This is a genomic window from Streptomyces sp. WG5, assembly GCF_049974565.1.
Taxonomy (GTDB): domain Bacteria; phylum Actinomycetota; class Actinomycetes; order Streptomycetales; family Streptomycetaceae; genus Streptomyces.
The window spans coordinates 282088-338132 of record NZ_JBNGGC010000001.1 but is presented as its reverse complement, the minus strand read 5'-3'; the positions used below and the strand labels follow the sequence as shown (position 1 = coordinate 338132).

General features: G+C 72.4%; 51 protein-coding genes (1 of these 51 running past the window's edge). 31 read left to right on the top strand and 20 right to left on the bottom strand.

Translation table 11 applies throughout. The annotated features are described in order from the left end of the window. From ACP4IX_RS01475 to ACP4IX_RS01440, 8 genes are all read left to right on the top strand, one after another. Positions 1–721: the 3' portion of a glycosyltransferase gene (locus ACP4IX_RS01475; RefSeq protein WP_426554505.1), read on the top strand. 908 nt of this gene lie to the left of the window's left edge; 721 of the gene's 1629 nt are visible here — the last part of the coding sequence; its start codon lies beyond the left edge, outside the window; it ends in the stop codon at positions 719–721. Next, complete coding sequence (locus tag ACP4IX_RS01470) at positions 718–2148, top strand: sugar transferase (protein WP_426554504.1); 1431 nt, start codon at positions 718–720, stop codon at positions 2146–2148. The genes ACP4IX_RS01475 and ACP4IX_RS01470 overlap by 4 nt, the downstream gene beginning before the upstream one ends. A gap of 5 nt (positions 2149–2153) precedes the next feature. After that, positions 2154–3713 (top strand): O-antigen ligase family protein, encoded by a 1560-nt coding sequence (locus ACP4IX_RS01465; protein ID WP_426554503.1) that lies wholly within the window; start codon positions 2154–2156, stop codon positions 3711–3713. After that, positions 3710–5485 (top strand): murein biosynthesis integral membrane protein MurJ, encoded by a 1776-nt coding sequence (gene murJ, locus ACP4IX_RS01460; RefSeq protein WP_426554502.1) that lies wholly within the window; start codon positions 3710–3712, stop codon positions 5483–5485. Before ACP4IX_RS01465 ends, murJ begins: the two co-directional genes overlap by 4 nt. A 73-nt stretch (positions 5486–5558) precedes the next feature. Then, positions 5559–6248 carry a polysaccharide deacetylase family protein gene (locus tag ACP4IX_RS01455; protein ID WP_426554501.1) on the top strand — a complete coding sequence of 230 codons (690 nt, stop codon included), beginning with the start codon at positions 5559–5561 and terminating at the stop codon, positions 6246–6248. A 1-nt stretch (position 6249) separates the two neighbouring features. Beyond that, positions 6250–7410, top strand: a complete 1161-nt coding sequence (locus ACP4IX_RS01450; protein ID WP_426517058.1) for a glycosyltransferase — start codon at positions 6250–6252, stop codon at positions 7408–7410. Next, positions 7407–8138, top strand: coding sequence for a lipopolysaccharide biosynthesis protein (locus ACP4IX_RS01445; RefSeq protein ID WP_426554500.1), 732 nt, complete (start codon positions 7407–7409; stop codon positions 8136–8138). Before ACP4IX_RS01450 ends, ACP4IX_RS01445 begins: the two co-directional genes overlap by 4 nt. 74 nt (positions 8139–8212) lie before the next feature. Continuing rightward, positions 8213–9337, top strand: a complete 1125-nt coding sequence (locus tag ACP4IX_RS01440) for a GNAT family N-acetyltransferase (RefSeq protein WP_426517257.1) — start codon at positions 8213–8215, stop codon at positions 9335–9337. 25 nt (positions 9338–9362) lie between these two features. On the opposite strand, the gene ACP4IX_RS01435 is transcribed toward ACP4IX_RS01440, so the two are convergent. Next, a complete protein-coding gene (locus ACP4IX_RS01435) occupies positions 9363–10643 on the bottom strand; it encodes a glycoside hydrolase family 26 protein (RefSeq protein ID WP_426554499.1) in 1281 nt (426 codons plus the stop codon). A 141-nt stretch (positions 10644–10784) separates the two neighbouring features. Here ACP4IX_RS01435 and ACP4IX_RS01430 point away from each other — a divergent pair, with 141 nt between their 5' ends. Then, positions 10785–12086, top strand: a complete 1302-nt coding sequence (locus ACP4IX_RS01430; protein WP_426554498.1) for an ATP-grasp domain-containing protein — start codon at positions 10785–10787, stop codon at positions 12084–12086. Between the two features lie 153 nt (positions 12087–12239). Here the strand turns inward: ACP4IX_RS01430 and ACP4IX_RS01425 are convergent, their stop codons facing one another. From ACP4IX_RS01425 to ACP4IX_RS01400, 6 genes are all read right to left on the bottom strand, one after another. Continuing rightward, entirely contained in the window at positions 12240–13061 is an 822-nt protein-coding gene (locus ACP4IX_RS01425) for a chaplin family protein (RefSeq protein ID WP_426554497.1), read from the bottom strand. A 139-nt stretch (positions 13062–13200) separates the two neighbouring features. Next, entirely contained in the window at positions 13201–13380 is a 180-nt protein-coding gene (locus ACP4IX_RS01420) for a chaplin (RefSeq protein WP_426554496.1), read from the bottom strand. Positions 13381–13631: 251 nt separating this feature from the next. After that, positions 13632–13946 carry a hypothetical protein gene (locus ACP4IX_RS01415; RefSeq protein WP_426554495.1) on the bottom strand — a complete coding sequence of 105 codons (315 nt, stop codon included), beginning with the start codon at positions 13944–13946 and terminating at the stop codon, positions 13632–13634. 7 nt (positions 13947–13953) lie between these two features. Beyond that, on the bottom strand, positions 13954–14835 hold the full coding sequence (locus ACP4IX_RS01410; protein WP_426554494.1) for an ABC transporter permease: 882 nt from the start codon (positions 14833–14835) through the stop codon (positions 13954–13956). Further along, a complete protein-coding gene (locus tag ACP4IX_RS01405) occupies positions 14832–17483 on the bottom strand; it encodes an alpha/beta fold hydrolase (protein ID WP_426554493.1) in 2652 nt (883 codons plus the stop codon). Before ACP4IX_RS01405 ends, ACP4IX_RS01410 begins: the two co-directional genes overlap by 4 nt. 136 nt (positions 17484–17619) lie before the next feature. Then, complete coding sequence (locus ACP4IX_RS01400; RefSeq protein ID WP_426517042.1) at positions 17620–19044, bottom strand: APC family permease; 1425 nt, start codon at positions 19042–19044, stop codon at positions 17620–17622. 343 nt (positions 19045–19387) lie between these two features. Here ACP4IX_RS01400 and ACP4IX_RS01395 point away from each other — a divergent pair, with 343 nt between their 5' ends. Further along, a complete protein-coding gene (locus ACP4IX_RS01395; protein ID WP_426554492.1) occupies positions 19388–20260 on the top strand; it encodes a hypothetical protein in 873 nt (290 codons plus the stop codon). Between the two features lie 55 nt (positions 20261–20315). Here ACP4IX_RS01395 and mmsA read toward each other — a convergent pair whose 3' ends face one another. Next, entirely contained in the window at positions 20316–21818 is a 1503-nt protein-coding gene (gene mmsA / locus ACP4IX_RS01390; protein ID WP_426554491.1) for a CoA-acylating methylmalonate-semialdehyde dehydrogenase, read from the bottom strand. 914 nt (positions 21819–22732) lie between these two features. On the opposite strand from mmsA, the gene ACP4IX_RS01385 reads away from it, so the two are divergent. Next, on the top strand, positions 22733–22924 hold the full coding sequence (locus tag ACP4IX_RS01385; RefSeq protein WP_426517036.1) for a helix-turn-helix transcriptional regulator: 192 nt from the start codon (positions 22733–22735) through the stop codon (positions 22922–22924). A gap of 73 nt (positions 22925–22997) precedes the next feature. Further along, positions 22998–23600 carry a GNAT family N-acetyltransferase gene (locus ACP4IX_RS01380; RefSeq protein WP_426517034.1) on the top strand — a complete coding sequence of 201 codons (603 nt, stop codon included), beginning with the start codon at positions 22998–23000 and terminating at the stop codon, positions 23598–23600. Here the strand turns inward: ACP4IX_RS01380 and ACP4IX_RS01375 are convergent. Further along, positions 23587–24624: a zinc-dependent alcohol dehydrogenase family protein gene (locus ACP4IX_RS01375; protein ID WP_426517032.1), complete on the bottom strand. Its 1038-nt coding sequence runs from the start codon at positions 24622–24624 to the stop codon at positions 23587–23589. The genes ACP4IX_RS01380 and ACP4IX_RS01375 overlap by 14 nt on opposite strands. 179 nt (positions 24625–24803) lie before the next feature. On the opposite strand from ACP4IX_RS01375, the gene ACP4IX_RS01370 reads away from it, so the two are divergent. Together ACP4IX_RS01370 and ACP4IX_RS01365 are read left to right on the top strand one after the other, a co-directional pair. Further along, positions 24804–25043, top strand: coding sequence for a heavy-metal-associated domain-containing protein (locus tag ACP4IX_RS01370; protein WP_426517030.1), 240 nt, complete (start codon positions 24804–24806; stop codon positions 25041–25043). A gap of 109 nt (positions 25044–25152) precedes the next feature. After that, positions 25153–27498, top strand: a complete 2346-nt coding sequence (locus ACP4IX_RS01365; RefSeq protein WP_426554490.1) for a heavy metal translocating P-type ATPase — start codon at positions 25153–25155, stop codon at positions 27496–27498. A 620-nt stretch (positions 27499–28118) separates the two neighbouring features. Here the strand turns inward: ACP4IX_RS01365 and ACP4IX_RS01360 are convergent. Together ACP4IX_RS01360 and recD2 are read right to left on the bottom strand one after the other, a co-directional pair. After that, positions 28119–29408 carry a citrate synthase gene (locus ACP4IX_RS01360; protein ID WP_426517026.1) on the bottom strand — a complete coding sequence of 430 codons (1290 nt, stop codon included), beginning with the start codon at positions 29406–29408 and terminating at the stop codon, positions 28119–28121. Positions 29409–29651: 243 nt separating this feature from the next. Beyond that, complete coding sequence (recD2, locus tag ACP4IX_RS01355; protein WP_426517024.1) at positions 29652–31904, bottom strand: SF1B family DNA helicase RecD2; 2253 nt, start codon at positions 31902–31904, stop codon at positions 29652–29654. Between the two features lie 68 nt (positions 31905–31972). Here recD2 and ACP4IX_RS01350 point away from each other — a divergent pair, with 68 nt between their 5' ends. Then, positions 31973–32545, top strand: coding sequence for a Uma2 family endonuclease (locus ACP4IX_RS01350; RefSeq protein WP_426554489.1), 573 nt, complete (start codon positions 31973–31975; stop codon positions 32543–32545). Positions 32546–32903: 358 nt separating this feature from the next. Here ACP4IX_RS01350 and ACP4IX_RS01345 read toward each other — a convergent pair whose 3' ends face one another. Further along, positions 32904–33092: a DUF397 domain-containing protein gene (locus ACP4IX_RS01345; protein WP_426554488.1), complete on the bottom strand. Its 189-nt coding sequence runs from the start codon at positions 33090–33092 to the stop codon at positions 32904–32906. Positions 33093–33099: 7 nt separating this feature from the next. Further along, positions 33100–33936 (bottom strand): helix-turn-helix domain-containing protein, encoded by an 837-nt coding sequence (locus ACP4IX_RS01340; RefSeq protein ID WP_426554487.1) that lies wholly within the window; start codon positions 33934–33936, stop codon positions 33100–33102. Between the two features lie 215 nt (positions 33937–34151). Between ACP4IX_RS01340 and ACP4IX_RS01335 the strand changes: the two genes are divergently transcribed. Beyond that, positions 34152–34562 carry an ATP-binding protein gene (locus tag ACP4IX_RS01335; RefSeq protein WP_426517016.1) on the top strand — a complete coding sequence of 137 codons (411 nt, stop codon included), beginning with the start codon at positions 34152–34154 and terminating at the stop codon, positions 34560–34562. Between the two features lie 194 nt (positions 34563–34756). On the opposite strand, the gene ACP4IX_RS01330 is transcribed toward ACP4IX_RS01335, so the two are convergent. Together ACP4IX_RS01330 and ACP4IX_RS01325 are read right to left on the bottom strand one after the other, a co-directional pair. Then, complete coding sequence (locus tag ACP4IX_RS01330; protein ID WP_426517014.1) at positions 34757–35410, bottom strand: DUF7691 family protein; 654 nt, start codon at positions 35408–35410, stop codon at positions 34757–34759. A gap of 81 nt (positions 35411–35491) precedes the next feature. After that, a complete protein-coding gene (locus ACP4IX_RS01325; protein ID WP_426554486.1) occupies positions 35492–36109 on the bottom strand; it encodes a TOPRIM nucleotidyl transferase/hydrolase domain-containing protein in 618 nt (205 codons plus the stop codon). 140 nt (positions 36110–36249) lie between these two features. On the opposite strand from ACP4IX_RS01325, the gene ACP4IX_RS01320 reads away from it, so the two are divergent. Then, positions 36250–37041, top strand: coding sequence for an ArsR/SmtB family transcription factor (locus ACP4IX_RS01320; protein ID WP_426554485.1), 792 nt, complete (start codon positions 36250–36252; stop codon positions 37039–37041). Positions 37042–37097: 56 nt separating this feature from the next. Here the strand turns inward: ACP4IX_RS01320 and ACP4IX_RS01315 are convergent, their stop codons facing one another. Next, entirely contained in the window at positions 37098–38087 is a 990-nt protein-coding gene (locus ACP4IX_RS01315; protein WP_426517008.1) for an RNA polymerase sigma-70 factor, read from the bottom strand. A 130-nt stretch (positions 38088–38217) separates the two neighbouring features. Here ACP4IX_RS01315 and ACP4IX_RS01310 point away from each other — a divergent pair, with 130 nt between their 5' ends. Further along, entirely contained in the window at positions 38218–38703 is a 486-nt protein-coding gene (locus ACP4IX_RS01310; protein ID WP_426554484.1) for a carboxymuconolactone decarboxylase family protein, read from the top strand. An 87-nt stretch (positions 38704–38790) separates the two neighbouring features. Here the strand turns inward: ACP4IX_RS01310 and ACP4IX_RS01305 are convergent, their stop codons facing one another. Continuing rightward, a complete protein-coding gene (locus ACP4IX_RS01305) occupies positions 38791–39489 on the bottom strand; it encodes a hypothetical protein (protein ID WP_426554483.1) in 699 nt (232 codons plus the stop codon). A 185-nt stretch (positions 39490–39674) separates the two neighbouring features. On the opposite strand from ACP4IX_RS01305, the gene ACP4IX_RS01300 reads away from it, so the two are divergent. The 11 genes from ACP4IX_RS01300 (at position 39675) to ACP4IX_RS01250 (ending at position 50228) form a co-directional block, all read left to right on the top strand. Further along, the gene (locus ACP4IX_RS01300; protein ID WP_426517002.1) at positions 39675–40733 is read left to right on the top strand and encodes a LacI family DNA-binding transcriptional regulator; all 1059 of its coding nucleotides are present in this window, start codon (positions 39675–39677) and stop codon (positions 40731–40733) included. Beyond that, positions 40730–42334: a sugar ABC transporter ATP-binding protein gene (locus ACP4IX_RS01295; RefSeq protein ID WP_426554482.1), complete on the top strand. Its 1605-nt coding sequence runs from the start codon at positions 40730–40732 to the stop codon at positions 42332–42334. Before ACP4IX_RS01300 ends, ACP4IX_RS01295 begins: the two co-directional genes overlap by 4 nt. Then, the gene (locus ACP4IX_RS01290) at positions 42324–44276 is read left to right on the top strand and encodes a substrate-binding domain-containing protein (RefSeq protein WP_426554481.1); all 1953 of its coding nucleotides are present in this window, start codon (positions 42324–42326) and stop codon (positions 44274–44276) included. The genes ACP4IX_RS01295 and ACP4IX_RS01290 overlap by 11 nt, the downstream gene beginning before the upstream one ends. 120 nt (positions 44277–44396) lie before the next feature. Continuing rightward, positions 44397–45302 (top strand): ribokinase, encoded by a 906-nt coding sequence (locus ACP4IX_RS01285; protein WP_426516996.1) that lies wholly within the window; start codon positions 44397–44399, stop codon positions 45300–45302. Beyond that, the gene (rbsD, locus tag ACP4IX_RS01280; RefSeq protein ID WP_426516994.1) at positions 45299–45688 is read left to right on the top strand and encodes a D-ribose pyranase; all 390 of its coding nucleotides are present in this window, start codon (positions 45299–45301) and stop codon (positions 45686–45688) included. The genes ACP4IX_RS01285 and rbsD overlap by 4 nt, the downstream gene beginning before the upstream one ends. Positions 45689–46119: 431 nt before the next feature. Beyond that, positions 46120–46551 (top strand): WXG100 family type VII secretion target, encoded by a 432-nt coding sequence (locus ACP4IX_RS01275; RefSeq protein WP_426554480.1) that lies wholly within the window; start codon positions 46120–46122, stop codon positions 46549–46551. A gap of 59 nt (positions 46552–46610) precedes the next feature. Continuing rightward, entirely contained in the window at positions 46611–46925 is a 315-nt protein-coding gene (locus ACP4IX_RS01270) for a WXG100 family type VII secretion target (protein WP_426554479.1), read from the top strand. Next, positions 46925–48616, top strand: coding sequence for an RNase A-like domain-containing protein (locus ACP4IX_RS01265; protein ID WP_426554478.1), 1692 nt, complete (start codon positions 46925–46927; stop codon positions 48614–48616). The genes ACP4IX_RS01270 and ACP4IX_RS01265 overlap by 1 nt, the downstream gene beginning before the upstream one ends. Before the next feature lie 11 nt (positions 48617–48627). Beyond that, positions 48628–49203, top strand: a complete 576-nt coding sequence (locus ACP4IX_RS01260) for a hypothetical protein (RefSeq protein WP_426516992.1) — start codon at positions 48628–48630, stop codon at positions 49201–49203. A 13-nt stretch (positions 49204–49216) separates the two neighbouring features. Continuing rightward, on the top strand, positions 49217–49516 hold the full coding sequence (locus ACP4IX_RS01255) for an RNase A-like domain-containing protein (protein WP_426554477.1): 300 nt from the start codon (positions 49217–49219) through the stop codon (positions 49514–49516). A gap of 13 nt (positions 49517–49529) precedes the next feature. Then, the gene (locus ACP4IX_RS01250) at positions 49530–50228 is read left to right on the top strand and encodes a contact-dependent growth inhibition system immunity protein (protein ID WP_426554476.1); all 699 of its coding nucleotides are present in this window, start codon (positions 49530–49532) and stop codon (positions 50226–50228) included. A gap of 22 nt (positions 50229–50250) precedes the next feature. On the opposite strand, the gene ACP4IX_RS01245 is transcribed toward ACP4IX_RS01250, so the two are convergent. The 3 genes from ACP4IX_RS01245 to ACP4IX_RS01235 are packed head-to-tail and all read right to left on the bottom strand — an operon-like array spanning position 50251 to position 53404. Continuing rightward, a complete protein-coding gene (locus ACP4IX_RS01245; RefSeq protein ID WP_426554548.1) occupies positions 50251–51063 on the bottom strand; it encodes a sugar phosphate isomerase/epimerase family protein in 813 nt (270 codons plus the stop codon). Between the two features lie 41 nt (positions 51064–51104). After that, positions 51105–52256: a dihydrodipicolinate synthase family protein gene (locus ACP4IX_RS01240; RefSeq protein ID WP_426516990.1), complete on the bottom strand. Its 1152-nt coding sequence runs from the start codon at positions 52254–52256 to the stop codon at positions 51105–51107. Continuing rightward, the gene (locus ACP4IX_RS01235; protein ID WP_426516988.1) at positions 52253–53404 is read right to left on the bottom strand and encodes a Gfo/Idh/MocA family protein; all 1152 of its coding nucleotides are present in this window, start codon (positions 53402–53404) and stop codon (positions 52253–52255) included. Before ACP4IX_RS01235 ends, ACP4IX_RS01240 begins: the two co-directional genes overlap by 4 nt. A gap of 294 nt (positions 53405–53698) precedes the next feature. Between ACP4IX_RS01235 and ACP4IX_RS01230 the strand changes: the two genes are divergently transcribed. Both ACP4IX_RS01230 and ACP4IX_RS01225 read left to right on the top strand, forming a co-directional pair. Beyond that, a complete protein-coding gene (locus tag ACP4IX_RS01230) occupies positions 53699–54745 on the top strand; it encodes a LacI family DNA-binding transcriptional regulator (protein ID WP_426554475.1) in 1047 nt (348 codons plus the stop codon). A gap of 448 nt (positions 54746–55193) precedes the next feature. Beyond that, positions 55194–55994 carry a sugar phosphate isomerase/epimerase family protein gene (locus tag ACP4IX_RS01225; RefSeq protein WP_426516984.1) on the top strand — a complete coding sequence of 267 codons (801 nt, stop codon included), beginning with the start codon at positions 55194–55196 and terminating at the stop codon, positions 55992–55994. Positions 55995–56045 lie beyond the last annotated feature (51 nt).

Here is a 56045-nt window from a genome sequence, read left to right as displayed (position 1 = left end):
GACCGGGCCCGCACCCGGAACCCACGGCGACGGACCGCGCCCCACCGGCCCGCACGGTCCCGACCCGGTACCCGCGCCCCGCGTCCACGAGCATCCCGCCCGTCCCCGACACCCGGCCCCGGCGTCCGCGTCGGCCGGCGAGGGGCCGGCCGCGGCCCGCTCCGGTGCGAACGCCCCGGCGTCCGTGCTGTTCGCGGGTGCCGTCGCCGACGCCACTCCCTGGTACCGGGCCGCGGACCTGGTCGTCCTGCCCTCCCGCTGGGAAGGCATGGCGCTGGCCCCGCTGGAGGCGATGGCCTGCGGACGGCCCGTGGTGGTGACCGACGTGGACGGCGCCCGCGAGGGACTGCCGCCCGCTCTCGCGCCGCACTGCCTGGTACCGCCGGAGGACCCGACGGCGCTGGCGGGCGCCGTCAGCGGCCTGCTGCTCGACGCTCCCCTGCGTGCGTCGCTCGGCCGCCGGGGGCGTGCGCACGTCCTGTCCACGCACGACGTACGGCTCACGGCCGGGGCCGTCGCGGCGGTGTACCTCGCCCTCCTCCACGACGGGCACGACGGCCACGACGGCCACGACGGCCACGACGGGCGGACGGCCGAACCGCGCCCCCTCCCCGGCCACCGGCCGGCCTCCACGGCGCCCCACCTCTCCGGCGACCGGTCGACAACCGTGGGGCGGTCGCCGGTCGTGCCCATCGAGTACAGGGAGTCCACGCACCCATGACCGCGGAAAGCACCGTCCCCGCCCCCGGCGGCCAGCCGCGCACCCCGGGATCCTCGTCCCCCGTCTCGGTGCTGCCGCCGAGGGCCGGCACCGGGGGCCTCCGGTTCTCCACCGGGCGCCCCGCGCCGCGGCCGGACTCCCCGCTGCCGCTGCTCGTCGCGGACGGCACGGCGGCCGCGGTGCCGGGCTCGCTGACCCTGACCGGCGTCCCGCACCAACCGCTGCTGACGGCCCTGCTGGTCGCCGCCGCGCTGCTGCTGTGTCCGCGCCCGCGCCGACGGCTGCCGGGTGTGCTGGACGACCTGCCCGCCCTGTGCGGCCGGATCGCGGTGGTCTGGCTGTCGCTGGCGGCGCTCGTCGCGGCGTACGCCCCACCGCACGCGCTGTCCGCCCGCACGCTCCTCCTCGGCTTCCTGCTGCACGCGGCGACGGGCTGCGCCGGCCGGGGCGTCGTGCACGGGCGGCACCGTACCGCGCTGCTGAACCACCCGCGCGCGGCCCTCGTCGCCGGCCCCGCCGCGACCGCGCAGCGGGTGGCGTCGGCGGTGCTGCGCCACCCGCGCTGCGGGGTGCGCCCCGTGGGGATCGTCACCGACGACCCGGGCGGCACCACCGGCCTGCCCGTGCTGACCACGGGAGAGGAGGTGCGGCGGGCGGTCGTGCAGAACGGCGTACGGGACGTACTGGCCGTACATCCTTGCGAACCGGCCCGGCAGGGGCCGCTGCTGCGGGCGCTGGCGGAGTCCGGCTGCGTGGTGTGGGAGGTCGACGCGGACGCCACCGCCTGTCCGGGCCGGGACCGGATCGCCGGGTTCTCCTTCCGGCGCCCGGAGCCGGCCGCGCGGCGGGCGGGCGGTGCGGGCAAGCGGGTGCTGGACGTGACGGTGTCCGGGGCTCTGCTGCTGCTGCTGAGCCCGTTGCTGCTGACCTGTGCGACGGTGCTGAGAGTCATCGGGGGGCCCGGCGTGCTGTTCCGGCAGGAGCGCATCGGCAAGGACGGCAGGCCGTTCACGCTGCTGAAGTTCCGCACCTACCGCCCGGCCGACGAGCACGAGTCGGCGACCCGGTGGAGCGTGGCCGACGAGCGGCGGATGCCGTGGTTCTGCCGCTTCCTGCGCCGTACGTCGCTCGACGAACTGCTCCAGCTGTGGAACGTCTTCCGGGGCGACATGAGCCTGGTCGGACCCCGTCCCGAACGGCCGTACTTCGTGGCCCAGTTCAGCCGGACCTACCCCGGTTACGCCGCCCGCCACCGGGTGCCGGCCGGCATCACGGGCCTGGCCCAGATCAACGGACTGCGCGGCGACACCTCCATCGAGGACCGGGCCCGCTTCGACAACGCCTACATCGACGACTGGTCCCTGTGGCAGGACGTCTGCATCCTGCTGCGCACGGCCGTCACGCTCGTACGCCCCACCGGGAGCTGAGCGAGGTGTCCCAGGCCCTGCCCCTGCGGTCCGCCGTGCGCGTACGGCGGCTGCCGCCCGTCCTGGCCGTGGTCGCGGTCGTCGCGCTGCTCGCCCTGCCGGTCGCACCGGACGGCGGGGGCGGCGCGCACCCGGCCGACGCGGTCTCCGCGCTGGTGGTGCTGTACTGCGCCCTGCGCCTGGTAAGAGCCCGGCGGCGCCCCCTGTCCCGTACGGCGGCCGTGGTGCTGGGGCTGCCCGTGGTCGGACTGGCCGTCGCCGCCATGGGGGCGGTGTCGCCGGGAGCCGGGCTCACCGGGCTCGGCCGCTACCTCCAGGTCTTCGTCCTGGTCCCCGCCGCCGTACTGCTGCTGATCCGCGGCCGGGACGACGCACGGCTGCTCGCCTGGTCGATGGTGGGGCTGGCGGTGTGGCAGGGGGCGGTCGGCGTGCACCAGTACGTCACCGGGACCGGCGCCTCGTACCAGGGCGAACAGATCCGGGCCGTGGGCACCTTCGGGCCGCAGGACGTGATGGGGATGGCCACCGTGGTCTCCCTGGGACTGGTCTGCGCGGTCGGGCTGGCGCTGGGCCGGCATCCGGGGGCGTGCAGGCCATCGACTCCATCGACGCCCTTGCCCCCATCGACGCCATTGCCTCCTTCGACGCCATTGCCTCCATCGACGCCATTGCCTCCTTCGACGCCGTCGACGTCCTCGACACCGTGCACGCCGTCCGTACGTCAGCGCGCGCTCGCCGCCGGGTGCGCGCTCGCGCTGCTGCTGCCGCTCGCCGTGTCGTTCAGCCGCGGGGCGTGGATCGCCACGGCGGTGACGTGCGCGGCACAGCTGCTGCTCGCCGGGGTGCGCCGGGCGCTCACGGTGGGGACGGCCGCGGTCGCGGCGGGGGTGGTGCTGGTGGGCGGGTTCGGTGTCGGTACGGCGATGCTCCAGGAGCGGGTGGGGAGCATCGCGCAGGTCACCGCCTCGCCCGACCAGTCGGTGACCGACCGCTACGCGATGTGGGCGGCGGCGGCCGGCATGTGGCGCGAGCGGCCACTGACCGGCGTGGGCCTGAAGGGGTTTCCCGGACACCGGGACGCACACGCGTCGCTGGCGCTGTCGTCCGGCAGTGAGACCGACGGCGCCGGTGCCGGATACCGCAGGCAGCCGCTGCTGTCCCCGCACAACATGTACCTGCTGGTCCTGGCCGAACAGGGCCTGATCGGACTGCTGGCGCTCGCGGGGAGCTGGCTGGCGCTGCTCGTCCTGGGGCTGCGCAGGCTCCGGGCGGTACGGCGTTCCGGGCGGCCCGCACCGGACTGCGCGCTGGTCGCCTGCGGGCTGCTGGTGTGGCAGCTGACCGACTTCGCGTACGCCGACATCGGCGGGCCCTCGACCGTGCTGACGGCGGTGTGCCTCGGGCTGGCGGCGTGGTGGGCGCTCGGGGACGGGTCCGGGTCCGGGTCCGACTCCGGGGCCGGGGCCGGCCCTGGTTCCGGTCACGGTTCCGGTCCCGGTCCCGGTTACGGTCCCGGTTACGGTCCCGGTCACCGCCCCGGTACGGAGGAGGTGCCGGCGCGGTGAAGGTGAAGGCGACCTCGCTTCCCGCGGCGGGCGGGACGTCCGTCCCCCCGGCCCGGACCGTCGCGTCGCAGGCGGACCCCGCGACGGCCGCCGAGGGCCGGTCCTCGGGGGGCTTCCTCGCCCGGGCCGCGTTGCTCACGGCCGTACTGTCGGTGGCCGGGTCGGTGCTCGGGCTGGCCCGGGACCAGGCGCTGGCCCGGCTGTTCGGGGCCGGCAGCGAGACGGACGCCTTTCTCGTGGCGTGGACGGTGCCGGAGTTCGCGGCGACGCTGCTGATCGAGGACGGGCTGGCCTTCGCGCTGGTCCCGATGTTCAGCCTGGCCCTGGCCCGCCGCGCGCAGGGCGCCCCCGGCGACCCGGTCCGCGCGCTGGTCGCCTCGACCCTGCCCCGGCTGGCGCCGGCCTTCGTCGCGGTCGGCGCGCTGGTCGTCGCCTGCGCACCCCACCTGGTCGCGGCCCTGGCTCCGGGGCTGCCCGACCACGCCCTCGCCGTGGACTGCACCCGGCTCACCGCCACCTGCGTCGTCAGCTTCGGGCTGGCCGGGTACTGCAGCGCCGCCCTGCGGGCGCACCGCCGGTTCCTGGCGCCGGCGGCGATCTACGTCGCCTACAACACCGGCATCATCACCGCGATGTTCGTGTTCGGCGGGCGCTGGGGGGTGCGTTCGGCGGCCGTCGGGGTCGCGGCGGGCGGCTTCCTGATGGTGGCGGCGCAGTTGCCGTCGCTGCTGCGGCAGCTGCGCCGCCGGGGCGACGGCGCGCCGCCGCCGGCCGTCGAGGAGCAGGCCCGCCCGCTGGCCCTCGCCCTGTTCACCACCGTCCTGCTCTTCGCCCTGTGCCGCCAGTCCCAGGTCCTCATCGAACGCTTCCTCGCCTCCGGGCTCCCCTCCGGGGCCATCTCGCACCTGAACTACGCGCAGAAGGTGGCCCAGATCCCCATGACGCTGTCGCTGATGCTGTGCACGGTCACCTTCCCGCTGGTGGCCCGGGCGATGGCCGACGGCGACACCGAACGGGCCCGCGACCGCGTCGAACGGGACGTGGCGCTGGCGGCCGGCGTGGTGCTGCTGGGCGCGGCCGCGGTCGTCGCCTGCGCGCCGCAGATGGTCGGGCTCCTCTTCCAGCGGGGCGCCTTCACGGCGTCGGACACGGCGGCGACCGCGACCGTCATGCGCGTGTACGCGCTCGGGCTGCTCGGCCAGACCGTGGTGGGTGCGCTGGCCCGCTCCTACTTCTCGGCGGGCCGCGCCAGCTGGTACCCGCTCGGCGCGATGGCCGTCGGCATCGCCGCCACCGCCGGCGTCGGCGCGTACGCGGTCGGCCCGTGGGGCGTGACCGGGATCGCCGCCGCCAACGCCGCCGGGATCACCGTCACCGCCGCCCTGCTGCTCGCCGGGATGGGCCCGCGCAGCGTCCCGGTCCGCGTCCGGCGCGTCCTGGGCGACCTGGGCAGGCCGGTGGTGGCGGCGTCCGCGGCGACCGTCGCGGGCGCGCTGGTCACGGACCGGCTCACCGCTCCGGCCGGTTCCCCCGGTGCCTCCCTCGCCGTCGGCGTGGCGACCGTCGTCGCCGTCTTCGCCCTGCTCGGCCGGGTTCTGCGCGTCCAAGGGGTCGCGCAGGCCCTCGATCTCGTCCGCTCCGTCACACGAAGGCTCCCCCATGGCCGTTTCGGCTTCCGCTTCCGCTTCCGGCGCTCCCGCCCCCGCTCCCTCCCCCGCCCCCGCAGCCGCCTCCGCAGCCGCTTCCGCAGCCGCTTCCGCGGATTCCGCTGACGCCCGCACACGCACCGGCGCCCGCACCCGCCCCGGTGCCGGCACCCGCGCCGACGTCGTCCCCTGGATCGCGATGTACCACTCCGTCGGCGACTGCTCGGACGACCCGTACCGCATCACGGTCACGCCCGACCGGCTGGACGCGCAGCTGGGCTGGCTGCGGCGGCGCGGGCTGCGCGGGGTGTCGGTCGCCGAGCTGCTGGCCGCCCGGGCCCGTGGCGACGGCCACGGCCTGGTGGGGCTGACCTTCGACGACGGGTACGCCGACTTCACCGCGCACGCGCTGCCCCGCCTGCGCCACTGGGGCTGCGGGGCGACCCTCTTCGTACTGCCGGGCCGGCTCGGCGGCGACAACGCGTGGGACCCGCTGGGCCCGCGCAAGCCGCTGCTGACCGCCGACGGCATCCGGCAGGCCGCCGCCGAGGGCGTCGAGATCGGCTCGCACGGGCTCACCCACGTCGACCTGACGAAGGCGGACGATGCCGCGCTGACGGCCGAGACCGCCGAAAGCAGGACGCTGCTCTCGGAGTTGACCGGCGCTCCGGTCACCGGCTTCTGCTACCCGTACGGCACGGTCGACGCCCGCGCCGCCGAGGCCGTGCGGGCCGCCGGTTACGCCTACGCCTGCGCGATCGACCCCGGCCCGCTGACCGGCCCGCACGCCCTGCCCCGCGTACACGTCGGCCAGCGGGACACGGCCGTGCGCCTGCTGCTGAAGACCCGGCTGCACCGCCTGCGCCGCCGCCGTGCGACGGGGGTGTGAGGTGAAGGCCCTGCACGTCATCACCGGCCTCGGCGTGGGCGGCGCCGAACAGCAACTGCGGCTGCTGCTGCGCCACCTCCCCGTCGACTGCGACGTCGTGACGCTCACCAACCCGGGCGCGGTCGCCGACGGGCTGCTGGCCGACGGCGTCAAGGTCGTGCACCTCGGCATGACCGGCAACCGCGACCTGGCCGCACTGCCCCGGCTGGCCCGGATCATCCGCACCGGCGGCTACGACCTCGTGCACACCCACCTCTACCGCGCCTGCCTCTACGGCCGGCTCGCCGCGCGCCTGGCCGGCGTCCGCGCCGTCGTCGCCACCGAACACTCCCTCGGCGACTCCCAGATCGAGGGCCGCCCGCTCACCCCGGGCGTCCGCGCCCTGTACCTGGCCGGGGAGCGGCTGGGCAACGCCACGGTCGCCGTCTCCCCCACCGTCGCCGACCGGCTGCGGCGCTGGGGCGTGCCCGCGCCCCGCATCGAGGTCGTTCCCAACGGCATCGACCTGGCCCGTTTCCGCTTCGACCCCCTCGCCCGCCTGCGCACCCGCCGCCGCCTCGGCCTGCCCCAGGACGCGTACGTCGTCGGCGGCATCGGCCGGCTGACCCCGGGCAAGCGGTTCGACGTGCTGGTCCGCGCCCTGGCCCGGCTGCCGGACGACTGCTGGCTGCTGCTGGTCGGCGGCGGCCCCGAGGAGCACGTCCTGCGCCGCGCCGCCCACGAGGCCCGGGTCGCCGACCGGGTCCTGCTCACCGGCGAACGCCCCTGTGACAGCGACGGCTCCCCGGGCCCCGACCTGCCGTCGCTCGCCTGCGCGATGGACGTCCTCGCCTCGCCGTCGCCGGAGGAGGCCTTCGGCCTGGCGGCCGTGGAGGGCCTGGCCTGCGGGCTGCCGGTGCTGTACGCCTCCTGCCCGGCGATCGAGGACCTGCCCCCGGCCGCCGCGCCCACGGCCCGGCACGTCACGGGCGGCGAGGAGGAGTTCGCCCGCGCCCTCACCGAGGTCCGCGCGGCCGCCGGACCGGGCCCCGGCAGGCGCACCGTGCCCGAGGCCGCCCGCCACTACTGCGTCACCCGCAGCGCCGCCCGGCTGATGGACGTGTACGCGACCACCCTCACGCACCCGTTGTCCCCGGCATCCCAGGGAGTGAGTTCCGCATGACCGAGCCCCTCACCCGGCCCCCGGCCGACCCGGCGGCCACGATCCCCGCCGGCCGGCCCACCCGCCTGGGCCGCGCACGCACCGCCCTGCGCCGCGTCCGGACCCGGGTCCGGACGCGCGCCCGGACCCTCCCGCCCTGGTCCGCCCTCGCGGCCGGAGCGCTCGCCGGCGGACTCCTCGGCACCGGCTACGGCCTGGTCTCCACCCCGCAGTACACGGCCACCAGTTACGTCGTCGCCGTCCCCACCGACACGTCCGACCCGGCGTCCGCGCTGGGCTTCGCACAGGCCTACGGCCGGGTCGCCACGCAGCTCGCGGTGCTCGGGGACGCGCAGATGTGGGCGGGCGTGCCCGTGGCGACGCTGCGGGAGAGCGTCCGCACGGCCACCTCCCCGGACGCGCCGATGGTCTCGGTGACGGCCACCTCCTCCCGCCCCGCCGACGCGGCCGACATGGCCGACGCGGTCGCCCGCGCGCTGACCCGGCACGCGGAGACCTCCGCCGACGACACCCACGTGGAGCTGCGGCAGTTCGCGCGCGCCACCGAGCCCACCGAGGCGTCCTCGGCCTCGTCCGCCGTGACGGGACTGGTGGGCGCGAGCGCGGGCGGCCTGCTCGGCGGGCTGGCGCTGCTGGTCCGCCCCCGGCGGGTCGCCCCGGGGCCCGGCCGCGCGACGGCGGCCGTGCCCGGACCCGCCCCGGCGGCCGACGTCCGCGGACAGCTGTGACGTACCCGACGACGTACCCGGGCACGGACGAGGCGTCGCACCCGGCGCCGTACCCGACGACGTACACGACCGAGCTGGTCACCGACGAACGGCGCTTCGCCGACCTGGCGGCGGACTGGGGGCGGCTGTACCGCCGGTGCGCCGCCGCGACCCCGTTCCAGAGCCACGCCTGGCTGCACTCGTGGTGGCGGTCGTACGGCGGACGCGGCCGGCTGCGGCTGCTGCTGGCCCGCGACGGCCGCGAACTGGTCGCCGCCGCGCCGCTGACGCTCGTACGGCGTCCGGTGCCGGCGCTGGTGCCGCTGGGCGGGGCGATCTCCGACTACGGGGACGTCCTCCTGGACGACGCGCGCGGACAGGACGCGGTGGACGCGCTCACCGAGGGCCTGTCCGCGGCGGCCCGCACCGCGCTGATCGACCTGCGCGAGGTACGGCCGGGCGCCGCCGCCGAACGGGTCTACGACCGCTGGCGCGGCCCCCGGCGCCGGGTTCCCGACTCGCTCTGCCTGGAGCTGCCCGCGGCTCCGATGGACGAGCTGATCACCCGGCTGCCCGCGGCCAAGGCCCAGCAGCGGGTGCGCGCCAAGCTGCGCAGGCTGGACGCGCTCGGCGTCAGGAGCCGGGCCGTCCTCCCCGGCGAGGTGGGCGCGGCGCTGCACAGGCTGCTGGAGCTGCACCGGCTGCAGTGGCAGGGGCGGCAGGTGACCGGCGAGCACCTGCGCACGCGGTTCAGCGAGCATCTGGTGCGGGCGGTGGGGCCGATGGTGCGCTCCGGGGACGCGGTGGTCACCGAGTTCCGCATGGACGGCGAGGTGGTGGCCGTGGACGTGACGCTGCTGTCCCGGCGGCTGGCGGGCGGCTACCTGTACGGCGCCCATCCCCGGCTGCGGGAGCGGAAGGCGGACGTGGCGGTGATGCTGCTGGACGCGTGCGCCGAGTACGCCCGGGCCCCGGGGCGCGGCACGCTGAGCCTGCTGCGGGGCAACGAGCCGTACAAGCACCACTGGCGCCCGGAGCCGGTGTGGAACCAGCGGCTGCTGCTGGCCCGCCGGCGCACGGCCCCGCTGCTGTCGGCGGCCCTGTGCGACGTCGCCGCGCGGCGACGGGGCAAGGAACTGCTGCTGCGCCGGCAGGAACGGAAGGAACGGGAACGTAAGGAACGGAAGGAGGCCGGCGGTGGCGGCGGAAGCAGGACCTGACCGCCTCCGCCGCCCCCGCGAGCCCCTACTCGTTCCGCGAGAACCAGTCGAGGCGCAGGCAGAGCTTCCCGCCGAGCCAGTACTCGACCCAGGCGCCGAGCTCCAGCGGCGAGCAGCCGGCCGCCGGCTCGGGCGTGGCGGGCGGCACCGCCGGCACGGGCGGCATGGTGGGTGGGGTGGGCGTGGCCGGCACCGGGACGGTGGGCGCCGGCTCGTCGGTGCGGCCGAAGAGCACGGACCGGTAGACCGCGGTGGACCGGGGATTGTCGTCGCACTGCCACACGCCGTGCGGGCAGTAGTCGGTGACCGTGTTGTACACGGGTTTGTGCTGGTCCATCCAGGCGAGCATGCGCCGCATGTACTCGGCGTTGTCGCCGTTGCGGAAGAGACCCCATTCGGGGTAGGAGATGGGCTTCTTGTGGGCCTTGGCGAAATCCACGTGCGCCTGGAGTCCGTACGGTTCCTTCACCTGTTCGTCGAACGTCATTCCGCGTGGCTGGTCGTACGAATCCATGCCGATGATGTCGACCGTGGCGTCCCCCGGATAGCACCGGGTCCAGGGAATGGCGTCCCGGCCCCGGCTCGGGGCGAAGTCGAACCGGAACTTCTGGCCCGGCACCGCGCGCATGGTGGTGACGATCCTGTTCCAGTACGTCTTCCAGGCCTCGGGGTCGGGTCCGCAGCGATGGGTGTACGTGGTGCCGTTCATCTCCCAGCCGAGGACCAGGACGGTGTCCGGCACGTCCAGCTCGACCAGCCGTTCGGCGAGGGCCCTGAAGTGGTGGTCGAAGTGTCCGGCGGCGCCCCGGCGCAGGAGTTCGCGCACCTCGTCGTCGTCGACGCCCTCCTCGTTGCGTTCCAGCATCGGCACGTTGAGGACGAACGTCCGGTCGGCCTCGCTGGTGCGCCAGTCGGCCCACACGTCGAGGAAACCGGGGGCGCCCTCGATGTTGCTCCAGCGGTCGCCGGGCAGGTAGGTGTGGCCGACGCGCAGTTCGGCGCCGCCCAGCCAGTGGCTGAGCTGCGCCATCCGGGCCACGCCGCGCGAGCCGTAGTGCAGGTACGCGCCGAACGCGGCGGCGGAGCCGGCTGCGGCCCCCGGGGCGACTCCTTGGGCGGCCCCCGAAGCGGCCCCCGCGCCGGCTCCCGGCAGGGCGCCGGGGGCGGGCGGGGGGACCGGGCGTGCGGCCGGTCCGCCGGCGGCGACACCCGGGCCGGCCGCCAGGAGCGCCGCCGCCGCGACCGCCGCCGCGGCTACGCATGCCGGCCGCCGCCTTGACCTGCTCCGTGACTGCCGTACGACCATGCCGGCCTCTTTCCTCTTTCCTAGTCGAATAGCTAGTGACACTCAGTCATATGAAATGCCATCACGCCACCGCCGTTACGGCCTTCGAGTGCGCCGATCGACCACTTCGGTGAACCGAATCGAATATGAAGGAAGTTTCCCGTGTCGCTGCTCGACACCCGCGTCCCCGCCGTCCTGGTGCGGATCGACCGGAATCCCTTTCACCACGGAACTCTGGGTGCCGTGCGTTCGCTCGGCCGCGCGGGAGTGGACGTGCACCTGGTCGCCGACTGCACCCGGAGCCCGCTGGCCGTCTCCCGTTATGTGAGCCGCCTGCACACTCCGCCGCCGCCCGGCGCGTCGCCCGCCGACATCGCGGTGGTCCTGCGCCGTGTCGCCGCGAGGATCGCCCGTCCCGCCGTACTGATCCCGATGGACGACGCGTGTGCCCTGGCGGTGGGGCGGATGCGTGCCGAGCCGGCGTCCGCGTACCTGCTGCCCCGCCTGCCCGGCGCGCTGCCCGAGCGGGTGGCCGACAAGGCGCAGTTGGCCGGCGTGTGCGCGTCCCTGGGCGTCCCGCACCCCGAGACCCTGGTCCCGGACGGTCCGGCCGAGGCCGCCCGTGCCGCCCGCCGGCTGGGACTGCCGATGGTGGCGAAGTGGAGCCGGCCGTGGCTGCTGCCCCCGGGCAGCGGCCTGCGCAGCACCGTGCTGGTGCGCTCGGCGCGGGAGGCCGGGGAACTGTACCGGCGGACCGGGGAGGCGGGCAGCCGGCTGCTGCTCCAGGCGTTCCTGCCGCCGGGGCCGGACCGCGACTGGTTCGCCCACGGGTACGCCGACCGCTCGGGCACGGTCCGGTCCGGCGGCGCCGGCCGCAAGACGCGCGCCAGGCCGCGCGGCGCCGGCCTGACGGCGGTCGGCCGCTGGACGCCGAACCCCCAGGTGCAGGCGCTCGCCGAGCGGATCACCGGGGAGCTGGGTTACCGGGGCATCTTCGACCTCGACTTCCGCCGCTGCGGTACGACGGGCCGCTACCACCTGCTCGACTTCAACCCCCGCCCCGGCGCCCAGTTCCGGCTCTTCACCGACAGCGCCGGGCTGGACGTCGTACGGGCCCTGCACCTGGACCTGACCGACCGTCCGCTGCCTCAGGGGGCGCCGCGGCCGGGGCGATCGTTCGTGGTGGAGAACTACGCGCCGCTGAGCGCCCTGCGTCGGGCCCCCGACGGACGCGAGCTGGCCTGGCACGCCGCGGACGACCGGGCGCCCGGCCGGGCCCTGTGGCCCCTGTGGGGCCGGCATGCGGCCACCCGGCTGCTGCACCGCCTGCACCGGAGGAACGACCGCCCGGATTCCGGGGAACCGGACCGGGCCCGCCGCGTGGTCCGTCAGGCGTCCGCTCCCGCCACCGGCCGGGCCGGCAGCGCCGGACGACCGGACGACGAGAGGGCGGGCAGCCACTGACGAGCCGGCCGGCGGGGCGGTCGCCGGCCGGGCGTCGTACGGCCCCGGCGGGGGGTCGGCGGGGGGTCGGCGGCGGGGTGCCCCGGGCAGCATGACGCCCCCGGCAGACCGAGGGGGGCCGGCCGGGGGCGGCGGGGGCGGGTGAGGCCCGGGTCAGCGGCGGTAGGCGGCCCGGCCCCGGCGGTACAGGATCGCACCGCCCGCCAGCAGGGCGGCGCCGGCGGCCGCGGTACCCAGCGCGACCTCGCTGCCGGTCTCCGCCAGGGCCGGCGGCTGCTCCTTGCCCTTGTGCGGCGGGGTCTTCGCCTCGTGGGCGGGCGGGGTCTTGTCCTCCTCGGCGGGCGGGGTCTTCTCTTCCTCGGCGGGCGGGGTCTTCTCCTCGTCGGCGGGCGGAGTGGTCACAGGCGTGTCGTCGTCGTCGCCGTAGCCGTAGTCGCCCGGGCTCTCGTGCCCGCAGACGTCGCCGAAGACGGGGTTGAGCGCGGCGATCACACTGGCGGTGCTGCCGCACAGGTCGAACGGCATCTCGATCACCGCCTTGGCGTGGTTGCCGGAACCGGCGCCGGACGAGGCCTCGGCTTCACCGCTCGCGTGGGAACCGAGCAGGCCGGACAGGAGCCGGGGGTCCTCGCCGTGCTTGCTGTCGTGTCCGCCGTCCGCGTCCGAGCCGTAGGCCGAGACGTCGTCGCCGTGGGACGCACGCTGGGTCCTGGAGCCGTCGGCCTGCTTGTCCGAGTGGTTCGCGCACTCGTTGCCGGAGGCCGCGCCGAACGTGCCCATGCCGTCGGCGGTGCTGCCGCAGACGTGCGCGGGCGCGTCGGCCGGGGCCTGGGCGGCGCTGCCGGACGCGGTGTCCGACGAGTTCGTGGCGGTGCCGTTCGCGGACGAGTCGGCAAGGGCGGGGCTGCCGCACAGGGTGAGGATGCTCGTCGCGGCGGCAGCCGCGACCATCCCCCTGCTCAGGGTCTGTCGCACTCTGGTTGTCTTCCTACTTGAAGAGATGACTGAAGGATGGACTGCACAACCGCTGCGGAAAGGAGGAAAGCCGACCCTGAACCAAACGAGTTGGCCCGGGCCGGCGGGGACGCAGCCGGTCGGCTGGTGCGGAACGACGTCAGTCGCTCACGCGCACGTTGTCGGACGCCTCGTTCAGCAGGCCCACGACGTCGATGTTGTTGCCGCGCAGGTTGACGGGAATGTGCACGGGAACCTGGACCGCGTCACCGGAGAGGGCCCCCGGGGAGCCGATGGCAGCAGCGTTCTTCTTCATGAACTTTCCCTTCTCCGCGGTCATGCGTGAATGGCCGCGGAAATCGCGCGAGCCCAGCGTTACCGGCTCGCACCATGACCTGCAGTCTGCAAACGAGAATGTGACGACCGGAGAAACGAAGAAACGCGAAACGCCGAGGATTTCACTCGAATGCCGCACGGCACGACAAGGGCGGCGGGGCGGTCCGGGTACCGCCCCGCTCAGCGGCCCCGCCTCTTCCCGCCGCGTACTCGAAAGTGGACTCACACGTGCGTAAGTGGTCGACGGGTGGTGTCTCAGGCCAGCCGGTCCGCCTGCCGGACCGGCTGCCGGACCGCCTCGGCGAGCTGCCCGGTCTCCGGGTCCTCCGTGCGGTCGGCCGGCGCGTCGGCGCGTTCGGCGCGTTCACCGGGGCCCGGTGCGCCGGGCAGGGAGCCGTCACCGCCGTACGGGGCGTGCAGCGCGCCGGCGAAGCAGGCGGCGGTCGCGGCGCGGCCCGCGGGCCGCGGGAGTCGTTGACACGGCGGCGGGCCGCCGAGACCGGTGGGGGGCTCCGGCGACCTCGGCGGGCCGCCGAGACGGGTGGGGGCCTCCGGCGAGCTCGGCGGCACCCGAGGCCTAGGACACGACGTCCTTGCCGGCGAACCCCCGGAAGGCCAGGGCGAACAGCACGAGTGCGTACGTCACCGACAGGGACGCGCCCTGGATCAGGCGGGTCCAGTCCATTTCGGGCCGGACGGTGTCGAGCCAGGCGTACTGCCAGTGCGCGGGCAGGAAGTCGCGCCAGCCGCCGAGGGCGGTCACCTCGTCCAGGACGTTGCCGATGATGGTCAGGCCGACCGCGCCGCCGACCGCGCCGAGCGGCGCGTCCGTCTTGGTGGACAGCCAGAACGCCAGGGCGGCGGTGACCAGTTGGGAGACGAAGACGTACGCCACCGTGATGGCCAGGCGCTCGGCCGCGGTGCCGGTGGGCAGGCTGCCGCCGGTGGGCAGCTCCAGCGGCCCCCAGCCGTAGGCGGCCGTGCCGACGGCGAGCGCGACCAGCGGCAGCAGGACGATCGCGGCGAGGCTCAGGGCGAGGGCGACGACCAGCTTGGACCACAGCAGGCGGGCGCGGGGCACGGGTGCCGCCAGCAGGTAGCGCAGGGACGACCAGCCGGCCTCCGAGGCGACCGTGTCCCCGAAGAACAGGGCGACGGGCACGACGAGGAGGAAGCCCGCGGAGGCGAAGAGGTTGACCGCGGCGAAGTTCGCGCCCGACGCGGTGGCCGAGTCCATCAGGCTGATCTGGTTGTTCGCGCCGCCCGGCTCGCCACCGATGCGGAAGGCGACGAGCAGGACGAACGGCAGGGCGAACAGGATGCCGCCCATGACGAGGGTGCGCCGCCGCTTCAGCTGCCGGACCAGTTCGACCCGGACAGGCAGCGTGCGGCCCGCGCGGTAGCCCTCGGCGACCTCCTGGGGGCCGGCGGGCGCGGCGCGTTCGGCCAGCGTGCTCATGCCGGTTCTCCGATCAGGGTGAGGAAGGCGTCCTCGAGGCGCCGGTGGGGGCCCACCGACTCCACGGGCACGTCCAGGCGTACGAGTTCGGCGATCAGGTCCCGTGCGGTGCCCCCGGCGCCGAGCCGGACCAGCAGGCCGCCGTCGGTGGCGGTCGCCGAGGCCACGCCCGGCAGGGCGGCGACCTTCTCGACGAGCGGGGCGTCCACGCGCGCGAAGGTGCCCACCAGCAGGGTGTCGCCGGAGCCGACGATCTCCCCGACCGGGCCGGCCTGGACGAGCCTGCCGTGGTCCATGACCACCAGGTGGGTGCAGGTCTGCTCGACCTCGGCCAGCAGGTGGCTGGAGACGATCACCGTGCGGCCGGCCGCCGCGTAGCGGATCATCACCTCGCGCATCTCGCGGATCTGCGGCGGGTCCAGGCCGTTGGTCGGCTCGTCCAGTATCAGCAGGTCGGGCAGGCCCAGCATGGCCTGGGCGATGGCGAGGCGCTGGCGCATGCCCTGGGAGTAGGTGCGTACCGCGCGGGCGAGCGCGTCGCCGAGGCCGGCGATCTCCAGGGCCTCGTCGAGGTGGGCGTCCTCGGGCGGGCGGCCGGTGGCCCGCCAGTACAGCTCCAGGTTCTCCCGGCCGGACAGGTGCGGCAGGAAGCCCGCGCCCTCCACGAACGCGCCGACCCGGGAGAGCACCGGGGCGCCGGGCGCGATGGCGTGGCCGAAGACGCGGATCTCGCCGCCGTCCGGTGTGATCAGGCCCATCAGCATGCGCAGGGTCGTCGTCTTGCCGGCGCCGTTCGGCCCGAGCAGGCCGAGGACCTGGCCCTGCTCCACCCGGAAGGACAGGTCCCGGACGGCGTACCGGTCGGTGGACCTGGCGTACCGCTTGGTCAGGCCGGTGATCTGGAGCGGTACGCCGGCCAGCGCGGGGTCGGGCGGCGGGGCCGTGGTGCGGCGGCGGGCGGTCAGCAGCAGGGCCGCGGCGACGGCGGCTCCCGCGAGGGGCGCCCACCAGACCCAGGCGGGCAGTCCGGCCGCCGGACCGGTGTCGCCGAGGGCCGTGGGCACCGACAGGTCGCCCTTGAGGGAGACGGTGTACGTGGCGGGGGCGGCCGGGGAGGCGTACCCGAGGTCGGTGGAGGACAGGACCAGGCGCAGCCGGTGGCCGCTCTCCACCTCGTGGTCGACGGCCGGCAGGGTGATCTTCACGTCCCTGCCGTCCCCGACGTCCTCCACCCGGACGGGTGTGACCAGCTGGGAGGGGAGTACCGGCTGGGTGCCGCCGGGGCCGACGTCGTACACCTTGGCGAAGAGCACGGCGTCGTCCTCGGTGGACTCCACGTGGACGGTGGCGGTCGGCGAGCCGGTGATGCGGAGGTCCTCCCGGACGGGCGCCGACTCGAACGCCGCGTGCTGGCCGGGGAAGTCCAGGGAGACGCCGATGCCGAGCGAGGAGAGCTGGGAGAGTCCGCCCGAGCCGCCGATGCCGGGCAGGGCGGAGACGGCGGGCGGACTGGCGCCGGCCGGGTTCTCGAAGCTCTGCTCGCGTCCGCGCAGTGCGACCGGGCGGAGTTCGCTCTCCAGGCCGGGGTAGGAGCCGGCGCTCACGCCCTCCAGGCGGGGTTCGCCGTCTCCGCTGCCGGTGCCGAGGGTGCGGCTGACGCGGAAGCCGGGGCCGGTGGCGGCCGATTCGTCGCCCTTCAGGTAGCGGTCGAACCACGCCCCGACACGGGCCTGGACCCGCTCCGTCTCCAGGTCGCCGCCGTCGTGGCCGCCGGCGGTCCAGTCGACGGCCACCGGGGCGCCGCCCGCGCGGATCGCCCGCGCGGCCCGGTCGGCGTGGCCGAGCGGGAAGAGCGAGTCGGTCTGGCCCTGGGTCAGCAGCGTGGGCACGTCGATGCGCTCGCCGACGGCCTGCGGGCTGCGCTCGTCGAGGAGTTCCACCGCCTCCGGGTCCGGTTCCCCGGACTCGGCGACCCGCTGGTACATGCGGCAGAGCTGGTCCTCGAACCGCTCGCAGCCGCCGCCCAGGTTGACGAAGATGCCGGCCCACAGCTTCTTGAAGACGCCGTTCGGGAAGAGGGCGTCCGCAAGGTTCCAGTACGTGATGGCGGGGGCGATCGCGTCCACCCGGCGGTCGTGCCCGGCGGCCAGCAGCGCGACCGCGCCGCCGTAGGAGTTGCCGGCCACGCCCACGCGCGGGTCGCCCTTCTCGTCCAGCCGGACCTCGGGCCGCTTCGCCAGCCAGTCGATCAGCCGGGACACGTCGGCGACCTCGCCGTCCGGGGCGTTCAGCCCGATCTTCCCGGTGGACTCGCCGAAGCCGCGCGCCGACCAGGTCAGCACCGCGTACCCGTCCCGGGCGAGGCTCTCGGCCTGCTCGCGGACGTCGTCCTTGCTGCCGCCGAAGCCGTGCGCGAGCAGGACGGCCGGGCGGCGTCCGCCGGAGCCGGCGGTGAAGTACGAGGTGTCCAGGCGCACTCCGTCGCCCACGGCCATGGTCCGGTCGGCGCGGTGCACCGGGGGCGGGTCGTCGCCGGCGACGGCCGTCCATGTCCCGGCGCCGGCGAGGACGACGACGGCGGCCGCGGCGGAGAGCATCCGCCGCGGCCCCCGAAGCAGCCCTCGCACGCGGGGCAGTCGAAGATCCATGCGTCAACGGTACGGGCCGCCGCCGGCAGCGGGGGCAGTCCCCGGGGCTGAACCTCCGTACCTCCCACGGAAGTACGGCGCCGGCGCCGCGTACCGCGGGCGCGGTAGGCGCGGCAGGAGGGGCGCGGCCGGGCGGTCACACCCCGGCGGGCTCCCGGGCGTCCTCCGGGACGGTCACCAGCCAGCGCGTGTCACGGCGCGGGCGCAGGTACAGGGCCCAGTACAGGGTGGCGACGGCGGTGATGCCGCCGGTCCACAGCAGGTGGACGGTCTCCTGCTGGGTCAGGATGTAGGCGAGGACGGCGATCAGCAGGAGGGGCGTCGCGGGCCACAGGGGCATCCGCCACGCGGGCGCGTCCCGGTGGGGGCCGCGCCGGGCGAGCAGGGCGGCGACCGCGACGAGCAGGTACATGCCGGTGACGGAGACGCCCGTGACGCCGTACAGGGTGTCGAGGTCGACGAAGCACATCACGGCGCCGGGCACGCCGACGGCGAGGGTGGCGACCCAGGGGGAGCCGAACCGGCCGAGCTGGGCGAAGAGGGTGTTGACCGGCGCGGGCCAGGCCTTGTCGCGGGCGGAGGCGAACAGGACGCGCGAGTTCTGGATGACCATGACGATGCCGGCGTTGATGATGGCGAGGGCCACGCAGAGGCTGACGAAGGTGCCGACGGCGGAGTTGGACCAGGCGGTGACCATGGCGCCGAGGTCGCCGCCGGTCAGCTCCGCGAGGTCGGAGGCGCCGAGGGTGATGGCGACGACCGGGACCAGGAGGATCACGGCGGAGATGCCGAGGGTGGCGAGGACCGTGCGGGCGACGTTGCGGCGCGGGTCCTCCAGTTCCTCGGAGAGGTAGACGGCGGTGGAGAAGCCCTGGGTGACGAACAGGGCGATGGCGAGCCCGGAGACGACCAGCATGCCCGTCACGGGGTCCGCGCCGCCGTCCGCGCCGGCCACCTCCATGGAGGCCAGGCTGCCCAGTCCGCGCTCGCTGTGGGCGAAGCCCAGGACCGCGACGACGGCCGCGGCGATGACCTCCAGGACCAGGAAGACGCCGGTGATCCAGGCGTTGGCGCGCAGGTCGAGCAGGCCGGCGAGGGTGGCGAGCACCATGACGCCGGCGCCCGCCAGGGACGGGTCGAGGTGCACGATCGGTTCGAGGTAGTCGGCCGTGCCCATCGCGATCACCGGCGGCACGATCATGACGACCAGCAGGGACAGCACGAAGACCAGCCAGCCCGCCAGGCGCCCGGCCATCGTCGACACCATGGCGTACTCGCCGCCCGCGCTGGGGATGAGGGTGCCCAGCTCCGAGTAGCAGAACGCCACGGCGACACAGAGCAGGGAGCCGACGGCGATGGTCAGGGCGGTGGCGGTGCCGAGCGAGCCGAAGAGGTCGGGGACGACCACGAACAGCGTGGAGGCCGGAGTCACGCACGAGAGCGTCAGCAGCGTGCCGCCGACGACCCCGATGGAACGCTTGAGCGTCCGGGTCTCCCCGGGGGCCGGGAGGTCCGGGGGTGTGGCTGCGGCGGCCTCGGCGGGGCGGAGCGTGTCGGTCATGGAGTGGTTCCGATCGACTCGTGCGGTGTGGTTCGAACGGGAGCGCTATCGCCTCCGGCGGCTTGGTCGTACGTGGTTCTCGTCCGCTCCCGACGCCAGATGGAATACCGACGAAAACCAGCACGTCAATGGGTGTTTACCTACGGAATCCGTTGGCTGGACGCGGTGTTGCTTCCGGAAAACGCATCAGGTTCCTTCCGGCAGAGCTCCTTTGAGGCGTACGGGAACCGTAGGGAGCGGCGTAAAAAACGTGCCGTTTTCCGGTGCCCGGAGACTGTCGGTGGGGCCCGGTAGTGTCCGGGACACAGACGCATCACAGGAACACGGCAACGGGTGGGGACTCATGAAGCTGAAGTACACGGCGGCCTGGGTGGGGTTGACGGCGGCGGCGACGGTCGCGGCGACCGCGTGCGGCGCGGACGGCGCCGAGACGGCGGCCGAGACCGCCGACAAGGCCGTGGAAAGGGCCGCGGACAGTGCCGCGGGCAAGGCCGACACGATCATGGCGGCGCTCTCGCGGGCCACCGACCGGACGGAGGAGCTGGGTTCCGCCGAGGTCAGGACGACGACCGACCTGGGCACCGGTGACCCGATCGCCATGGACGGCACGTACTCCTGGGGCGACGGCTACGCGCTCGACGTCGAGATGGACACCGAGGCCGTGCGGATGCAGGACCTCACGGACTCCCCGACCGTGCGCACACTGTTCGTGGACGGCGCCTACTACTACGACATCGACCCCCAGCCCGCCGGCCCGCTCGCGGGCAAGGAATGGATCAGGATCGACGGGTCGGCCGTGTTCGGCGAGTCGGGTGCCGCCGCGATGAGCGGGGGCGGCGGAGGCAGCCCGGTGGACTCCTTGAAGGGCCTGAAGTACGCGAGCGACGTCGAGGACCTCGGCGCGGAGACCGTCAACGGCAAGCCCACGACCCACTACCGGGCCGTGCTCGACCAGGGGGACCTGGGCACGTTCAAGGAGGCCCTCCGCGGCGCCGACAGCCTCCTGAACTCGACCGCCGGCGGCGGCTCGATCACCATGGACATCTGGGTGGACGCCAAGGACCTGCCGGTGCGCCTGCAGCAGGACTTCGGCACCATGGAGGTCACCATGGACTTCGACAAGTTCGGCGCCACGAAGGAGATCGTGGCCCCGCCCGCCGGGCAGACCGGTGACCTCACGGAGGAAGTGAAGGACGCCGGGACGCAGCAGGGCTGAGACCGCGTCGACGGTGCCTCCGTCCCCGGCGCGGGAGACGGAGGCACCGGGCGGCTCAGTGGGTGCGCGGGAAGCCCAGGTCCACGCCGGCCGGGGCGTCGGCCGGGTCCGGCCAGCGGGTGGTGACGACCTTGCCGCGGGTGTAGAAGTGCGTGCCGTCGTTGCCGTAGACGTGGTGGCCGCCGAAGAGCGAGTCCTTCCAGCCGCCGAAGGAGTGGTAGCCGACCGGGACCGGGATCGGCACGTTCACACCGACCATGCCGGCCTCAGCCTCCAGCTGGAAGCGGCGGGCCGCGCCGCCGTCCCGGGTGAAGATCGCGGTGCCGTTGCCGAAGGGGGAGGCGTTGATGAGCGCCACGCCCTCCTCGTACGTCTCGGCGCGCAGCACGCACAGGACCGGGCCGAAGATCTCGTCCCGGTAGGCCTTCGCCGTGGTCGGCACCCGGTCCAGCAGGGAGATGCCGATCCAGTGGCCGTCCTCGTGGCCCTCCACGGTGTGACCGGTGCCGTCCAGGACGACCTCGCAGCCCTCGGCCGCCGCGCCCGCGACGTAGGACGCCACCTTGTCGCGGTGCGCCTTGGTGATCAGCGGGCCCATCTCGGAGGACGGGTCGTCACCGGGGCCGATCTTGATCTTCTCGGCGCGTTCGCGGATCTTCTCGACCAGTGCGTCACCGACGGCACCGACCGCGACGACCGCGGAGATCGCCATGCAGCGCTCGCCGGCCGAACCGTAGGCCGCGCTCACCGCCGCGTCGGCCGCCGCGTCGAGGTCGGCGTCCGGCAGCACCAGCATGTGGTTCTTGGCGCCGCCGAGCGCCTGGACGCGCTTGCCGTTCGCGGAGGCGGTGGTGTGGATGTAGCGGGCGATCGGGGTGGAGCCGACGAAGGAGACCGCCTTGACGTCCGGATGCTCCAGGAGGCGGTCCACGGCCACCTTGTCGCCGTGTACGACGTTGAAGACGCCGTCCGGCAGACCCGCCTCGGAGAGCAGCTCGGCGATCCTCATCGAGGCCGACGGGTCCTTCTCGCTCGGCTTGAGCACGAAGGTGTTGCCGCAGGCGATGGCGAGGGGGAACATCCACATCGGCACCATCGCCGGGAAGTTGAACGGCGTGATGCCGGCGACCACGCCGAGCGGCTGCCGGATCGAGGCCACGTCGACGCGGGTGGCGACCTGCGTCGACAGCTCGCCCTTGAGCTGCACGGTGATGCCGCAGGCCAGGTCGACGATCTCCAGGCCGCGCGCGACCTCGCCGAGCGCGTCGGAGTGCACCTTGCCGTGCTCGGCGGTGATCAGCTCGGCGATCTCGTCGCGGTGCGCGTCCAGCAGCGCCCGGAACCTGAAGAGGATCGAGGTGCGCTGCGCCAGCGAGGACTGACCCCAGGTCAGGTACGCCTCCCTGGCGGCGGCGACCGCGGCGTCCACCTCGTCGACGGAGGCGAAGGCGACCTTGGTGGTGACCTCACCGGTCGCCGGGTTCGTCACCGGCCCGTACGTGCCCGAGGCGCCTTCGGCGGTCTTGCCGCCGATCCAGTGGTTGACGATGTTCGTCATGACCGAGAACTCCTTCACAGATGGCGGCGACGGGTCGAGACGTGCCGTTGGTCCTGCTCACGGGCCGTGACCGGCGACCTCCGGGTCGCGGCATCGGCCATGGGTCCATCCCACCAGCCGGGCACTCCGGGCGGGCCCGACACTGTGTCTGCGGTTTGCGTGTCCGCGTAGACACGTGGGCCAGTGTGAGCGTGCCGCGCGGCGGCACGTGGGCGAGCACGGACGGCCCGCGCCCCGGCGCACGGACGGGTGCGGACGGCCCGCACCCGTCCGGACGCCGGAACGCCGGAACGCCGGAACGCCGGAACGCCGGGACGTGGGGACGTGGGGGCATGGGGACGTGGGGACCTCCGGCGCGGAGCCGGTGCGAGCGGGGAGTCGGCGCTCGTGCCTCGCTCCTGCCAGGGCGAGGCGGCCTTCCCGCGCCGGAGGCGTTTCGTGGGGGCACCGGTGACGGCGGGGGCGGACGTCCGCCCCGCGGTGATCAGGTCGTGCGCCATCGCCTTCCCCTTCGTGCCCGTCGTCGCCTGCCCGCCGTTGCGTCTCCCCCGGTTTCTAGCCCCGTACGTGGGGCCTGTCAATGTTTTGTCCGGACATTCGGACGACCGGATGGGCGCCATGGCCCGGGTGGCGGCGCACCCTTGCGCCCCGGGTCGTCCCGGCCGGTGGAGGTCAACACGCCACGCCCGGCATCCGACGTACGCCTTTGCGCCACCTGGGTCACGAAAACGACCGCTCTGTCACAGTTGTCACGCGCATGTGGCCCTTCCGTCACATCCGGGAACGGCCCGGTCCGCTCCTCACCCCGCGTCCGTTCACCCGGGTCAGGCTGGTGATCGCCGGCGCAGCGTCCGGCTCCCCCCGGCGGCCGTCCCCGGCCGCCGGGGGGTGGTGCGTACAGGGAGGTGCGGCTAGTGACCGACCGGAGGCTCTGGTCCTACAAGGACATCGCGGCCCACATCCGGGTACGGCCGGACACCGTGCGGTCGTACCGCAAGCACGGGTTCCTGCCGCCACCCGACCACGTGGAGGGCGGGAAGCCCTACTGGTACGCGGACACGATCCGGACCTGGGTGGCGTCCCGGCCCAGCAACCGGAACCGATAGGACGGCCACCCCCCCGGCCACCGGCCGGGAAATCGTTCTGTGCCCCACGCCCGCGTGGGGCACAGTGCCGTACATGGACTTCTCCGTGAAACCCGTCCTGACCGGCGACAGGGCCGTCCTGCGGCCGTTCACCGAGGCCGACGCCGAGGGCATGTGGGAGATCATCAACGATCCCGAGGTCGAGCGCTTCACCGGCTCGCCGGGGCACGAGCTCACCCCGGAGCTGGTGCGCGCCTGGTACGGCTCGCGCAGCGCACAGCCCGACCGGCTCGACCTGGCCGTCACCGATCCCGCCGACGGCGGACTCCTCGGCGAGGTAGTGCTGCACGAGTGGGAGCCCGAGAGCCGTTCCTGCACCTTCCGCATCCTGCTCGGCGCGCGGGGCCGCGGCCGGGGCGCAGGCACCGAGGCGACCCGGCTGGTCGTCGGTTACGGCTTCGAGGAACTCGGTCTGCACCGGATCCAGCTGGACGCCTACGGCCACAACCACCGGGCCCTGCACGTCTACGAGAAGGTGGGGTTCGTGGTGGAGGGCGTCCGGCGTGAGGTGGAGTGGCGCGACGGCGCGTGGGCGGACGAGGTGCTGATGGCCGTCCTGGACCACCAGTGGGCCGCCCACCGCGGGCGCCCCCTGGCCGACCGCGGGCGTCCCGGGGCCGGCGTCACGGCTCGATGACCGTCACACCCGCGCCGGGCGCCGTCCCCATCGCGGCCAGGGCGGCCGGGACCGCGCCCAGCCCGATGACGGACGTCACCAGCCGGTCGGGCCGGAGCGCCCCGGTGCGGACCAGCTCCAGCATCGGCGGATAGGTGTGCGCGGCCATCCCGTGGCTGCCGAGGAGTTCCAGCTCCAGGGCGACGGCGCGGGCCATCGGCACCGGCGTGGTGCCGTCCGCCGAGGGCAGCAGGCCCACCTGGACGTGCCGGCCGCGGCGGCGCAGGCCGTTCACGGACGCGGCGCAGGTGACGGGCGAGCCGAGGGCGTCGAGGGAGAGGTGGGCGCCGCCGCCGGTCAGGTCGCGGACCGCCGCGGCCGTGTCCGGCGTCGCGGACGCGTCCACGCACTCCGACGCGCCGAACGCACGTGCCAGCTCCAGCGCCCGGGGCGACACGTCCACGGCGAGGACCCGCGCGCCCGAGGCCGCCGCGATCATCACCGCCGACAGGCCGACCCCGCCGCAGCCGTGCACCGCGACCCACTCCCCCGCCGCGACCCTTCCCTGCTGCACCACGGCCCGGAACGCGGTGGCGAACCGGCAGCCGAGCGAGGCGGCCGTCGCGTACGACATGTCCTCGGGTACGGCGACGAGGTTGACGTCGGCGTGGTCGAGGGCCACGTACTCGGCGAAGGAGCCCCAGTGGGTGAAGCCGGGCTGGGTCTGCCGTTCGCACACCTGCTGGTCGCCCGCCGCACACGCCCCGCAGCTCCCGCAGGCGCAGACGAAGGGCACGGTCACCCGGTCGCCGGGCCGCCACCCGGCCACCCGGTCGCCGACCGCCTCCACGACACCGGCGAGTTCGTGACCGGGTACGTGCGGCAGCGTGATGTCCGGGTCGTGCCCCTGCCAGCCGTGCCAGTCGCTGCGGCACAGCCCGGTGGCCTCGACGCGGACCACGACCCCGTGCGGCGCGGGCGCCGGGTCGGCCACCTCCCGCACCTCGGCCGGCTCTCCGAACCTCTCGAACACGACCGCGCGCATCCGCCGCCCTCACTTCCGTACCGGTGTTCCCGCTTCCCGTCCCCCATCTCACGGCAGGCCGTCCGAAGCCATACCCCCTAGGGGTACAGTGGATGGTGAGTGGTCCACGCTGGACCACGGGCGCACGGCTGTACGCCCCGAGTGCGCTCCAGTACGCCCCCCTGACGAGGAGTAATGACATGACCGCCCAGACCGACACCCAGGGCTCCGTCACCACCGTCTACAAGGTGAGCGGAATGAGCTGCGGACACTGCGAGGGCGCCGTGTCCGGCGAGATCTCCGGGATCGCGGGCGTCGGCTCGGTCCGGGCCGTCGCCTCGACCGGCGAGGTCACCGTCGTCTCCGAGGCGCCCCTCGACGAGGCGTCCGTGCGCGCGGCCGTGGACGAGGCGGGCTTCGAGCTCGTCGGCAGGATCTGAGCCGCAGCGGGCCCCAGCGGACCGCCACGCCCGCCACCGCCCCCGCCGCATCCACAGCCCCTCCGGCCGGGCCGCACGCGGCCCGGCCGGCCCGTCTGGAGTCCGGACCATGACCAGCCCCACCGCGTCCAGCCCCACCGCGTCCACCCCCACCCCCACCGTGCCCAGCCCCACCCCGTCCAGCCCCACCGCGTCCGGCACCGCCTCGGCCTCACCCGCGGCCGGCCCGGACCTCGCCGAGGTCGAGCTGCTCATCGGCGGGATGACCTGCGCCTCCTGCGCGGCCCGCGTCGAGAAGAAGCTCAACCGCATGGACGGCGTCACCGCCACGGTGAACTACGCGACGGAAAAAGCCCGGATCACCCACCCGGTGACCACCGGGGTCGCCGACCTGATCGCCACGGTCGTCAGGACCGGATACACCGCCGAGCAGCCCGCGCCGCCGCCGGAGCCCGCCGACGAGACCGCGCCCCCGCACGAGGCGCCGGAAGAGGCCGCGGCCGACCCCGAGCTGTCCGCGCTCCGCCACCGCCTCGTCGTCTCCGTCCTCCTCGCCGCGCCCGTCGTGCTGCTCGCGATGGTCCCGGCGCTCCAGTTCGACAACTGGCAGTGGCTCTCGCTCACCCTGGCCGCGCCCGTGGTGGTCTGGGGCGGCCTGCCCTTCCACCGCGCCGCCTGGACGAACGTCCGGCACGGCGCGGCCACCATGGACACCCTGGTCTCGCTCGGCACCCTCGCGGCGTTCGGCTGGTCGCTGTGGGCGCTGTTCTTCGGTGACGCGGGCATGCCGGGCATGCGGCACGGCTTCGACCTCACCGTCTCCCGCACGGACGGCGCCTCCGCGATCTACCTGGAGGCCGCCGCCGGAGTGACCGCCTTCCTCCTCCTCGGCCGTTGGCTGGAGGCCCGCTCCAAGCGCCGCGCCGGAGCCGCGCTGCGGGCGCTGATGGAGCTGGGCGCGAAGGACGTCGCCGTGCTGCGGGACGGCCGCGAGGTGCGGATTCCGGTGGCCCGGCTGGCGGTCGGCGACCGGTTCGCCGTACGGCCGGGCGAGAAGATCGCCACCGACGGGACGGTCACCGAGGGCGCCTCGGCCGTGGACGCCTCGATGCTGACCGGCGAGTCGGTGCCGGTGGACGTGGGTGTCGGCGACACCGTCACCGGCGCCACGGTCAACGCCGGCGGCCGGCTGGTGGTCGAGGCCACCCGTGTCGGTGCCGACACGCAGCTGGCACGCATGGCCAAGCTGGTCGAGGACGCGCAGAGCGGCAAGGCCCAGGTGCAGCGGCTCGCCGACCGGATCTCCGGGATCTTCGTCCCCGTGGTGCTGCTGATCGCGGTCGCCACGTTCGGGGGGTGGCTGGGCGCCACCGGTGACACGGTCGCCGCGTTCACCGCCGCCGTCGCCGTACTGATCATCGCCTGTCCGTGCGCCCTGGGTCTGGCCACGCCGACCGCGCTGATGGTCGGCACGGGCCGCGGCGCGCAGCTCGGCATCCTCATCAAGGGCCCCGAGGTGCTGGAGTCCACGCGGCGCGTCGACACGGTCGTCCTGGACAAGACCGGCACGGTCACCACCGGCCGCATGACCCTGCACGAGGTGTACGCCGCCGAGGGCACCGACGAGGAGGAGCTGCTGCGGCTCGCGGGCGCCGTCGAGCACGCCTCCGAGCACCCGGTGGCCCGCGCGATCGCGGCAGGGGCCGGTGAGCGGGTCGGGCCGCTGCCCGCCGTCGAGGACTTCGAGAACGTCCCCGGGCGCGGCGTACGCGGCCGCGTGGAGGGCCGTGAGGTGACCGTGGGGCGCCTCTACGACGCCCTGCCGCCCGAGGTGTCCCGCGCCAGGGACAAGGCCGAGAGGCACGGGCGTACGGCCGTCGTCGTCGGGTGGGACGGTGCGGCGCGCGGGGTCGTCGCCGTGGCGGACGCGGTCAAGGAGACCAGCGCGGAGGCGGTGGCCGAGCTGCGCCGGCTGGGCCTCACCCCCGTGCTGCTGACCGGCGACAACCGGCGCGTCGCCGAGTCGGTCGCCGCGGCGGTCGGCATCGACGAGGTGATCGCCGAGGTGCTGCCCGAGGACAAGGTCGCCGTGGTGGAGCGGCTGCGTGCCGAGGGCCGTACGGTCGCCATGGTCGGGGACGGCGTCAACGACGCCGCGGCGCTCGCCACCGCCGATCTCGGTCTGGCGATGGGCACGGGGACGGACGCGGCGATCGAGGCGGGCGACCTGACGCTGGTCCGCGGCGACCTGCGGGTGGCGGCGGACGCGATCCGCCTCTCCCGGCGCACCCTCTCCACGATCAAGGGCAACCTCGTGTGGGCCTTCGGCTACAACGTGGCCGCGCTGCCGCTGGCCGCCGCGGGGATGCTGAACCCGATGATCGCGGGGGCGGCGATGGCCTTCTCCTCGGTGTTCGTGGTCACCAACAGCCTCCGACTGCGGGCCTTTCGCTGAACGCGCGTTTCACGCAGGTAGAGGGGGAGTGCCTCTGGAGTCCGGCACCCGCCTCACATAAGCTCTTCACAAGGCTCGCGCATCTTCCTTACGCTTGGGCCCCGTCCGGCGTATGGGTGCTCTTGCGCACCTACCGGACCTATGCAAGAGACGCAGATCACAGTGACGCGAACGTAACCATCGAAGGGGTTCGAAGGTCTAAGTTGGCGATGTCAGGCAGCGTCTTGGGGGGCGCCACCTGGCATCTGGGGATGTCTTGGGGGACTTTCCCAGAGCTGCGTTGCCGGGACACGTACACCGGGAAGCTTTGAGCGGCCCTCCCGGGCGTGCGCTGTCCCGGCAGACCGCACCACAGGCACGGCGGGTTTTGCTCGTTGTGCTCAGTACAGCGATTCAGGCGCTGTCCTCACAGACGCCCGGCCGGATCCCGTGGGGGGAATCCGTACCGGGACATGGGAAGGCGCCCTGGTTCGTCGGCCCGTGGGGGGACCGGCGCCAGGGCGCCTTCTGCTGTCCGCGTACGTCGTGCGCATCCGGTGCCCGGACACGACACGGAGGAGTCCCGTACCGCTCGGGGCGGCACGGGACTCCTCGGACGCGCTGCGGGGGTGCCTGGCGGCTCAGCGCTCCTCGACGGGAACGAAGTCGCGCTCGACGACGCCCGTGTAGATCTGGCGCGGGCGGCCGATGCGGGAACCCGGCTCCTTGATCATTTCGTGCCACTGGGCGATCCAGCCCGGCAGCCGGCCGAGGGCGAACAGGACCGTGAACATCTCGGTCGGGAAGCCCATGGCCCGGTAGATCAGGCCGGTGTAGAAGTCGACGTTCGGGTAGAGGCTGCGCGAGACGAAGTAGTCGTCGGAGAGCGCGTGCTCCTCCAGCTTCAGGGCGATGTCCAGCAGCTCGTCGGACTTGCCGAGGGCGGAGAGCACGTCGTGCGCGGCAGCCTTGATGATCTTGGCGCGCGGGTCGAAGTTCTTGTAGACCCGGTGGCCGAAGCCCATCAGGCGGACGCCGTCCTCCTTGTTCTTCACCTTGCGGATGAAGGAGTCGACGTCACCGCCGGCGTCGCGGATGCCCTCCAGCATCTCCAGCACCGACTGGTTGGCGCCGCCGTGCAGCGGGCCCCAGAGCGCGTTGATGCCGGCGGAGATCGAGGCGAACATGTTCGCCTGCGAGGAGCCGACCAGGCGGACCGTGGAGGTCGAGCAGTTCTGCTCGTGGTCCGCGTGCAGGATCAGCAGCTTGTCGAGCGCGGCGACGACCGTCGGGTCGAGCTCGTACTCCTGCGCCGGCACCGAGAACGTCATGCGCAGGAAGTTCTCGACGTAGCCGAGGTCGTTGCGCGGGTAGACGAACGGGTGGCCGATCGACTTCTTGTACGCGTAGGCCGCGATCGTCGGAAGCTTCGCGAGCAGCCGGATCGTGGAGAGGTTGCGCTGACGCTCGTCGAACGGGTTGTGGCTGTCCTGGTAGAACGTCGACAGCGCCGAGACGACCGACGACAGCATGGCCATCGGGTGGGCGTCGCGCGGGAAGCCCTTGTAGAAGTTCTTGACGTCCTCGTGCAGCAGGGTGTGCTGCGTGATCTCGTTCTTGAACGCGCTGAGCTCGTCGACGGTCGGCAGCTCGCCGTTGATCAGCAGGTAGGCGACCTCCACGAAGGAGGAGCGCTCCGCCAGCTGCTCGATCGGGTAGCCGCGGTACCGGAGGATGCCCGCCTCGCCGTCCAGATACGTGATCGCGGATTTGTAGGCGGCGGTGTTGCCGTACCCGCTGTCCAGCGTCACCAGACCGGTCTGGGCGCGGAGCTTCCCGATGTCGAAGCCCTTGTCGCCGACGGTGCTGTCGATCACCGGGTAGGTGTACTCGCCGTCGCCGTACCGCAGTACTACTGAGTTGTCGCTCACGTCTTCCCTCACCGACGTAGTGCCTCATCTTCGAGGTGCCCTGACTGTCTCTACCATCCCCCACTTGGCTCAGGAGAGTGCACTCGGGGTCGACCATCGGGCCTATCGGCGGCACTCAGTGCCGCCAACTTGCTCATCCTGCCCGCTCTCCTCCCCTTCCGGAAGTGCTCTGTGACCTTTGCGACTCGTTTGATCGATCATCTTTTTCACACGGGTCGCGAGGTTTACGGGAAGGTCTGTGGGTCAGGAGCCCGCCAGCCGGAAGTCGAGCGCCGTGCAGCGCCTGCCGGCGGACACCGTGCGCACCGCCTGTCCGATCGCCCTGCGGGAGCCGACGAGGACGACCAGCTTCTTGGCCCGGGTGACCGCCGTGTACAGCAGGTTCCGCTGGAGCATCATCCAGGCGCCGGTCGTCACGGGGATCACCACCGCCGGGTACTCGCTGCCCTGGGAGCGGTGGATGGTGACCGCGTAGGCGTGGGACAGTTCGTCCAGTTCGTCGAACTCGTACGGAACCTCCTCGTCCTCGTCCGTCAGCACGGTCAGGCGCTGCTCCACCGGGTCGAGCGAGGTGACGACGCCCACGGTGCCGTTGAAGACGCCGTTCTCGCCCTTCTCGTAATTGTTGCGGATCTGGGTGACCTTGTCGCCGACGCGGAAGACCCGGCCGCCGAACCGCTTCTCCGGCACGTCCGGGCGCCCCGGGGTGACGGCCTGCTGGAGGAGCCCGTTCAGCGTGCCGGCGCCGGCGGGCCCCCGGTGCATGGGGGCGAGCACCTGCACGTCCCGGCGCGGGTCCAGCCCGAACTTGGCGGGGATGCGCCGCGCGGCGACGTCGACGGTGAGCCGTCCCGCTTCCTCCGTCTCGTCCTCGACGAAGAGGAAGAAGTCCTTCATGCCGTCGGTGAGCGGGTGCTGTCCGGCGTTGATCCGGTGCGCGTTCGTCACGACGCCCGACTGCTGGGCCTGCCGGAAGACACGGGTGAGGCGGACGGCGGGGACGGGGCTGCCGTCGGCGAGCAGGTCCCGCAGCACCTCCCCGGCGCCGACGCTGGGCAGCTGGTCGACGTCCCCGACGAAGAGCAGGTGGGCGCCGGGGGCCACGGCCTTGACCAGCTTGTTGGCGAGGAGGAGGTCGAGCATGGAGGCCTCGTCGACGACGACGAGGTCGGCGTCGAGCGGCCGGTCCCGGTCGTAGGCGGCGTCACCGCCGGGCTTGAGCTCCAACAGGCGGTGCACGGTGGAGGCCTCGGCGCCGGTCAGCTCGGCGAGGCGCTTGGCGGCCCGCCCGGTCGGCGCGGCGAGCACCACCTTCGCCTTCTTCGCGCGGGCCAGCTCGACGATGGACCGGACGGTGAAGGACTTGCCGCAGCCCGGCCCGCCGGTGAGGACGGCGACCTTCTCGGTGAGGGCGAGCTTGACGGCGGCCTCCTGCTCGGGGGCGAGGTCGGCGCCGGTACGGCCCTTCAGCCACCCGAGGGCCTTGTCCCAGGCCACGTCCCCGAACCCCGGCATCCGGTCCTCGCCGGTGCGCAGGAGGCGCAGCAGCTGGGCGGCCAGGGCCAGCTCGGCGCGGTGGAAGGGGACGAGGTAGACGGCGGTGACGGGGTCGCCGCCCTGCGGGTCGGGGACCTTCTCGCGTACGACGCCGGGGTCCTCGCCCTCCTCGGGCTCGGCGGCCAGCTCGGCGAGGCACTCGATGACGAGCCCGGTGTCCACCTGGAGCAGCTTCACCGCGTCGGCGATCAGCTTCTCCTCGGGCAGGTAGCAATGGCCCTGGTCGGTGGCCTGCGACAGGGCGTACTGGAGGCCCGCCTTCACCCGTTCGGGGCTGTCGTGCGGGATGCCCACGGACTGGGCGATCTTGTCGGCGGTGAGGAAGCCGATGCCCCACACGTCGGCGGCGAGGCGGTAGGGCTGGTTCTTGACGACGGAGATCGACGCGTCGCCGTACTTCTTGTAGATCCGCACCGCGATCGACGTCGACACCTCGACGGTCTGGAGGAAGAGCATGACCTCCTTGATCGCCTTCTGCTCCTCCCACGCGTCGGCGATCTTCTTGGTCCGCTTGGGGCCGAGGCCGGGCACCTCGATGAGCCGCTTCGGCTCCTCCTCGATGATCTGGAGCGTGTCCACGCCGAAGTGCTGCGTGATGCGGTCGGCGAAGACCGGCCCGATGCCCTTGACCAGACCGGAGCCGAGGTAGCGCCGGATGCCCTGGACCGTGGCCGGGAGCACCGTCGTGTAGTTCTCGACGTGGAACTGCTTGCCGTACTGGGGGTGGGACCCCCAGCGGCCCTCCATGCGCAGGGACTCGCCGGCCTGCGCGCCGAGCAGCGCGCCGACGACGGTGAGCAGGTCGCCGGCGCCTCTGCCGGTGTCGACGCGGGCGACCGTGTAGCCGTTCTCCTCGTTGGCGTACGTGATGCGCTCGAGGACGCCTTCGAGGGTGGCGAGGCGGCGTTCGCCGGGGGCGGCGTCGGACGGGGTGGACATGGTCCGACGGTACCGGTGGGGTGTGACAGGGACGTCCGGGGAGGAGGTACTTTCAGTACGCTCGGGGCATGGACTACGCGAAGATGCGCGCCATCGCCGCAGACCTCGGAGCATATGCGGAACGGCTCGAAGGGGCCTGGAGCGTCGAGATCGGGCCGTCCGGTCCGGTACTGGCCATGATGTGCCCGTCCAAGCGTCATGAGGGCACGGTGCGGCGGATCTGCAAACAGCTGGACGCGCAGCTTCTCACTTCTCACCCCGACTACATCTGCGCCAACGGCCCCGAGATCGAGCACCCGGCGATCGGCCGCATGCGTCGCCCCGACGCCGTCGTCATCCCCGAGGCCGCCCTCGACGAGGAGGGCCTCGCTGTCGACGCGACGCAGGTCCTGGCCACCGTCGAGATCGTCTCGCCGTCCCACCCGAACAACGACTACGCCGAGAAACTCGCCGACTACCCGGCCATGGGCATCCCGCACTACATGATCGTCGACCCGCGCACGGGCACGATCGAGGTGCACTCCGAACCGTGCGGGGGGCGCTACAGCCGAGCGGAGCCGTACATCTTCGGTGACGCGGTGCCGTTCGGCCCGTGGACCGTGGAGACCTCGGAGTTCCGGCGGTACGGCAAGGACAGTTAGCGTCCAGGGCGTACCCGCCCAGCTGCAGTTGCGGGCCCTTGCGCCAGTAGCCGTCGGCCCGCATGCCGCGGGCGGCGGGGGTGCTATCCGCCGCAGCACCGGAGACGCGAAGGTGCCCCGCCGGTCCCGCCAGGTGACCCGCTCGACCGCGCCCCGGCCGTCGTCCAGCAGCAGGCGCAGCCGGCCCTCGTCCGTGCCGTCGCCGCCGTCGCCGTCCCGGTCCTCCTCGGTGACGAAGACACGCACTCGGTCCTTGTACGCCCCGTCGAGGTCCGGCCGGCGCTGACGCTCGACGCCGCGGTAGTCCTCCGACGAGTCGTCGACGGAGCGCCGGTGTCCACGGACAGGGGTCCGACCATCAGGGACGGGGCGGCCTCGTCTTGAGGGCTTCGAGGAAGGGGACGAAGACCTGCGCGGGGAAGGTGAGGGTGGCGCGGGACGGGGCCTTGGTGTCGCGGACGGCGACGTGGGTGGGTGAGTTCGCGATCTCCACGCACTCATTGCCGTCACCCGGGCCCGAGTAGGACGACTTCCGCCAGTTGTCCATGGGGTTCCTACAGCTCCTTCGCCAGACGGTGGATGAAATCACGTGACTGTCCGGGGTCGAGTGACGCGGCCTCCACCTTATGGAAACTTGTTCGATAGGTGTTGAGCTGAGCCTCGGAGTCAATGAAGGCCGAGCCGTGCAACGCGTCGCGGACCACGGTGTCCAGCTTGGGCACGGAACCGCCCAGGTACGTCATCGTGCTGGAGGCTCTGGCGAAACCGTCCAGGTCGAAGGGGACGACGCGCACGGTGATGTGGTCCGCTTCCGAGAGCTCCAGGAGTCGCGCGAGCTGGGCCCTCGCGGTGGCACGATCGCTGACCCGGATGCGGAGTGCCGCCTCGTGGAGCACCGTTTCGTAGGGGACGGTGAGCTTCTGCCGCGCCTTGCGGTGCTGGATGCGCAACTCCGTCTCCTCGGCAGTCAGTTCGGGAAGCCGGGCGGAGAAGACGGCACGCGAGTAGTCCTCGGTCTGGAGCAGGCCGGGCACGTACAGGATCGCCACGTGGCGGATGAACCGAGCGTGGTGCTCCAGCTCGGACAGGTCCAGGAACGACGTGGGCAGACGGCCCCGGTACTCCTCCCACCAACCGTGGGTCCGGTCGTTGGCCATCGCCACGAGAGCGTCGATGAACTCCTCGTCGGTACAGGCGTAGTGAGAGGCGAGGCGGCGAGTCCGCTGCTCGCTCACCCCCGCGAGCGCTGACTCGATATGGGTGATCTGAGCGGGAGCCACACCGAGCAGCGCGGCCGCCTGACGGGAGTTGAGACCCGCGGCCTCACGGAGTCTGCGCAGTTCAGTGGCCAGCCGCAGCTGGCGTGCCGTCGGTTCGCGCCTCTTCACCATCGACTGGACCTTCCCGCGCCTCTCTTGATGCGACCCGTTCGGCGTCAGATTACGCGATCGGCTTGCCGCGTCCCTATATTTAGATCTACTTTCAGTGACGCGACGCACACGCTGCGACACCGGGTGACCGGAAGTGCACCGCCCCGTCCTGCCATGACGGGCGCGGCAGAGACACCGGGCCCGCATTCAACTCCCGCCCTGAATTGGAGTCCCGCATGCCCGAGAACGAGTCCTGGGAGTACTCCCTCTACATCCCCAACGACCTGCGCGCCGTCACCGTAAGTCGCCGCACCCTCCGCCTGATCCTCACCATGCACGGCCTGATCCGCCTCGTCGATGTCGCCGAACTGCTGGCGACGGAGCTGGTGTCCAACGCCGTACGGCATACGAAGGGGCCCGCCGCCCTGCGTGTGTGCTGGTCGCCGCCTGGCACGTTGCGGATCGGGGCGTGGGACGCGGACCCCGAGCCGCCGGAGCCGCCGAGGCCGTTCGGGCGGGTGGAGGAGCTGGAGGAGGGGCGCGGGCTGGCCCTGGTCCGGGCGTGCGCCGACGTGTGGGGCTGGCATCCACTGGCCCGGCACGGCAACCGGGGCAAGTACGTGTGGTGCGAGCTGACCGCCGCCTGACCCCACCCGCGCACACCCCATCAGCGCGAGGACGTTCACGGCCATCCGTCCACCACCCGCTCACATGAGCGGGTCGCGAACGATGCAAGCAAATCGTTCACGGCTGGGACGGAGGAAGCGGACCGGGCGCCCCGGACACCTGCGGCTGCCGCGACTGCCGCGACTGCCGCGACTGCCGCGACTGCCGCCGATGATCAGCCCGTTATGGAGAAGAAGATCGTGTCCTGGGTGTACCAGTCGATGTTCTTCGTGGAGTACTCCCACTCCTCGTGCTCGAACTCGAGCTTCTCGATCACCTCCCGGACGTCGTACCGGAGGCTTTCGTCCATCCGGTCCAGGACCGCGCGGTAGGCGTCCGCCGCCGGCTTCGCCTTGGCCAGCGGGAACATGCCGATGTGCGGTCCGTCCACGGGGTACGGGATGGGGAAGGAGATCTCCGCCGGCGGCCCGGAGAAGAGGCGGTCGTGCAGCAAGAGATCGGCACTCACACCCAGCCGGCGCAGCTCCTCGTCGACCAGCCCGAAGAAGGTGGACGGCTTGGAGTACACCCCCAGCTCGGCGGGGTCCGAGGCGTTCCGGTCGATGATGTGCTGGAGGGCGCGGTAGTAGGCGCTCGCCGCGTACTCGGCCTGCGAACTCGCGTGGCCGGCCACCAGGTGCTCGAGCGCGTCGGGTATCGACAGGCCCAGGTCGATGCCCTGGCGGTCCAGGTCGCGTTGGCGCTCCCGGGCCTTCTCCCGCATGATGCCGAGACGGCGTCGCTGATCGTCCGTCAGTTCGTCGGCGGCGCCCAGGAAAGCGAGGACGTCGGCCTTGTCGGCCGTGCTGTACGAGATGATCCGGCTCATGATCGTCATCCTGTCAGCCACCACTGACAACGGCGTGCGGCTCGCGACCGGAGAGGCGAACGGCCGGAGCGCCGCGAACGGTCAGAGCGCCGCGAACAGTCCCGCCAGCGGGTCGGGCGTGCGGGCCGGGTCCAGGGCCTCGACGAGGACACGGCCGTAGTGGATCTTGCGGCCCTTCTTCGTGCCGAGGAAACGGCGCAGCTGCTGCTGTGCGGTGCGGCCCTGCTGGGCGGGCTGGCTGAGGAAGGTCCGGAGGGGCCGCAGGTCGCCCTCCGCCTCGATGAGCGCCGTCACCCGTGGCACGCCCAGCGCGCGGATGAGTTCGTCCTCCAGGTCGGCCGTGCAGACGAACAGGTCGCGCCGGGCCGCGTTCGCCCGGTCCAGGGCGCGGACGTAGTAGCCGCGCTCCCGCTCGTCGCACAGGCCCGTCAGGCGGAGGTCCAGGCCGGACGGTCCGAGGAGAGCGGCGAAGCGGCCGACGCTCATCGCGCCGCCCATCGGGAGGACGCAGATCCCCTCCGCCGCCAGGTCCCGGCCGTGGTGGGCGGCCAGCGCGTCGACGGCCGCCGCGTCGCTCGGCCCTTCGAGCAGCACCGCCGTCCGGACGGTCAGGCGCCCGGCCAGTTCGTGCGCGGGCCCGCCGGGGCCACCGGCCGCCCACGCCGCGACCGCGTCCCGGAACGATCCCATGTCCGCCATGGGACGAGTCTCCGCCCTCGCAGGCCGCCGCGGTAGCGAATATCGACGCCCCGTTCGACCCGTTTGACATGCAGCCCATTGGCTGCCTAACGTAATACGCAGCCAATGGGCTGCATGTTCGAGGGGCTGAGAGGGCGGAGATGGACGAGGTCTTCAAGGCGCTGGCCGACAGCAGCCGACGGCGGCTGCTGGACAGCCTGAACGCACGCAACGGGCAGAGCCTGCGCGAGCTGTGCTCCGGGCTGGACATGGCCCGGCAGTCGGTAAGCAAACATCTGGCGCTGCTGGAGGCGGCCAACCTGGTCACCACCGTCCGGCGGGGCCGGGAGAAGCTGCACTACCTCAACGCCGAACCGGTCAACGCCATCGCCGAACGCTGGATCAGCCGCTACGACCACGAGCGGGTGCGCGCACTCGCCGATCTCAAGCACGCGCTGGAGGACACCACCATGGACAGCAACGCGTTCGTGTACACGACCTACATCAGGACCACGCCGGAGAAGCTGTGGCAGGGCCTGACCGACCCGGCGTTCACCAGCCGCTACTGGGGCCTGGAGTTCGCCACCGACTGGAAGGCGGGGTCGCCCATGGTCTGGCGGCAGGGCGGCGCGGACACCGCCGACCCCGGGCAGGTCGTGCTCGAGTCCGACCCGTACCGGCGGCTGTCCTACGCCTGGCACACCTTCACGCCCGAGTGGGCGAAGGCCAACGGCATCGACGACGAGACGCTCGCCAAGCTGGCCGCCGAGCCGCGGTCGAAGGTCACGTTCGAGATCGAGGACCTCGGCGGTTCGGTGAAACTGACCGTCGTCCACGACGGGTTCGATCCCGGCAGCACCGCCCGCGAGATGATCCAGCACGGCTGGCCGGCCCTCCTGTCCAGCCTCAAGACACTGCTGGAGACGGGCGACACGCTCCCGGACCCCGCCTAGCGGGGCGACCACCGGGCCGGGCGACCACCAAGCCTGGCGACCGCCGGGCCGCACGGTCAGCGGCGCAGCCTCGTCTCCCGTCGCATGTGCGACAGCTTCTCCGGGTTGCGCACCGCGTAGAGCCCGGTGACGCGGCCGTCGTCGAAGCGCAGCGCCAGCACGGTGTCGAGTTCGCCGTCGAGGTGGACGACCAGGGCCGGGTAGCCGTTGACCTGGGCCGGTTCCAGCGACAGCCGGGCGGCCTGCCTGAGCATCCCCCCGACCATGAGGCGGGCCACCTTGCCGGCCCCCGTGACGGGCCGCAGGACGGCCTGCTTGATGCCGCCGCCGTCACCCAGCAGGACGACGTCCGGCGCGAGGATGTCGAGCAGGCGCTGGAGATCCCCCGTCTCGACCGCCCGCTGGAACGCGGCGAGCGCGTCCCTGCTCTCGGCGGGGGAGACGACCCCGCGCGGCCGGCGCGCCGCGACGTGCGCGCGAGCCCGGTGGGCGGTCTGGCGGACGGCGGCCGGGCTCTTGTCGACGGCCTCGGCGATCTCGTCGTAGCCGAGGTCGAACACCTCGCGCAGTACGAACACCGCCCGCTCGGTCGGCGTGAGCGTCTCCAGGACCAGCATCATCGCCATCGAGACGCTGTCGGCCAGCTCGACGTCCTCGGCCACGTCCGGCGCCGTGAGCAGCGGCTCGGGCAGCCAGGAACCGACGTAGGACTCCTTGCGGCGGCCGAGCGTACGCAGCCGGCTCAGTGCCTGCCGGGTGGTGATGCGGACCAGGTACGCGCGCCGGTCGCGCACGGTGCCGAGATCGACTCCCGCCCAGCGCAGCCAGGTCTCCTGGAGGACGTCCTCGGCGTCGGCGGCCGAGCCGAGCATCTCGTAGGCGACGGTGAAGAGCAGGTTGCGGTGGGCGACGAAGGCCTCGGTGGCCGGGTCCGCGTGTCCGCCGCCGTCGGCGGTCCGCCCGGCCGTGCCGTCCTGTCCGCGTCCGCTGTCCTCGCTCGTCACCAGCTGCTCCCGCATCTTCGCCTCCGACGGTGTCATGCGCACAGGACGCCGGCCGCCGCCGCTCTGTGACACCCGCCGGCGGTGGCTCACGTCACATCGGCTCCCCGTCACAGGGTTCGGGCCGTCGGCGTCTTGTGTTCGTCAGTGAGGCACCGAGAGTGAGGACGAGGTCATGGACTCCCGATTCAACCTGTTCGAGAACGAGTTCGGCAGCAGGTTCGCCAAGCGGTTCGCGGGCGCAGGCATGCTGGTCCACGAGTCGCCACTGCCGAAGTCCACGCAGGAGTTGGTGTCGCTGCGCGCCAGCCAGATCAACGGCTGCGGCCACTGCATCGACATGCACGTCAAGGAGGCCGCCGCCGCCGGGGAGAGCGCGGTCCGGCTCCACCTGGTCGCCGCCTGGCGCGAGTCCACCGTGTTCACCGAGGCCGAGCGGGCCGCGCTGGCACTCGCCGAGCAGGGCACCCGGCTCGCCGACGCCCACCAGGGCGTGTCCGACGAGACCTGGGCCCAGGTGCGCAAGCACTACGACGACGACCAGACCGCCGCGCTGGTCTCCCTGGTGGCGCTGATCAACGCGGCCAACCGGCTCGCCGTGATCACTCACCAGCGGGGCGGCTCGTACGAGGCGGGCATGTTCGCCGCCGCGTCGGGCTGACCGACGGACGCGCCCGACCCCGCGTCCGGGCACGGTACGGCCGACGACGCCGGCGGGCGGGCCCCGCACACCCGCGCCGGCGTCGTCCTACTGCCCCGCACTCGCGACGGTGAAGGGTCCGGCAGCGGGGACGACACACGCGGCGACGTCCGATTCCACGCCCGCCGCCAAGCCCCTCCCGCAGAGACGGCCGCCCTTCTCACGCAGGTCCAGGTAGAAGCGCGTGGTCCTGCCGTCCTGCTGGAGGCCGTGGATGCGTTCGTCGATGTAACCGAGGTCGTTCAGGGTCTTCCTGACCTTCGCGGGAGTGGGCTCCAGAACCCGCTGCAGCGCCTCGACGACACGCTGCTCGTGCTGGACACTCGCGCACCGGTCGCGGTCGTTCAACCCCTCCGCGGGACCCGTGGGGACACCGGGCTCGATCGGGTCGTCCGGAGGGGTCTCGCCGGGGGCGAGGCCCTCCTCCCCGTTCCCCGCAGGACCGGTCGGCCTCTCGTCGGCCGGGCGGGGCCCGGTGCCGGACCCGGTCTCCGCCACCGTCTCGCCGGCCGAAGAACACGGCTGTGCGACCTTGTCGAGCATCGCCGTGAACCCCGCCTGCTCAGGGCCAGGCGGGGTGGCACCCGCCTCGCCGGCGACGACGCCGCCACCCGGCTCGCTCCCGGACCCGCCGTCAGCCGGGCTCTCGCTCCCGCAGCCGGCAAGGACCAGGGCAGCGAGGGCGGTCGCCGTGAGCGCACGCCGGGAGCGGGCGAGCGTGCTGAGGGAAGCGCGGATCCGTGTCATGGACGCAGTCTCCGGTCGCTGCCGCGCGCTCCGCATGAGTAGGCGTACTCACGCACACCCCCACACACGCACCCGCCCGGATCCGGTCACGATTGGGTTTCGGCCGACTCCCGCCCCTTGCGCCCTCCCCGTGTAATCGTTTCCAATCCTCCGTGTAATCGATTCCACAAGGAGGTGGAACGGCGATGGCGAGCATCGGCATCAAGGACGTCGCCGCCGAGGCGGGCGTGTCCGTCGCGACGGTCTCACGCGTCCTCAACGGCCATCCGTCCGTCAGCCCGAGCGCGCGCACCCGTGTGCTGGCCGCCGTCGAGACGCTGGGCTACCGCCCCAACGCCGTCGCCCGGTCGCTGCGCACGGACCAGACCCGCACCCTCGGCCTGGTCATCAGCGACGTCATGAACCCGTACTTCACCGAGCTGGCCCGCTCCGTCGAGGAGGAGGCCCGCGCGCTCGGCTACAGCGTCATCATCGGCAACGCCGACGAGCGGCCCGACCTCCAGGACCACCACGTCACGACGCTGCTGGACCGGCGTATCGACGGGCTGCTCGTCTCCCCCACCGACGGCGGCTCGCCCCGGATGCTGGAGGCCGCGCGGGCCGGAACGCCGATGGTGTTCGTCGACCGCTGGATCCCCGGCGTCGACGTGCCCGTCGTGCGGTCGGACGGGCGGGCCGCCGTACGGGACCTCGTGGCCCACCTGCACGGGCTCGGGCACCGCCGGCTCGCGATCATCGCCGGGCCGGCCGCCACCACGACCGGACGCGAGCGCGTCGACGCCTTCCGCGAGGCGCTGGCCGCGTACGGGCTCCCCCTGCCCGACGCCTACATCGGCCAGGGCGACTTCCAGGCCGACAGCGGGCGCCGGGTCACCGAGGGCTTCCTCGACCTGCCCGAGCCGCCCGAGGTCGTCTTCGCCGCCGACAACCTGATGGCGCTCGGCGCGCTGGACGCCGTACGGGCGCGCGGGCTGCGGGTCCCCGAGGACATCGCGCTCGCCGCGTTCGACGACATCCGCTGGTTCGTGCACACCGATCCGCCCGTCACCGCGATCGCCCAGCCCACCGGCGACCTCGGGCGGGCCGCCGTGCGCGCGCTGGTCGACCGCATCGAGGGCCGGCCCGGCGAGTCCGTCACCCTCCCGGCGCGGCTGGTCGTCCGCCGCTCCTGCGGCGAGGCCGCCCCCCGGCAGACCCCGACCCCGACCCCCTCCCCCTCCCCCGTACGAAGGAGTACGCCGTGAGCAGCCGCAGTCCGGACGAGTTGCTGCGCATCGAGGGCATCCGCAAGACCTTCCCCGGAGTAGTCGCGCTCGACAGCGTCGACTTCGACCTGCGCCGGGGCGAGGTGCACGTGCTCCTCGGTGAGAACGGCGCGGGCAAGAGCACCCTCATCAAGATGCTCTCCGGCGCCTACACGCCCGACGCCGGGCGGATCCTGGCCGGTGGCGAGGAGGTGCGCATCCACGGTGCGCAGGACTCCGAGCGCCTCGGGATCGCCACCATCTACCAGGAGTTCAACCTCGTCCCCGATCTGACGGTCGCCGAGAACATCTTCCTGGGGCGCCAGCCGCGCCGCCTGGGGATGATCGACCGGAAGAAGATGAACGCGGACGCCGAGGTGCTCCTGAAGCGGGTCGGCGTGAACGTGTCCCCGCGGGCCCGGGTCCGTGAACTCGGCATCGCCCGGCTCCAGATGGTGGAGATCGCCAAGGCGCTCAGCCTGGACGCGCGCGTGCTCATCATGGACGAGCCGACCGCCGTACTGACCTCCGAGGAGGTCGAGAAGCTGTTCGCCATCGTGCGGAAGCTGCGCGAGGACGGTGTCGGCATCGTCTTCATCACCCACCACCTGGAGGAGATCGCCGCCCTCGGCGACCGGGTCACCGTCATCCGGGACGGGCGGAGCGTCGGGCAGGTGCCCGCCTCCACGCCCGAGGACGAGCTCGTACGGCTCATGGTCGGCCGGTCGATCGAGCAGCAGTACCCGCGCGAGCGCGCCGACACCGGCGAGGCACTGCTCAAGGTCGAGGGGCTGACCCGCGACGGCGTCTTCCACGACGTCGGTTTCGAGGTGCGCGCCGGTGAGGTCGTCGGCATCGCGGGCCTCGTCGGCGCCGGGCGGACGGAGGTCGTCCGTGCCGTGTTCGGCGCCGACCCCTACGACGCCGGGACCGTGCACGTCGCGGGCGACCGGCTCCGCCGCCACGACGTGAACGCCGCCATGGCGGCCGGTATCGGGCTCGTCCCCGAGGACCGCAAGGGGCAGGGGCTCGTCCTCGACGCCTCCGTCGAGGAGAACCTCGGTCTCGTCACCCTGCGCTCCACCTCCCGTGCGGGACTCGTCGACCTCAAGGGGCAGCACGAGGCGGCGGAGCGGATCGCCGGGCAGCTCGGCGTGCGGATGGCCGGTCTCGGTCAGCACGTGCGCACGCTCTCCGGCGGCAACCAGCAGAAGGTCGTCATCGGCAAGTGGCTGCTCGCCGACACCAAGGTGCTGATCCTCGACGAGCCGACGCGCGGCATCGACGTCGGCGCCAAGGTCGAGATCTACCAGCTGATCAACGAACTCACCGCGGCCGGCGCCGCCGTCCTGATGATCTCCAGCGACCTGCCCGAGGTGCTCGGCATGAGCGACCGGGTGCTGGTGATGGCGCAGGGCCGGATCGCGGGCGAACTCCCCGCCGACCGGGCGACCCAGGACGCCGTGATGGCCCTCGCCGTCAGCACGCCCCACGGCGACACCCCTCACGGTGACACCCCCGGCACCGACACCCCCGACAGCAACACGTCGCGCAGCGACACCCCCCACAGCGACGGAACGGAGGCCTCCCGTGGCCACTGACACGCTCAAGAGCAAGCCGGGCGCGCAGAGCGCCACGGGCGGCCTGCGCCGCCTGCTGCTCGACAACGGCGCGCTGACCGCGCTGATCGTCCTCGTCATCGCCATGTCGGCGCTGTCCGGGGACTTCCTGACCGCCGACAACCTGCTGAACGTCGGCGTCCAGGCCGCCGTCACGGCGATCCTCGCCTTCGGCGTCACCTTCGTCATCGTCTCCGCGGGCATCGACCTGTCGGTCGGCTCGGTCGCCGCGCTGTCGGCGACCGTACTGGCCTGGAGCGCGACCGAGGCCGGGATGCCCGTCGTGCTCGCGGTGCTGCTGTCCGTCGCGACGGGCATCGCCTGCGGCCTGGTGAACGGCTTCCTCATCTCGTACGGGAAGCTGCCGCCGTTCATCGCGACGCTCGCCATGCTGTCGGTCGGGCGCGGTCTGTCGCTCGTCATCTCGCAGGGCTCGCCCATCGCTTTCCCGGACTCCGTCTCCCACCTGGGCGACACGCTCGGCGGGTGGCTGCCGGTGCCGGTGCTCGTGATGATCGTGATGGGGCTGATCACCGCCTTCGTCCTCGGCCGGACCTACATCGGCCGCTCCATGTACGCCATCGGCGGCAACGAGGAGGCCGCGCGCCTGTCCGGGCTGCGCGTGAAGCGGCAGAAGCTCGCCATCTACGCCTTCTCCGGGCTGTTCGCCGCCGCCGCGGGCATCGTGCTCGCCTCCCGGCTCTCCTCCGCGCAGCCGCAGGCCGCGCAGGGCTACGAACTGGACGCCATCGCCGCCGTCGTCATCGGCGGCGCCTCGCTCGCGGGCGGCACCGGCAAGGCCTCCGGCACACTGATCGGCGCGCTGATCCTCGCGGTGCTTCGCAACGGCCTCAACCTGCTGTCCGTCTCCGCGTTCTGGCAGCAGGTCGTCATCGGTGTCGTCATCGCGCTCGCAGTGCTGCTGGACACGCTGCGCCGCAAGGCGGGGGCGACCGCTCCGGCGGCCGGGGCCGGCGGGGGCGGCAAGGGCAAGCAGGCACTGACGTACCTGATCGCGGCCGTCGTCGCGGTGGCCGTCGTCGGCGCGACCTCGCTGCTGCACAACGGCTCCTCGGACGGGAAGACGCGCAAGGTCGGCCTGTCGCTGTCCACGCTCAACAACCCGTTCTTCGTGCAGATCAGGGACGGCGCCGAGGAGCAGGCGAAGAAGGCGGGCGTGGATCTGACGGTCACCGACGCGCAGAACGACGCCTCCCAGCAGGCCAACCAGTTGCAGAACTTCACCAGCGAGGGCCTGTCCTCGATCATCGTCAACCCGGTGGACTCCGACGCGGCCGGTCCCGCGGTGCGCGGCGCGAACAAGGACGACATCCCCGTCATCGCCGTGGACCGCGGCGTCAACGACGCGAAGGCGGCCGCGCTGGTCGCCTCCGACAACGTCGAGGGCGGTGAGCTGGGCGCCAAGGCACTCGCCGAGAAGCTCGGCGGCGAGGGCACCATCGTCATCCTCCAGGGCCAGGCCGGCACGTCCGCCAGCCGGGAGCGCGGGGCGGGCTTCGCGGCCGGCCTGAAGGAGTACCCGGGCATCAAGGTCGTCGCCAAGCAGCCCGCGGACTTCGACCGCACCAAGGGCCTGGACGTGATGACCAACCTGCTGCAGGCGCACCCCGACATCGACGGCGTCTTCGCAGAGAACGACGAGATGGCGCTCGGCGCGATCAAGGCGCTGGGTTCCAAGGCCGGCAAGTCGGTCCAGGTCGTCGGCTTCGACGGCACCCCGGACGGACTGAAGGCGGTGCGGGAGGGCACGTTGTTCGCGTCCGTCGCGCAGCAGCCGAAGGAACTGGGCAGGATCGCCGTGCAGAACGCGCTGCGCGCGGCCGACGGCGAGAAGGTGGACACAATGGTGAAGGTGCCGGTGAAGGTGGTCACCAAGGAGAACGTGGCCGGCTTCGAGGGCTGACACGCAGCACCAGGGCGCGGGTCGGGGGGCGTACGGGCGGGCGGTCGCGTCGGCCGTACGCCCGCCCTCCTCACTCGAATTCATGCGGTACTCGGATTCATGCGGATCGGGGAGCGATTCATGTACGACTACGACCTCCTGGTCGTGGGATCGGCCAACGCCGACCTCGTGATCGGCGTCGAGCGGCGGCCGGGTGCCGGCGAGACGGTGCTCGGCACCGACCTGGCCGTCCACCCCGGCGGCAAGGGCGCGAACCAGGCGGTCGCCGCCGCCCGCCTCGGCGCCCGTACGGCGCTGCTGGCCCGGGTCGGCGACGACGACTACGGCCGGCTGCTGCTGGACTCGCAGCGGGCGGCCGGTGTCGACACGGTCGGCGTGCTGGTGGGCGGGGCGCCGACCGGCGTCGCGCTGATCACCGTCGACCCGTCCGGCGACAACAGCATCGTCGTCTCGCCGGGCGCGAACGGCCGGCTGGCGCCGGGGGACGTCCGCGCCGCCGCGAGCCTCTTCCACGCCTCCCGCGTGGTCTCCACGCAGTTGGAGATCCCGCTGGAGACGGTCGTGGAGGTGGTCCGGAGCCTGGCACCGGACAGCCGGTTCGTGCTGAACCCGTCACCGCCGCGCCCGCTCCCGCCGGAGGTGCTGGCGGCCTGCGACCCGCTGATCGTCAACGAGCACGAGGCGAAGGTCATCCTCGGCGACTCCTGCGTGAGCGAACGCCCCGAGGACTGGGCGCGCATCCTGCTGGCCAAGGGGCCGCGCTCGGTGGTGGTGACCCTGGGCGCCGAGGGCGCGCTGGTGGCGTCCTCGTCCGAGGGTGTCTCCCGCGTCCCCTCCGTGAAGGTGGACGCCGTGGACACGACGGGCGCGGGCGACGCGTTCACCGCGGCGCTGGCCTGGCGGCTCGGCACGGGCGAGTCGCTCACCGAGGCGGCGGCGTACGCGGCGCGGGTCGGCGCGGCGGCCGTCACCAAGGCGGGGGCGCAGGCTTCGTACCCGACGGCGGCGGAGGCGGAGGCGCTGTGAAGAAGGCCGGGATACTCAACCGCCACCTGTCCGGCGCCCTGGCCGAACTCGGCCACGGGGACGGGGTGCTGGTGTGCGACGTCGGCATGCCGATACCCGACGGGCCACGCGTGGTGGACCTGGCCTTCCGGGCCGGGGTGCCGTCCTTCGCGGAGGTGTTGGAGGGGCTGCTGGCCGAGCTGGTGGTGGAGGGCGCGACGGCGGCGACGGAGGTCCGGGAGGCCAACACCGAGGCCGCCGCGCTGCTCGACGGTCACTTCCCCGCCCTCGCCCTCGTCCCGCACGAGCGCCTGAAGGAACTCTCGGCCGGCGCGCGGCTGATCGTCCGCACCGGCGAGGCACGGCCCTACGCGAACGTACTGCTGCGCTGCGGGGTCTTCTTCTAGACCCCGGCGGCCACACAGCTACGGCCACGGAGCTTCGGAGCTTCGGACCTCGGGGCTTCGAGGGAGCCCAGTCGAAGACCGGGCCCCCTCGGGCTTCCCCTCCCCCTCAGAACCCCCACCGATCCCCCCGGATCCCCCCGGATCCCCCACCGGGGTGTCCTGATGCCAAGTACGACCCGCGGAGCGACGGAACGGTTGCGCGGGTCGCCGGCATTTGTTTTCCGGGCCTCGCGCCCGCCGCGTACTCGACGAACCGCGCCGCCGCCTCGGCCATCACCGCCTCCCGTCCCGGCCGCTTCCGACCACTCCGGAAGCCGCTACCTCACCTCCGAACGACCCCGAACTGACGTTCCGTGGCTGCCCGTAGAATCTGCCGACGATCAGTTCGAGCAGTTGCTGCAACGCAGTTGGACGGGACGGGGAAATGCGCCATGGGGATGACCGACCTACCAGCCGGCCAGGGCGCCAAGCCGGACCTGCGTGTGTCCGACGACGACCTGACCAAGCTCGCGGGCGACCTCGAAGACATGCAGGACCACCTGGACAAGCAGGTCACCCGGATGGACGGGGTGGTGGACCGGATAGAAGCCGGCTGGCGTGGTCCGGCCGCGTCTGCCTACCGCGGCTTCCACCGGGCAGCAGCCGAGGATGCCGTGCGCATCCGTGAAGTGATACGGCACCTCGAGCAGGCGGTGCGTCTGAGCAGAGACGGCTTCACCGAGCGGGAACTGGATGTACTCGCCCAACTCCAGCGCATTCAGGTCGACGTTGCCGGCGAGGTTGACAGGTTGTCCACACCGCATCCGGAGACCCATCCGGACGCTGCGTCGACTCGGCACCGCAGCAACCTGGACTCGTTCTGAGCAGATCGCCCCCAGGAATCCCTCATCCACACGCGCAGTCGTCGACGTACGGGGAAGACATGCCAGCCGAAAACCCTGCCGAGGACCACATAGCGGTCTCCTTCGACACGCTCCGTGAGCTCGCCCTCGATTTGGAGGACATCCTCAAGAAGCTGAACGAGAAACTGGATGACCTGTATGACCGCGTCGTCCCAGTCGTACTGTCCTGGGAAGGCGAGGCTCGTGAGGTCTTCGTCGACAAACTCGACGAATGGGACCGTTCGGCCCAGGATCTCCAGGCAGCCCAGAAGTGGCTGCACGACGTAGTGACGACCGGTCACATCAACTACACGACGGCGCACCAAGCCGTGCTTCGCGGTTGGGGCGCCGTCTGATGACTACGCCAACAGCCGCAGGTTCTCAGAGCGGCACGGTCGATGTCACGCCGTCCGTTCTCTACGGCGTCTCGACCGGGGTCGCCAACCAGCAAGACACCCTGCATCGAGGCCTGAAGGCCTTTCTGGTCGAGTTGGCGCGATACCCGGACGGCGGAGGCAGGGGGACCGCCGTCCAAAGCTTCACCAGCGCATACAAGGAAGTCGCCGAACGGTTCCTCGAAGTGTGGGCCAAGGCCGTGGTCAGCGTGGGTGGTGCGGCGGTCGGTTTCACCACCACCGGAAACAACTACGCTGCGGCCGATGCCGCGACCAACCCGTCTCCCACGGCGCAACCGCAGCACCAGCCGACTCCCGTCGTCATCGACACCCCGCCCTCCTACGGCCCCGTCACGGACTTCAAGTGGGGAGACATCGACGACAGCCAGGACTTCATACAGCGCGCGCTGGAAGGCGTGGAGGCCGTGGTCCTGACCGTGCTGCGCCCTCTCCTGGAAGACGCCTGCCGCTGGGGCAAGGCAGCAGAAATTCTTCCGCTACCCAATCATCACCGCGTCAACTCGGTTTCAGAGACCTGGCGTATGCCTCAGACGACCCTGTCGACCGTCGACGGAGAGTTGACGTATCTGATCGGCGGTATCACCCAGCAGTCCGACAGTGAATGGTACGGCGCCATGCGTACCTTCTGCAGCACACTGTGGGGCACTTCCGCCTGGGGTAAAGATCGACACGGCTACAAATGGAGAAACGACAGCGCCGGCAGCCCGGGGGCGACCCGCCCGGTTTTCGCCGTCCTCTTCGACACCTGTGAAATCATGGTAGATGCTGCCCTTCACTTCGCAAAGGCCGCCGAAGACGTCCGCGAAGACATCCACCGAATCTACCGTAAAGCAGTCATCGACACTTTGCCTCAGATCGACTTGAGCGATGGCGTAGATCTCAAGGACGTTAAAAACCTCGGCAAGGGACTGTTGGATTTCGGCAAGGGATTGGTCACCGACCTGTCGTCCGGAATCGTTCTAAATATGGACGAGCAGGCCATGAACAATGCGGTGACAGAATACAACAACCGGATCGATCGCCAGACGCGCCGCATCAATGACCTGATGGACGCCCTGGACGAGGCATTCAAAAGCGCTCCCTCCTTCAAAGCAGAGGAAGCGCGAGCCGAAGCATTCGGTGCGCGTGCACTGACAGATTTCAAGGGTGACCCGCTCTACACTGTTCCGGGAGATGACGAGTCGAAACACAAGTATCCTGTCGACTTGGCCAATCAGGAGGGCGTGGCGGGCGCTCATGTCATCGACAAACACGTAGGTAAGACGGACGAACAGTTGGAGCAGCGGCTTCGAGACCAGTCAAGGCTCTACCCGGACGGGGTCACCAGGCCCATTGCGGTGTCCTCCTTCAACAGCCTCGGTGAAGCACAGCGCTACACGCAGGCCGTCCTCGACGATCCCGACAACCAGCGAAAGATTGAAAGGTGGCTGAGCAGAAACCCGACGCAGCCCAACCAGACAAGAAACATCGGCCTCGATTTCAACCAACCCGTAGGCCGTTCTTGGGCACGCGGAGATACGCAGGCACACGACTCCGATAAAGTGTTGGTCACGCTTCGCCCCGTCCCCGGAGGGCACCCTCCGTATGTTGTACTCACCGCAATGCCCAGCGACACCCTCCCCAACTCATGAAAAGGAGCGCCATGCCACAGCAGGAACCCACTGTTGATGCCGACTCCTGGAAGTCAGCCGTGTTCGATCTTTTCGGCGGCGGTTGGACGTTTGCACGCGTAGGGGCCAGGCGTCACGACGACTGGCGGCATGACGTGACCACGGTCATGGCACTCAAGGTGACCGATCCACGGCACTGGGTTTCAGTCAATTACGCACCCGAAGTCGGCGAGGACCGCAGCGGGACGGACTCTCCCTTCCTCCCATGGAGTCCCAAGGATGCCGGAAATTCCCTGCACGAAGTCGGAATGAAATCGGCTGGCCAGCTACTGGTCGCACTGAAAGGCGACTCATACCAAGCCGCTGGAATTCCGGACTTCGACCAGCAGAAGGACAGATTGTTCCGAAGCTCTCAGGTAATCCTGTCGCGTTTCGGCGATCACGGCCGATTCTTCACGAATGCCGCTGACGCCCACAGAAACCCTGATGCCGACCTCCTGAACCCGGACACGGAGTGGGATTGCCTTTCCGTCTACACCACTGACTGCGGCCTTGTCGCCGTGTCCGAATCGGAAATCGGCGTCTTCTGGGCGTTCTGGGAAGACTGAAGGGACTCCGACCATGCGCACCCGCTCCGCCACCTACCCCGATCGCGACACTGCCCAGTGGGCAACCCAGCAGGTCGTCAATGCCAATGAGCAAGTCATCAATCGCTGGCTGGCCCAGTCCACGCGGTCGCGCCTGGCCATCGAGGCGTCCTGGCCCACTCGCCCCGAGCCAGTGGGACGCGTCCTGTTGCAGGCAATGATGTTGGCCGGACGAGAGCCCGTCGACGTACGTGCGGCCCGGGTGATTCTGCGACGCGATCCGGCCCGTCCCCACGGCTTCGCCGTCCACTCCACCTTCCCCGTCTATCTGTAGAAGCCCGGTCACCATGTCTCTGAGCCCTCTTGACCACGACCACCGCTACGGCGAGTTGGACCAAGTGATCCGTGCCTACGTCGGACAGGAGGCCGACGACACTCCAGCACAGGCCGGGCCCGCTCTGAACGCCTATCTCCGCCACACCTGGCACGCACGGCCGTGGGCCCTGGCCATCGCCGAGCGACAGCTCCGCGATTACGCCGACCACCCGCCCGGGAGGCTGCGGCTGAGGCTCGGCGAGTTCTACGCCATTCCCGACGTCGGCCTCGCCGACAACGAGGTCCAGCAGTGGCTTCGCTGCCTCGCCGATCACATCAGGCGCAGCATCGAGCAAGGCGACGTGCCACCTCCAGCCATCCCCGCCACCCACTGGGAGTGGCATGCACGATTCCCGGAGACCGGGCAATTCCTGAGCGGCTGGTTCTCGCAGGACATGCCGGATGAGTTCGCCGACCATGACGAAGCCGTCGAGGACTATCGTTCCTCCACCGATCCGCACCTCGTGGCCCGTCTCGTCGGTGAGCTGCACGAACTGTTGGCACTCGGTCTGGACGAGTTCGGCTGCGCCTTGGCCCTCGCCGAACTGGGCATGGAGGTCGACCCTCCCTCATCGCACGGTGCCGGCGGATGGTTGACGCTGGTGGCAGACCGCCTCGGCTCACCACGGGCCGAATACGGACCCGGCCCCGGAGGAGATACCTCCTCCTGACGCCGAGTCCGTAGCGGGCCGGTCACCTGCCGTGGGGCTGAACCACGTGCTCCGCGAAGCGGGCCGCCGTCTCGGCGAGCACCTCCCGTCCGTCCCGTGCCCACAGCCCCTCGTTGAACAGCTCGACCTCGATCGCGCCGGTGTAGCCGGCCGCCTCCACGTACCCCTTCCACTCCCGCATGTCGATCGCGCCGTCCCCGATCTGACCGCGGCCGTTGAGGACGCCCTCGGGCAGCGGCGTGGTCCAGTCGGCGAGCTGGAAGGTGTGGATCCGGCCGCCCGCCCCGGCCCGGGCGATCTGCTCGGGCGCCCGGTCGTCCCACCAGATGTGGTACGTGTCGACGGTGACGCCGACCTGGTGGGCCGGGAAGCGTTCCGCGAGGTCCAGGGCCTGGGTGAGGGTGGAGACCACGCAGCGGTCGGAGGCGTACATCGGGTGCAGGGGCTCGATGGCGAGGCGTACGCCGTGCCGCTCGGCGTACGGGGCCAGTTCCGCCAGGGCGTCGGCGATGCGTTCCCGGGCCGCGCCCAGGTCCTTGCTGCCCGCCGGGAGGCCGCCCGAGACGAGGACCAGGGTGTCGGTGCCGAGGGTGGCGGCCTCGTCGACGGCGCGGCGGTTGTCGGCCAGGGCCTTCGCGCGTTCGTCCGCGTCCGTCGCCGTGAGGAAGCCGCCGCGGCACAGGGTGGTGACGGTCAGGCCCGCGTCGCGGACCAGTTTCGCCGCCGCCTCGACGCCGTACGCCTGGACGGGTTCGCGCCACAGGCCGACGTTGCCGACGCCCAGTGCGCGGCAGGCGTCGGTCAGTTCGGGCAGCGTCAGCTGCTTGACCGTCATCTGGTTGATGCTGAAGCGCGTCAGGTCGGGTGCCGTGTCGCTCACTGGTTCACTCCGTACAGGTTCAGCAGGTTACGCATGCGCTCCTGGGCCAGCTTCGGGTCCGGGAACAGGCCGAGGCCGTCGGCGAGTTCGTAGGCGCGGGCGAGGTGCGGCAGGGAGCGGGCCGACTGGAGGCCGCCGACCATCGTGAAGTGGCTCTGGTGGCCGGCCAGCCAGGCCAGGAACACCACGCCCGTCTTGTAGAAGCGGGTGGGGGCCTGGAAGAGGTGGCGGGAGAGTTCGACGGTGGGGTCGAGGAGGGCGCGGAAGCCCTCCGTGTTCCCCGTGTCCAGGACGCGGACCGCCTCGGCCGCCAGCGGGCCCAGCGGGTCGAAGATGCCGAGCAGGGCGTGGCTGAAACCCTGCTCGTCGCCGGCGATCAGCTCGGGGTAGTTGAAGTCGTCGCCGGTGTAGCAGCGCACGCCCTGCGGGAGCCGGCGGCGCAGGTCGATCTCGCGCTGGGCGTCGAGGAGGGAGACCTTGATGCCGTCGACCTTGTCGGGGTGGGCGGCGATGACCTCCAGGAAGGTGTCGGTCGCCGCGTCGAGGTCTTCCGACCCCCAGTAGCCCTCCAGGGCCGGGTCGAACATCGGGCCGAGCCAGTGCAGGACGACCGGTTCGGCGGCCTGGCGCAGGAGGTGGCCGTAGACCTCCAGGTAGTCGTCCGGGCCCTGCGCCGTCGCGGCCAGCGCGCGGGAGGCCATCAGGATGGCCTGGGCGCCCGACTCCTCGACGACGGCGAGCTGTTCCTCGTAGGCCGCCCGGACCTCGGCGAGCGTGCCGGCGGTGAGCTGGTCGGTGCCGACGCCGCAGGCGATGCGGCCGCCGCACGTCTTCGCCTCGGCGGCGGACCGGCGGATGAGCTCGGCCGCGCCGGCCCAGTCCAGGCCCATGCCGCGCTGGGCGGTGTCCATCGCCTCGGCGACGCCGAGTCCGTGGGACCACAGGTGGCGGCGGAAGGCGAGGGTGGCGTCCCAGTCGACGGCGGCGGGGCCGTCGGGCGTGGTGTCCGCGTACGGGTCGGCGACGACGTGCGCCGCCGAGAACACCGTACGGGACGTGAAAGCGCTTCCCGGGGTGACGGTGAGGGGTTCGGCGCGGGGCTCGTAGGCGCGCGTGGTGCCGTTCGCGTCCGGCAGGTGCAGGGTCACAGCGAGACCTCCGGGACGTCGAGGCGGCGGCCCTCGGCCGACGACTTCAGGCCCAGCTCGGCGAGCTGGACGCCGCGGGCGCCGGCCAGCAGGTCCCAGTGGTAGGGGGCGTCGGCGTAGACGTGGCGCAGGAACAGCTCCCACTGGGCCTTGAAGCCGTTGTCGAAGTCGCCGTTGTCCGGGACCTCCTGCCACTGGTCGCGGAAGACCTCGGTGGCGGGGATGTCCGGGTTCCAGACCGGCTTGGGGGTGGCGGAGCGGTGCTGGACCCGGCAGTTGCGCAGGCCGGCCACCGCGGAGCCCTCGGTGCCGTCGACCTGGAACTCGACGAGCTCGTCCCGGTTGACGCGTACGGCCCAGGAGGAGTTGATCTGGGCGATCGCGCCGCCGTCGAGCTCGAAGACGCCGTAGGCGGCGTCGTCGGCGGTGGCGTCGTACGGCTTGCCGTTCTCGTCCCAGCGCTGCGGGATGTGGGTGGCGGTGAGGGCCTGGACGGACTTCACCCGGCCGAACAGCTCGTGCAGGACGTACTCCCAGTGCGGGAACATGTCGACGACGATGCCGCCGCCGTCCTCCGCGCGGTAGTTCCAGGAGGGGCGCTGGGCGTCCTGCCAGTCGCCCTCGAAGACCCAGTAACCGAACTCGCCGCGCACGGACAGGATGCGGCCGAAGAAGCCGCCGTCTATGAGGCGCTTGAGCTTGAGCAGGCCGGGGAGGAAGAGCTTGTCCTGGACGACGCCGTGCTTGATGCCGGCGTCGTTGGCCAGGCGGGCGAGTTCCAGGGCGCCGTCCAGGCCGGTGGCGGTGGGCTTCTCGGTGTAGATGTGCTTGCCCGCGGCGATCGCCTTCCTGATCGCCTCCTCGCGGGCCGAGGTCACCTGGGCGTCGAAGTAGATGTCGACGCTGTCGTCGGCGAGGACCGCGTCCACGTCCGTCGAGACGTGCTCCAGACCGTGCCGCTCGGCCAGCGCCCGCAGCGCGTGCTCGCGGCGGCCGACCAGGATCGGCTCCGGCCACAGCACGGTGCCGTCGCCGAGGTCGAGGCCGCCCTGGTCTCGGAGGGCCAGGATGGAGCGGACGAGGTGCTGGCGGTAGCCCATGCGCCCGGTCACACCGTTCATGGCGATACGCACCGTCTTGCGTGTCACGTCATTCCCTTCGTACGAGCCGTACAGCGAGCGAGAGCGATCGATACGGCCGGCGATGCGGCGAGCGGTACGGCAAGGCAGTACAGCAAGCGCTTTCTATGTATGAGGAAGCTAGCCTGTGGACGGTGGTCCGGACAAGACCGTGGTTCGGGCGAGTGGTTCGAGGGGGCGAACGGCGGCGGGCGGTGCCCGTAAGGTCACCTGGACGGCTGAGACGGCACACGGACGGCACACGGACGGCGCTCGGACCGCCGAGACTGTGTCCGGCACACGCGCGATGCGGAGGACGAGGACATGACGGTGACACTGGCGGACGTGGCGGCCCGCGCCCAGGTCTCCCCCGCGACGGTGTCGCGCGTGCTGAACGGGAACTATCCCGTGGCCGCCTCCACCCGGGAGCGGGTGCTGAAGGCGGTCGACGACCTGGACTACGTCCTCAACGGGCCCGCGAGCGCCCTGGCGGCGGCCACGTCCGACCTGGTGGGCATCCTGGTCAACGACATCGCCGACCCCTTCTTCGGCATCATGGCCGGCGCGGTCCAGTCCGAGATCGGCGGGCCGGGCGGCAGAGCGGGCGGCGAGAGACTCGCCGTGGTCTGCAACACCGGCGGCGCCCCGGAGCGCGAACTGACCTACCTCACGCTGCTGCAGCGGCAGCGGGCGGCGGCCGTCGTGCTGACCGGCGGGGCGATGGAGGACGCGGCGCACCAGGCGGCCGTGGCGGCGAAGCTGCGCAAGCTGGCGGAGGCCGGCACACGGGTGGTGCTGTGCGGGCGGCCGCCGGCTCCGGGCACGGGGGCGATCGCGCTGACCTTCGACAACCGCGGGGGCGGCCGGGAACTGACCGAGCACCTCATCGGGCTCGGGCACCGGCGGCTCGGCTACATCGCGGGCCCCGAGGAGCGCACCACGACCCGGCACCGGCTGGAGGGGCACCGTGCCGCGCTGGCCGCGCACGGCGTCGAGGAGGACCCCCGCTGGACGCTCCACGGCCGCTACGACCGGCAGTCCGGCTACGAGGCCACGCTGGAACTCCTGCGCAGGGATCCGGACCTGACGGCCGTCGTCGCCGCGAACGACTCCGTCGCGCTGGGCGCCTGCGCGGCGCTGCGCGACCTGGGGCTGCGGATCCCGGACGACGTGTCCGTGGCCGGCTTCGACGACCTGCCGTTCAGCATCGACGCGGTGCCCGCGCTGACGACCGTGCGGCTGCCGCTCGCGGAGGCGGGGGCGCGGGCCGGCCGCATCGCGATGGGGCGGGAGGAGGCGCCGCCCGGGGGGATCGCCACGGTGCGGGGGGAGTTGATGGTGCGGGGGTCCTCCGGAAGGCCGCGGGGGTAGGCGCCGTGGGTGCCGGGGCGTCCGGCGTCGGTGTGGGCCTCGCTGGGGGCTGCCGCCCCCAGGCCCCCGCTTCGGCCTGAACGGCCTCGTCCTCGAACGCCGGACGGGCTGGGTCGGCCTGCGCTGCGCCCCTCCGCGAGTGCTGGGACGAACGGGCTGGATCGGTCTCGGCCACGCCCCTCCGCCCGCACCCGGCGAACGAGGCGGCGCGGGGCAGCGCCCCAGCCCCTCCGCGAACACAGGACGAACGGGCTGGATCGGTCTCGGCGCACCTCTCCGCACACGCCCGACGAACGAGGCGGCGCGGGGTAGCGTCCGAGCCCTTGGCCGGCGCGGGGTGATCAAGGCAGGGCGGCCTGGGCGGCGTCGCCCGTCCGCCGGTGCCGGGGCTGCGACACCCGGCCGGTGGGAGGAGTGGCGGGGTCGGGGGCGGGTACGCTCCGTGGGCATGAAGCTGGCGTTCTCCACCCTCGGTGTCCCCGGCCTGCCCCTGACCGACGTCCTGGGGCTCGCGACCGCGCACGGCTATCACGGGGTCGAGTTGCGCGCCCACCCGGAGGAACCGGTCCACCCGGGCCTGACCCGCGCTGAACGGTCCGCGGTGGCCGAGGCGTTCAAGGCGGCGGGCGTGGAGCTGCTGGGGCTCGCGGGGTACGCGCGGGTCGCCGCCCCGGGCGACGACGACGCCGTGATCGCCGAGATCCGTACCCTGCTCGACCTGGCCCGTGATCTGGGCGCCCCGTTCGTCCGGGTCTTCCCGGGCGGCGGTACGGAGCAGAGCCCGGAGGAGGCCGACGCGACGGCCGCCCGGCGGCTGGGCACGGCCGCCGAGCACGCGGCCGGGCTGGGCGTGCGCATCCTCCTGGAGACCCACGACTCGCACCGCACCGGGGCCGACGCGATGCGCGTCCTGGGCCTGGTCGGGCACCGCCGGGTCGGCGCCCTGTGGGACGTCATGCACACCTGGCTGGGCGGCGAGCAGCCCGCGGAGAGCTATCTCGCCCTCGCCCCGCACCTCGGCTACGTCCAGGTCAAGGACATCGCCTCCCCCGACGACACCACGCCACTGCCGCTGGGCGCCGGTGTGCTGCCGCTCACCGAGGTGGTGGACGTGCTCTCCCGGCACGGCTGGGACGGCTGGCTGTGCTGGGAGTACGAGAAGCGGTGGTACGAGTCGGCCGCCCCGCTGCCCACCTTGCTGGACGCGGGCCGCGAACACCTCGCCCGGCTGCTCAGCGAGGCGGCGTGAGCGTGGCGGCGGAAGCGGACCCGGATGCCGCCGACCGCACCCGGTGCTCCA

What these genes read in the sequence shown, in the direction of transcription:
- recD2 (WP_426517024.1), bottom strand. Translation starts at nt 31,904, where the DNA reads ATGTCCACCCCGTCCGACGCCGCCCCCGGCGAACGCCGCCTCGCCACC.
- ACP4IX_RS01320 (WP_426554485.1), top strand. Translation starts at nt 36,250, where the DNA reads ATGGACGAGGTCTTCAAGGCGCTGGCCGACAGCAGCCGACGGCGGCTG.
- ACP4IX_RS01400 (WP_426517042.1), bottom strand. Translation starts at nt 19,044, where the DNA reads ATGACCGACACGCTCCGCCCCGCCGAGGCCGCCGCAGCCACACCCCCG.
- ACP4IX_RS01265 (WP_426554478.1), top strand. Translation starts at nt 46,925, where the DNA reads ATGACTACGCCAACAGCCGCAGGTTCTCAGAGCGGCACGGTCGATGTC.
- ACP4IX_RS01260 (WP_426516992.1), top strand. Translation starts at nt 48,628, where the DNA reads ATGCCACAGCAGGAACCCACTGTTGATGCCGACTCCTGGAAGTCAGCC.
- ACP4IX_RS01230 (WP_426554475.1), top strand. Translation starts at nt 53,699, where the DNA reads ATGACGGTGACACTGGCGGACGTGGCGGCCCGCGCCCAGGTCTCCCCC.
- ACP4IX_RS01300 (WP_426517002.1), top strand. Translation starts at nt 39,675, where the DNA reads ATGGCGAGCATCGGCATCAAGGACGTCGCCGCCGAGGCGGGCGTGTCC.
- ACP4IX_RS01225 (WP_426516984.1), top strand. Translation starts at nt 55,194, where the DNA reads ATGAAGCTGGCGTTCTCCACCCTCGGTGTCCCCGGCCTGCCCCTGACC.
- ACP4IX_RS01255 (WP_426554477.1), top strand. Translation starts at nt 49,217, where the DNA reads ATGCGCACCCGCTCCGCCACCTACCCCGATCGCGACACTGCCCAGTGG.
- ACP4IX_RS01395 (WP_426554492.1), top strand. Translation starts at nt 19,388, where the DNA reads ATGAAGCTGAAGTACACGGCGGCCTGGGTGGGGTTGACGGCGGCGGCG.
- ACP4IX_RS01435 (WP_426554499.1), bottom strand. Translation starts at nt 10,643, where the DNA reads ATGGTCGTACGGCAGTCACGGAGCAGGTCAAGGCGGCGGCCGGCATGC.
- ACP4IX_RS01285 (WP_426516996.1), top strand. Translation starts at nt 44,397, where the DNA reads ATGTACGACTACGACCTCCTGGTCGTGGGATCGGCCAACGCCGACCTC.
- ACP4IX_RS01370 (WP_426517030.1), top strand. Translation starts at nt 24,804, where the DNA reads ATGACCGCCCAGACCGACACCCAGGGCTCCGTCACCACCGTCTACAAG.
- ACP4IX_RS01340 (WP_426554487.1), bottom strand. Translation starts at nt 33,936, where the DNA reads ATGGTGAAGAGGCGCGAACCGACGGCACGCCAGCTGCGGCTGGCCACT.
- ACP4IX_RS01335 (WP_426517016.1), top strand. Translation starts at nt 34,152, where the DNA reads ATGCCCGAGAACGAGTCCTGGGAGTACTCCCTCTACATCCCCAACGAC.
- ACP4IX_RS01350 (WP_426554489.1), top strand. Translation starts at nt 31,973, where the DNA reads ATGGACTACGCGAAGATGCGCGCCATCGCCGCAGACCTCGGAGCATAT.
- mmsA (WP_426554491.1), bottom strand. Translation starts at nt 21,818, where the DNA reads ATGACGAACATCGTCAACCACTGGATCGGCGGCAAGACCGCCGAAGGC.
- ACP4IX_RS01365 (WP_426554490.1), top strand. Translation starts at nt 25,153, where the DNA reads ATGACCAGCCCCACCGCGTCCAGCCCCACCGCGTCCACCCCCACCCCC.
- ACP4IX_RS01270 (WP_426554479.1), top strand. Translation starts at nt 46,611, where the DNA reads ATGCCAGCCGAAAACCCTGCCGAGGACCACATAGCGGTCTCCTTCGAC.
- ACP4IX_RS01275 (WP_426554480.1), top strand. Translation starts at nt 46,120, where the DNA reads ATGGGGATGACCGACCTACCAGCCGGCCAGGGCGCCAAGCCGGACCTG.
- ACP4IX_RS01345 (WP_426554488.1), bottom strand. Translation starts at nt 33,092, where the DNA reads ATGGACAACTGGCGGAAGTCGTCCTACTCGGGCCCGGGTGACGGCAAT.
- ACP4IX_RS01245 (WP_426554548.1), bottom strand. Translation starts at nt 51,063, where the DNA reads ATGACGGTCAAGCAGCTGACGCTGCCCGAACTGACCGACGCCTGCCGC.
- ACP4IX_RS01310 (WP_426554484.1), top strand. Translation starts at nt 38,218, where the DNA reads ATGGACTCCCGATTCAACCTGTTCGAGAACGAGTTCGGCAGCAGGTTC.
- ACP4IX_RS01445 (WP_426554500.1), top strand. Translation starts at nt 7,407, where the DNA reads ATGACCGAGCCCCTCACCCGGCCCCCGGCCGACCCGGCGGCCACGATC.
- ACP4IX_RS01330 (WP_426517014.1), bottom strand. Translation starts at nt 35,410, where the DNA reads ATGAGCCGGATCATCTCGTACAGCACGGCCGACAAGGCCGACGTCCTC.
- ACP4IX_RS01420 (WP_426554496.1), bottom strand. Translation starts at nt 13,380, where the DNA reads ATGACCGCGGAGAAGGGAAAGTTCATGAAGAAGAACGCTGCTGCCATC.
- ACP4IX_RS01405 (WP_426554493.1), bottom strand. Translation starts at nt 17,483, where the DNA reads ATGGATCTTCGACTGCCCCGCGTGCGAGGGCTGCTTCGGGGGCCGCGG.
- ACP4IX_RS01305 (WP_426554483.1), bottom strand. Translation starts at nt 39,489, where the DNA reads ATGACACGGATCCGCGCTTCCCTCAGCACGCTCGCCCGCTCCCGGCGT.
- ACP4IX_RS01375 (WP_426517032.1), bottom strand. Translation starts at nt 24,624, where the DNA reads ATGCGCGCGGTCGTGTTCGAGAGGTTCGGAGAGCCGGCCGAGGTGCGG.
- ACP4IX_RS01380 (WP_426517034.1), top strand. Translation starts at nt 22,998, where the DNA reads ATGGACTTCTCCGTGAAACCCGTCCTGACCGGCGACAGGGCCGTCCTG.
- ACP4IX_RS01325 (WP_426554486.1), bottom strand. Translation starts at nt 36,109, where the DNA reads ATGGCGGACATGGGATCGTTCCGGGACGCGGTCGCGGCGTGGGCGGCC.
- ACP4IX_RS01470 (WP_426554504.1), top strand. Translation starts at nt 718, where the DNA reads ATGACCGCGGAAAGCACCGTCCCCGCCCCCGGCGGCCAGCCGCGCACC.
- ACP4IX_RS01455 (WP_426554501.1), top strand. Translation starts at nt 5,559, where the DNA reads ATGTACCACTCCGTCGGCGACTGCTCGGACGACCCGTACCGCATCACG.
- ACP4IX_RS01410 (WP_426554494.1), bottom strand. Translation starts at nt 14,835, where the DNA reads ATGAGCACGCTGGCCGAACGCGCCGCGCCCGCCGGCCCCCAGGAGGTC.
- ACP4IX_RS01250 (WP_426554476.1), top strand. Translation starts at nt 49,530, where the DNA reads ATGTCTCTGAGCCCTCTTGACCACGACCACCGCTACGGCGAGTTGGAC.